Here is a 42,461-nt window from a genome sequence, read left to right as displayed (position 1 = left end):
CCCCCCCCCCCCCCCCCCCCCCCCCCCCCCCCCCCCCCCCCCCCCCCCCCCCCCCCCCCCCCCCCCCCCCCCCCCCCCCCCCCCCCCCCCCCCACCCCCCCCCCCCCCCCCCCCCACCCACACTAGGTTCTCTTCGTCGGCAGCGTCAGATGTGTATAAGAGACAGATGCATGGGCCACAAAGCAAGCGCCACTCTCTCCCTAACTCAGCTCTTCGATCACCAGATGGCGGTAGCGTTGCGCGGCGGAAAAGTGCAGGCGCCGCGCCACCGTCATCAGGCGCTCGGCGGCCTTGGCATCGTTGACCGCGACCAGCAGTCCGTAGTGTCCCTGGCGCGCCAGATCCCCAAAGGTGCGGGCGGTGGCGGCTTCGGTGCCCACGGAGGGCAGGCCGTCGGCCTCATCGGGCGTGGAGGCAAGAACTTCGCGCAGCATCACATCGGGCCTGAGCAGTTCCACGTCATCGTCGCTGAAGCCTTCTGCCATCAGGTCCTCGGCCGCCTGTCGCGCTTGCTGCTCCTGCGGGAACATGACCACGGCGTGGCCGGTGGGATAGAACGTGCCGGCCAGGGTCTGCATGCCAGGCCGCATCGAGAATTCCTTCATGGGTGGCTCCTTCTTCGGGACAACTGTCTCCTGTTACATCATAGGTGCGGGAGCGCCACGCCGCTGTAGGACTGAGCAACGACGCCCTGCTTCTCATGGCTGCATGTCTTCCAGGCGCAGCGATGCCGGCGGAGGGCCGGCCACCCGGGCCAGGGCGTCGAGGCCGTCGATCACATGGTTGGCGAAGAAGCTGTTTTGCGTGTCCGGCTCGAGCGCGGCCACGGCGAGGTTGCCCAGCGGCTGCCCGAGGGGCACGTAGTAGCTGCCCTCCGGAACGTCGATCAGGCTGCGGGTCAATGCCACTTCCACCCGCGCAATATCGCCCGCCGCACCGTCGGCGACCGAGCCCCGGACGTCCTCTCGCGGAGCGTTGTTGCGCGCCGTCTCGCGGTAGGTGTCCAGCAGCAGGGAGCCTGGCTCCATCACCCGCATGACCTGCACGCCCATCATGCGCAGCCGGTCGACCGCCGGCGTCGCGGTGGACGACAGCCAGTAGCCGCATGGGCGCTTGCGGGACTTGAGGGTGCGCAGCGTGAGGGATGAATTCCATGCGACGTCGATGCTCCGGTCGGCGCCGGTCTGCGGGTCCAGCATCAGGAGAGTGCGTCGGCCCGGCGTAGGGCCGGCCTCGATCACGGCATCCTCGCGGCACGCCAGCGCGCTCACGTCGCGCTCGACGAAGGAGCGCAACTGCTTGAGGTCGTCGGCGCGCGCCGCGGTGCTCTGGAGCACGCTGGCCACGGCGGTGACGTGCGTGTGGACGCGACGCTGGATGTGCAGGCGGCCGATCCCGACCCCGCGCGTCTCCAGCAGCAGACTCACCGCGTTCTTGAGTCCGTTGACGTTGCGCCCGGTGTCGGGCTGCACGCCGCCCATGGACACGCGCCTATCTTCCGGATCGGTGGAGGTGGTGTAGTACCACTCGTTGCTGAGGGACTGCCGGTTCAGCGCCGCCACCAGAGGCCGCCGTACCCACTCTTCCGAGGCCTTGGTGACGAATTCCGGCAGGTTGCCGGTGGTGGCGTATTGCAACAGTCCATCGTAGCGCTGGATGCCGCCAAATTTCTGCAGGAAGCGGCCCGCCACGGTGTATTCGTGCGCGTCGACCACCACCATGGGCCGGTAATCGCGTACCAGGCGGGCCAGGGCCTGGGCTTCAGGCGTGCGCAGCAGCAGGTGGTCGCGGTTCATGTCGATGCCGTTGGCCGTGGTGCGGGTGCCGGCGGCTGCGCCGTCGGGGTTGGCTCGGGGTACCACGATCACGTTGATGCGATTCAGCAGGGGTTCGAGCAGGCCTTGCGACGCCTCGCGCGCGATGATCAGCAGTGCTTCGCTGCCGGCGGGTTCGTCGCCATGCTGCTGGCCGATCAGCAGCACCGTAGGCCGGCCGTCGGCGGCGAGCGTGCCGGGCTCCGTATTGGCAGAGCGGGTGATCATCAGAGCCTCCAGCGGCTCGCCGCGCTGCGAGCGCCCGATGGGCAGCAGTCCGGCCCGCACGCCGCCGGTGCCGGATGCCATGGCGGACAGCTCGCTCAGCCATGCGTGCACCTCGGCGTTGGTGGTGAAGCTGGTGCGCTCGGCTTGCAGCCCAGGCGTGCTGTAGCGCACCGAGGGGTCGGGAAAGCGCGCGGCCACGGCGTCCGCGTAGGGCGGCGGCGCCAGGGCTTCCGGGGGCGTAACACTGGACGGCGCGGGCTGCAGGCCGGTTGGCGCGACAGGTATGACGACGGCCCCCGGAGGCGACATGTCGATCACCGGCGGCGCAGCAGGCCGCACCACCACGGCGGGTGTGGCATCGGTGCCCGTGACGCCCTGGCCCGACTGCCAGGGCGGCAGCGGGGTCGAACTGCAGGCCGTGAGCAGCGCCAGCGGCACGGACCAGGCGGCACCGCGCAGCCAGGCGGGGGTTGAAGAGGGCCGGCGCCGCGCGCGGAGGAGGGCGGGTGCTGGCGGGGCGGCGGGGTGGGTGCGGGTGGGCATGCGGTTCTCCTCGGGCATGGGCGTTGCCGCTCCATGCGCGGCAGAAGTAAGTACGTCGCGCAGGATGTTACCGCCCTGCACCGGGGCCTGTGCACCAGGGTTCCGAGGGGGCAGTGTTACACTGCCTGCCTCTTTTGGGGAGTAGCCTGCTTCCGGTCTTCGGAAGCGCTCACGTCAACATACTCGGCACCTGTGCCGTGGCGTGAGCAGCCGAAAGGTTGGCGAGACCAGCGGTATGCCCATGCACGGTTCGGCCGGAGTGCGTGGCATGCCGTGGCGTCTCCGACCGGCCCTTTTTTGCCCCGCTTCATGAATCTCGCTTCCACGGTACTGCTGGCGTTCGCCATGTCCACCGATGCCTTTGCCGCCGCCATCGGCAAGGGCGCCGCTCTCCATCGCCCGCGCTTTGGCGAGGCCCTGCGTACCGGATTGATCTTTGGCACGATCGAGGCCATCACGCCGGTCGTCGGCTGGGCAGCCGGTCTGGCGGCCTCTCGCTACGTCGAGGCGTGGGACCACTGGATCGCGTTCGTGCTGCTCTGCGGCCTTGGGCTGCGCATGGTCTGGGCCGCCGCGAAGCGCTCGGACGAGGCAACCGAGGAACTGCCGGAGCGCCACTCGTTCTGGCTGCTCGCGGTCACCGGATTTGCCACCAGCATTGACGCGATGGCAGTCGGCGTGGGCCTGGCCTTCATCGACGCCGACATCGTGACCGTGGCCGCCGCCATCGGCCTTGCCACGCTGGCAATGGTCACGCTGGGCGTCATGCTGGGCCGCGTGCTGGGCCAGATCGCCGGGCGCCGCGCAGAAATGGCGGGCGGCCTGGTGCTGATCGGCATCGGGGCCTTCATTCTGTTCGAGCATCTGAGCGGCGCCGCGGGCTGAATGGGTCTGCGAACTGCACCGTGGTCATCCGTCCTTGCTCGGATTTCCACAGTCCGCTGCTGATGGCATTGCGGGGCAATGCGATCGTGCAGCCATCCTGTGGATGGCTGCGGGAGGGGCGGAGAGTTGAATTGGCGGTGGTTCAGACTACTTGCCCGCCGCCCCGGCAGTGCTGGCAAATGCCCCGCTCTTGGCCAGATCGGCGACGCGCTCGTTGTCCTGCATGATCAAGCGGCGGAAGTGTGCAGGTCCCTTCTCATTGTCGGCCGGGGCTTGCGCTGCAAGGCTGGACAGCCGGCTCTGGACGCCGGGGCTTGATATTGCCGCAGTCAGCGCGCTCGCCAGCTTTGCAGTCAACTCCGGCGGTGTTCCCTTGGGGGCGACCACGCCGTTCCAGATGATCAGATCGAACCCAGGCAGGCCCGACTCTGCAAAGGTGGGGATCTCAGGGTGTTGTGGCAGCCGTGTACCACCCGTGACCGCGATCGCCCTGACCCGGCCGTCCTTGTGCAGCGGCAGCATGGTCACGGTCTGGTCGATCACTGCGTCGATGGTGCCCGCCATCAGGTCGCTGAGCGCCGGGCCGGAGCCCCGGTACTGGATCATCTCGCCCTGCACGTCGGCCAGTTTGAGGAACAGCGCCTCCGCCAGGTGCGCCGTCGTGCCGGGGCCGCCGGAGCCGAAGTTCACCTTGCCTGGAGACTTCTTCATGGTGTCGATGAGCGATGCAAGGCTCTTCACGCCCCCAGCGTTGCTGACCGACAAGACCATGGGCACCTTGGCGACGACTCCGATGGGCTCCACGTCGGTCAAGGGGCTGTAGGCAGACTTGGGATGCAGGTAAGGAAGAATGACCAGCGATTGGTTGATGAACAGAAGAGTGCTGCCATCGGCAGGGGCGCGCAGGAACTTCTGCATGCCAACGAGGCCGCCCGCGCCGGTGACGTTCTCCACCACGATGGAGCGGTTCAGTTGGCCCCCCAGCACGGTGGCCGTCAGCCGTGCCAGTGCATCGGAGCTTCCGCCCGGAGGCACATTGACGATCAAGGTGATGGGGCGGTCAGCCAGGCCCTGGCCATGGGCCATGGCGAATGGCAGGCAAAGCGCGGCGAGTAGTGCAAGTTTCTTGAACACGGGTTTGTCTCCTTGGGTTTTTCCGTTCGTCTGGCGTTCTGGCCAGGCGTCAGGACAATTGGCGGCAGACCGCCGCGGTGATGTCGGTACAGCTGGCTGTTCCGCCGATGTCCCGGGGCAGGACCCGGCCTTCGGCGAGCACGCTTTCCACGGCGGTTTCCACGCGCGAGGCGGCGGTGACGAGGGCGGAGTCCTGGTGCTTTTCCCCCAGCCAGCGCAGCATCAGCGCCCCCGAGAGGATGGTGGCGAACGGGCTGGCCACGTTCTGGCCGGCGATGTCCGGAGCGGATCCATGCGAGCCCTGGAACAGGCCGTGGTGGTCGCCCAGCTCGGCCGATGCCGACAGCCCCATGCCGCCGATGGTCGCCGCGCCGAGGTCGGAGATGATGTCGCCGAACATGTTTTCCGCGACGATCACGTCATAGAAGTCGGGCTTCTTGACCATGTGGACCGTGATGGCGTCCGCGTAGGCGTAGTCCAGTTCCACGTCAGGGTAGCCTGCGGCCACTTCGTCGCACACCTTCCGGAAGAAGGCGTAGCTGCGTAGGATGTTGGCCTTGTCGCAGACCGTGACGCGGCGCTTGCCATCCCGGGGAGCGCCGTTGCGCTTGCGGGCCAGGTCGAACGAGAAGCGTGCGACCCGCTCTACGCCTTTCCTGGTGATCACGATCGTGTCGGTTGCCACTTCATCACGCAGCACGATGCCGCCGCCGCGGCTGGCATAGAGGCCCTCCGTGTTCTCGCGCACGATCACGTAGTCGATCTGCCCGGGCTTCCAGCCGGCCAGGGGCGATCTGGCGCCCGGGTACAGCCGGATTGGCCGGACATTGGCGTACAGGTCCAGCTTGAACCGCAGCTGCAGGTGGAGGTCGTTGCCGACTTCGGTGCCGTCCGGGTAGGTGATGCCGGGCAGGCCGGCTGCGCCGTGCAGGATGGCGTCCGCGTCCTTGCAGGCCTTGAAGGTGTCGTCGGACAGTACTTTGCCCGTGCGCGCATAGTGTCCTGCGCCGCCGTCATGGCGCGAGAACCTGAGCAGGTCCTGCCCGCATGCCTGTGCCAGGACGGTGGTGGCCGATTGGCAGACTTCCGGTCCGATGCCATCGCCGTCAAGGGTTGCGATTTCGTATGTGGCCATGTGAGTTGGTGTCTCCAGTGCGTTTCAATGACAGTGACTAGTTACCAGTTCGTGGAGATGTACTTCGCCTCCATGAATTCCAGCAGCCCGTGGTGCGCGCCTTCCCGCCCGAGCCCGCTCTGCTTGACGCCCCCGAAAGGGGCCGCCGGATCGGATACCAGGCCCCGGTTCAGCGCCACCATGCCGGTTTCGAGAGACTCCGACACGCGCAGTCCGCGCGCCAGATCGCGGGTGAACACGTAGGCGACCAGACCATACTCGGTCGCATTGGCCTGTGCGATGGCCTCGCCTTCCTCGTCGAATACGACGATCGGGGCGACGGTGCCGAAGATCTCCTCACCAAGCAGGTCGGCCTCTGCATGAACGTCGGCGAGCACGGTCGGCATGTAGAAATAGCCGTCACGGTCCAGGCGCTTGCCGCCGGTCAGGACACGCGCGCCCTTGGCCACGGCATCGTCCACCAGCGAAGCCACCTTCTGCACCGCGGCGGCGTTGACCAGCGGGCCGCACTGCGTCTCTTCCTTGCAGCCGTCATCCACCGTCAGCGCGCCCATGCGCCTGGCCAGCTCCTGGGTGAACGCCTCGGCAATGCCGCGCTGCACATAGAAGCGGTTCGCCGCCGTGCAGGCCTCGCCGCCATTGCGCATCTTGGCCACCATGGCACCTTCGACGGCGGCGCCCAGGTCGGCGTCATCGAACACGATGAAGGGGGCATTGCCGCCCAGCTCCATGGAGCAGTTGACCACCGAGTCGGCGGCCTTGCGCAGCAGGATCCGGCCCACTTCGGTGGATCCCGTGAACGAGAGCTTGTGCACGCGCGGGTCGTCCAGCACCGCGTCGGCGATCTTGCCGGCAGTCGAGGTCGTGATGACGTTCACCACGCCGTCGGGCACGCCGGCCTCGGCAAGAAGGCGTGCGACCGCCAGGGCCGTGAGAGGGGTTTCCGTGGCCGGCTTCAGGATGCACGTGCAGCCCGCGGCAAGCGCCGGTCCGATCTTGCGCGTGGCCATGGCGGCGGGGAAGTTCCAGGGCGTGACCAGGAAGGCGACGCCGACCGGCTGGTACTGGACGATGATGCGGCTCGTGCCCGAAGGGGACACGCTGATGTCGCCATTGATGCGAACGGCTTCCTCCGCGAACCAGCGGAAGAACTCCGCCGCGTAGGCCACTTCGCCCCGGGCATCGGCCAGTGCCTTGCCGTTCTCCAGCGAAATGAGCTGTGCCAGGGGCTCTGCGTCGCGCACCATGAGCTCGTAGGCGCGCCGCAGTATCTCGCCGCGCTGGCGCGGTGGCGTGGCGGCCCATGCCGGGGCGGCCGCAGCGGCCGCGTCCACCGCCTCCAGCGCTTCGTCCACCGTGGCATTGGCCACGCTAGCCATGACAGTCTCAGTGGAGGGGTTGGTGACATCGATGCGCCGGCCCGACGCAGAGGGGCACCATTGGCCTGCAATGAAAAGCTCGGTGGGTACGTCGAATGGAAGAGTGGACATCGTCCACCGTGCTGCCCATGTTCAGCCTGATTGAATGAGGGAACTGGCGTCGTGGTCGCGCTAGCCCGGGAAGGCGTGTACGACATGCAAATGCAGGCACCGAATGTCCGCAAGGTGCTGCGCGTTCGAGGCGCGCAATGAAGACCTGCGCCGCCTGGGCAAGCGCCATCTGGGAAAATACGAGGTTTATCGCACTCACCCGCGCCGGCCCCGAGATGCCCAATCCTCCAGAAAAAGCCAGCAGCCACAGCCCCTGGCGCCTGTCCGTCGCGCCGATGTTGGATTGGACCGATCGCCATTGCCGCTACCTTCACCGGCTGCTGACGCGCCATGCGCTGCTCTACACCGAGATGGTGACGACCGGCGCGCTGCTGCATGGCGACGTGCCGCGGCACCTGCGCTTCAATGCCGAGGAGCATCCGGTGGCCCTGCAACTGGGCGGCAGCGAGCCGGCGGATCTGGCGCTTGCGGCGCGGCTGGGGGCCGAGTGGGGCTATGACGAGATCAACCTGAACTGCGGCTGCCCGTCCGAGCGGGTGCAGCGCGGGGCCTTTGGCGCGTGCCTGATGCAGGAGCCGCGACTGGTGGCCGACTGCGTGAAGGCCATGGCGGACGTGGTGGACCTGCCGGTCACCGTCAAGCACCGCATCGGTATCGACAAGCTGGAGAGCTATGACTTCGTGCGTGACTTTGTCGGCACCGTGTCCGAAGCGGGCTGCCGGGTCTTCATCGTCCATGCGCGCAATGCCTGGCTGCAGGGCCTGAGCCCGAAGGAGAACCGCGAGGTGCCGCCGCTGCGCTACGAGTTGGTGCACCGGCTCAAGCGCGACTTCCCGCAACTGGTGATCGCGATCAATGGTGGCTTCACGGGTTCCGCGCAGATTGCCGAACAACTGGCGGTGCTCGATGGCGTGATGGTGGGCCGCGAGGCCTACCACAACCCCTGGTCGATGGCCGGCTGGGATGCGGACTTCTACGGCGCGGCGCCGTGCGGGCCGACGCGCGATGAGGTGGAGGAGGCGATGGTTGCCTACATGGAGCGCGAGGCGGCGCGCGACGGCACGCCGTGGCCCGCCATTGCGCGCCACATGCTCGGCTTGCGCCACGGCCTGCCGGGCGCCCGGCACTGGCGCCGGGTCTGGAGCGACCATCGCCTGAAGTCGCAGCCGCCGCACGCGGTGATGGCGCTGGCGCGGCAACCGGCTTTCACTGCGGTGGATGGCTGACAGGGCAGGTGTTTTGAGTGAAAAGTGGCTGGAAGACAGGAAGTTCCAAGGCTTCTAGCTATTTTTTGTATAGCAATTCGCGTAGTTCATGGCTTCTTGCCGGCAGAAGCGGGCGCGCTTGCTGCGTTCGCGGCGGGTGCGACGAGCACGATGGCGCCGTCCTGTCCGCGGCGGATGCGCAGGCGGGTGCCGTCCAGCAGCCGGGCCAATGCGGCATCGGGGGCGATGCTGCCCTTGACGCCTCGCGTGGACAGATCCTCGACGTCTTCCATTTTGTAGATGAGCTGCACGCCGGACTGCGCGATGAAGGCGTCGAGTGCGGGCCTGAGCGCGCCGCCGCCCACGTCGAAGTCTCGGGGGGCGGCGTATGACAGGCTTGCCATGAGGAGGCAGGCGGCGCTGATGGTGATGCGCCGGCGTGCTGCAATGGGGCGGTTCGGGCTGTGCCTCCCGGTGGGATTCATGTAGGGGTGTTTCCTGCGCATTGGGTTCGCTTGTGATTTCTTAGACGAGCGCGGCCGGGCTTTCCGGTAGCGGGGCGCCTTGTTTCGGTGCATCCCTGCGATCTCGTGCTGTTTTCATGCCGCGTTACCGGAAATCGTCCGGCCATCCGTCTCCATGTCTGTCGCCAATCCCGGCGAGCCGTGATCCACCGGCCTGTTGCAAGGCCTTTCAGGAGCGCTTCTTTGGTTCTCAGTGACTTGGACAACTGGTTCGTCAGGGAAGTGCTGCCGCTGGAGGCCGCGCTCACGCGTTTTCTGCGCCGCAACTGGCGCGACGACGCCGAAATTCCCGACCTCCGCCAGGACATCTACATGCGCATCTACGAGGCCGCCGCCAAAGGCGTGCCCGATCTGGTGAAGCCCTTCGTCTTCACCACGGCACGCAACCTGCTGATCGACCGTGCGCGGCGGGCACAGATCGTTTCCATCGAGATCATTGCCGACCTCGACGCGCTCGATTTCTCCGCCGACGAACTCACGCCGGAGCGCCACGCCTCGGGCCGGGGCGAACTGCGGTTGCTGCAGAACGCGCTCGATGCCCTGCCGTCCAAGTGCCGCCGTGTGGTGGAGATGCGCAAGATCGAAGGCCTTTCGCAGCGCGAGGTCGCCACGCAACTGGGCATCACCGAAGACACGGTCGAGCGGCAGGTGTCGCGCGGCGTGCGGGCGCTGGCCGACGCCATGGTCTCCAGCGGCGTGCGCCTGGACACCAAGGCCTTCGGCCGGGCACAGAATGACAAGAGACTCTCGACATGATGCAAGCCGAACTCATTGAAGCCACTGCCGCCGATTGGCTGGCGCGCCAGGACAGCGGCGCCTGGACCGATGGCGACCAACAGGCGCTCGATGCCTGGATCGCGGAGTCGCTCGCGCACCGCGTGGCCTGGCTGCGGCTCTCCAGCGTCTGGCAACGCGCCGACCGGCTGAGCGCTCTGCGCGCGCCTGCGGCACAAGCTGCACAGGCGGCACAGGCGGCACAGGCGGCATCGCCGGCCGCCGAGCCTGCACCGCGCAAGACAGCGGCGACCTGGCTGCCGCGCTTTTCCATGCAGCGCATTGCCGCCGGGGTGCTGCTCGCGGCCGCCGGCTGCGGCTGGCTGGGTTGGCAGTATGCGCAGGGGCCGCAGAGCGAGCTGTATGCCACGGCCGTCGGAGCCCGCCAATCGGTCGCGCTGCCGGATGGTTCGGTGGTCACGCTCAATACCGCCACGCACTTGCGCGCCTCGGTGACCGGGAGCGGACGCAAGGTCTGGCTCGACGATGGCGAGGCCTTCTTCGACATCGCGCATGACGAGAAGCGCCCCTTCGTCGTGACCGCGGGCGAGCACCGTATCACCGTGTTGGGCACGCGCTTCCTGGTTCGGCGCCAGGGCGACCACGTCAGCGTGACGGTGGAGGAGGGGCGCGTGCAGATCGCGGCATTGCAGAACGACAAGTCCGGCAAGGCCAGCGAGCCCACCGTGCTCACGCGCAACCAGGCGGCGGTGGCCAGCGCGGGCAACCTGCTGGTGATCTCGAAAGTCCCGAAGCAGGTCGAGGACGAGCTGAGCTGGCGGCGCGGCAGGCTGGTCTTCGACCAGACAACGCTGGGCGAAGCGGCCGCCCAGTTCAACCGCTACAACACCCGGCAGTTGGTGATTGCCGATCCGGCCGTCGCGCGCATTCGCATCGGCGGCAGCTTCGAAGCCAACAACATGAGTGGATTCGTCGCCTTGCTCAAACAGGGCTTCGGTCTGGCGGTGCAGGAGAGCGGAAAAGAAATACTGATTTCGAAATAGGCGTGTTACCGGAACGTGACGGGGCGTTCGTCTCAGTGGGTATCCGAACAATAAACCACACTGGAAGACAACTATGCATAGAGCCGTGCCAAGCCCCCGTCCACTGTCCATGAGCAAGCGCAACTGGAGGACCCTTCGTCCCTGGCTCGTAGGCGGTACCTGGGCTCTCGTGGGAGGGCTGTCGGTGCAGGCCCAGGCGCAGGGCCAGGTCCCGGCGCCGCATGGCTTCGATGTCAGGGGCGGCGACCTGAAGACCGCACTCGAGGCCTACACCGCGCAGGGGGGCGTGCAACTGCTCTACAAGGTCGATGACGTCAACGGCGTGGCCACACGCGGCGTGAAAGGCGAGCTCTCGCCGCAGGACGCGCTGGCGCGTCTGCTCGAGGGAACGGCGCTGCTCACGCGCCGTGGCGACGACGGCGCGATCGTGATCTACGCCGCGGCGCCAGCGGCCAGTGCGGAGACGCCGCTCGAGACGCGGCCGCAGGCACTCGACAGCGTCACCGTCACGGCCACCCGCCGCCGCGAGCCGGTGCGGGAGATCCCGATGCAGGTCAACGTGATGAAGGCCGAGTCGCTGGAGCGCGCCGGCGCCAAGAATCTGGCCGACTACGTGGCCGAGCAGCCGGGCGTGACCATGACGAGCAGCGGCAGCGTGGGCGGCATCCTCACCATGCGCGGGCTCACCACCGGCCCGGTGCAGGGCATTGCCACCGTCGGCGTGTATGTGGACGACGTGGCCACGGGGCTGAGTTCGTCCGGCGCGCTTGCCGGCTTCACGCCGCTGGACATGGGCATGCTCGACCTGCACCACATCGAGGTGCTGCGCGGCCCGCAGGGCACGCTGTACGGAGCCGGCGCCATGAGCGGCGTGCTCAAGTACGTGACCAACCAGCCCGACACGATGGAGTTTTCCGGTTCGGTGAAGCTCGGCACCTCATGGACGCAGGGCGGCGGTCCCGGCTTCACGACGAGCGCGGTGCTCAACGTGCCACTCAAGGAAGACGTCGCGGCCGTGCGCATCGCCGCCTTCACCGACAGGGTCGGCGGCAGCTATGACGCCGTCGGCCCGGTAGCGGGCCGCAACGTCGACCGTGGGCACACCGACGGCGCCCGGCTCTCGCTGCTGGTGACGCCCACGAAGGAACTCACGGTGCGCCTCACCGGCACCATGCAGGACGTCAAGCGAAAGGGCCTGGGCTTCGAAGATATCGACAAGCGGACCCTGCGCCCTTGGGAACTCGACCGCACACGCCAACTGTCTTCCCGCGAGCCCTACAGCAACAGCACGCAGTTGTTCGGCGCTGACGTGGAGTACGACTTCGGCTGGGCGCGCCTGAACTCGATCACCTCCGCGCAGGACGTGAAGATCACCAACTCGGTCGACCTCACACCGCTTTACGGGCCGGTGGTGACCGCGATGGGACTGCCGGTGGCCTCGGTGCCGCTCGCCAGTGAAGTCGGGCAGCACCGCATCAGCCAGGAGTTCCGCCTGACCTCGCGCTCGGGCACCGCCATCGAGTGGCTGGCAGGCATCTACCTGAACCGCGAACGCGGCAGCAATGAGGGCAATATCAGTGCGAACCTGAACGGGGGCCTGGGCAACAAGAGCTTCCTGACGTCGACGCAGTCCTCGCGCTACCGCGAAGAAGCCCTCTATGGCGACGTCACCTGGAACGTGACGCCCGCGCTGTCGTTCACCGGCGGCATCCGGGTGGCGCATAACAGCCAGCGCTACGGCAGCAACCAGTCCGGCACGCTCGTCGGCCCGGTCGACGCCAGCGCCGCCGGCACCTCGTCGGAAAGCCCCACCACCTACCTTGCCGCGGCCAAGTACACGCTGTCGGAGACCAGCACCGCGTACTTTCGCGCGGCAAGCGGCTACCGTCCCGGCGGGCCCAACGTGCTGAAGGCCGACACCGATCGCAACATCGTGCAGCCGATGTACAAGTCCGACTCGCTCTGGAGCTACGAACTCGGCTACAAGGCCGACCTGCTCAACCGCACGCTGTCGCTGGAGACCGCGCTCTACGACATCGAGTGGCGCGACGTCCAGCAGCCCACGCGCAGCGGCGGCTTCGTCTTCGTCACCAACGCGGGCGGCGCCCGCGTCAGGGGCGCGGAACTCACGCTCAACTGGAAGCCCGCCAAGGACTGGCGCTTGAGCGCCAACGGCGCCTTCATCGACGCGACCCTGACCGAGGATGCCAAGGGCCTGGACGCCAAGGCGGGCACCCGGCTGCCCCAGACGCCGCGCTTTGCGACCACGCTGGGCGCGATGCGCAACTTCAGCATCGCTGATCACCCGGCCTATTTCGGCGTCAGCGCACGCTACACCGGCAAGCGCGACGCGGGCTACCCCGGCAGCTCGAGCATTCCGAGCATCCCGATGCCGGCGTTCACGCTGATCGACCTGCAGGCCGGCATCGACTTCCAGCGCTTCACCGTCTCGGCCTACGTGCGCAACCTGACCGACAAACGCGGCATCCTGTCGATCGACACGGGCCGGGCAGCGAACCCGAATCTGGTGCAGGCGGCGCTGGCGCCCTCGCGCACCATCGGCGTGAGCGTCAACGTTCCATTCTGAGATGTCGAGCCTTACGCCACTGGCGGCCGCGGTGCCGCCGGATACGACGAGCGCGGCCGCGCCCGCTGCGACACGCAAGGCGCCGACCAGCGCCTGGTATGCGCTGGTGGTGCTGGTCATCGCAACGGTGCTGGGGTCGATCGACAAGGTCATCCTCACGCTGCTGACCGAGCCGATGCGCATCACGCTGTCGCTCTCCGACACGCAATTGGGGCTGCTGCAGGGTGCGGGCATTGTGCTGTTCACCGGCATCGCCACGCTCCCGCTGGGCTGGCTCAGCGACCGCTACGACCGGCGCGTTGTGCTGGCCGCGTGCGTGGTGCTGTGGAGCGCCGCCACCGCCATGCGCGGCACCGCCATGGACTACGGCGTGCTGTTCATCGCCTCCATCGGCCTGGGTGTGGGTGAGGCGGGCCTGACGCCCATCACCAACAGCATGATCCCCGACCTGTTTCCGCGCGCGCAGCGGGTGCTGGCCAATGCGGTGTTCGCGCTGTCGGCCATCTTCGGCAGCGCGCTGGGCGCATTGCTGGGCGGCACCGTCATCCACCTGACGCAGGACCTGCGGCCGTTGCTGCCCGCGTCGATGCAGCACATGGAGGCGTGGCGGCTGACCTTCTTCGTGATGGCCTCCGCCGGCATCCCGGTGGCGCTGCTGGTGCTGTCGATCCGCCGCACCCGGCGCGGCGGCGCGCAACCGGACGCGGTGGCTCCGGCGACTTCGATGCCGCACGATGCCGCCCCCGCCGCCAGCGCCGCGCATCCAGCCGATGTGGACGATGCGGTCAGCACCGTCAGCTTCCGCGACCACCTGCGCCAGCACTGGCGAACCTTTGCCGGCCTGGTGATCGGCGCCGGTCTGGCAAGCATCGGCATGAGCTCGATCGGCACCTGGCTGCCGATCATGGCGGCGCGCGAATACGGCATCACGCCGACGCAGATGGGGCAGGGCATGGGCATTGCCTTTCTCAGCGGCACGGTGATCGGCGGCCTGCTGGGCGTGATGGCAATGCGCTACGTGCAGCCCCGCATGGGGCCGGCCGCCGCGCTGCGCATCATCATGCTGGGCAACCTCACGGCCGCGCTGCTGTCGTCGCTGCTGCTCTTCACGCGTTCGGCGACCGACGCATTCACATTGCTGGCGCTGCTGGTCGTGCCGCTCATCAGCGGAGCGGTGCTGCTGCCCAACGTGCTGCAGGACGCGGCGCCGCCGCACCTGCGCGCCCGCACCATTGCGATGCTCTCCGTGGGCGGCCTGCCTTTCGGCGTGCTGGGGCCGCTGGTGGTCGGCATGTTGTCGGATGCGCTCAAGTCGGTGCCCAACGGACTGGCGGTGGCCATCGTCGCCACCACGCTGATCGGCGGCGTCATGGGCGCCATGGTGCTGCGCGCCACCGAAGGCCCATTCGTGCGCCTGATGCGCGCGGCGCGGCCGACCTGATGGCCTTCCTCCGCTTCTCTCCCACCCCTTCGTTGTCCTTCCATGTCACAACAACCACCGCCTTTCGTGCCTGACACCTCCTCTTCGCCTGCCGCCGCCGAGGCGTCCGCGCTGGCCGCCATCGACGCACTGATCGCCCCGCTCAACCGCAGCGACGCGCCGGGCCTGGTCATGGGCATTGCGCGCAACGGCCGCCTGCTGTACCGGCGCGCCGTCGGCATGGCCAGCCTGGAGATGGGCGTGGCCAACACGCCCACCACGCGCATGCGCATCGCCTCCACCAGCAAGCACTTCACGGCGATGGCGGTGCTGCTGCTGGCCGAGGACGGCCTGCTCGACGTGGACGACGCGGTGCACAAGCACCTGCCCGAAATGCCGCAACTGAGCGCCGAAGGCCCCACGCTGCGCCACCTGCTGAACCACACCAGCGGCTGGCGCGCCCATGACGAGCTGTGGGCCATCGCGCATGGCCTCACGTTCACGCGCCCGGGCCCGGGGTTGCCCGCCATGGTGCGCCAGCGCGAGCTCAATTTCGAGCCCGGCACGCAGATGAAATACAGCAACGGCGGCTACCACCTGCTGGCGAAGATCATCGAGCGCGTGAGCGGGCAGAGCTTCAACGACTTCCTCAAGGCGCGCCTGTTCGGGCCGCTGGGCATGCCCGACACCGCTTCGGTTGCGACCGACCTCGACGTGGTCCCCGGCCTGGCCGGCCTCTACATGCCCGCGCCCGGCGGTGGATGGCAGCGCGGCCTGTACCCGTGCGAGCTCGACGGGGGTGGCTCGCTGGTCTCGACGGTGGACGACATGCTGCGCTGGCTCGCGCACATGCGCAGCAGCGAGAAGATCGTGGGCAGTGCCAAGAGCTGGGCCCTGCTGTCCGAGCCCACCACGCTGCGCTCGGGTTCGAAGGTGAGCTACGGCTTCGGACTGGCGCGCCATCCGTACCGCGGCGTGGAGATCATCCACCACGCGGGCGCCGTGCTCGGCGCACAGTCGCAGATGCTCAGCGTGCCGGCGCACGGGCTGGACATCATCGTCATGGTCAACGGCGCCCCGGTATCGCCATCGCCGCTGGCCCTCAAGGTGGTCGAGCTGCTGCTGGGCGACGCGCTCGCGCCGCCTGAAGTGCGCCCGCTGGCCAGCGCCTTCCCCACGCTGCTCGGCCATCACTACCACGCGCCGGCCAACGGCGGCCTGATCGGCTTTGCCGACGTCGCGGGCAAGCTGGCCATGTCGTGGCAGGCCGGCGCCGCGACACCGATGCACCAGGGCGAGGGCAGGCTGTGGCTGGGCCTGCAGGACCTGCCGGTCAACGACCTCGTGATCGACGCTGGCGACATCGACCCGCAGCGCACGCCCGACACGCTGGTGCTGTACGAAGGCGGGGAGCCGCGCCGCTACGAGCGCCTGCACGCGCCCGCGCCCGATGCCGCGGCATTGGCCGAAAAACTGTGCGGCGACTACACCAGCGCCGACCTCGACGCCACCGCGCAGCTGACGCTGGCCAACGGAGCGCTGCTGCTCACGGTGCACGGCCGCCACGGGCAGCATGCCTGCGTGCTCAAGCCGCTGTCGCCCGACGTGATGACGCTCACCTCCACCGATCCGGTGCTGAGCCAGATGGGCAAGTCGATCCTCAACGTGGAGCGCAAGGCCGGCCGGGTCACGGGACTGCGGCTGAGCACGCTGCGCACACGGAACATCCACCTCGTCCGCCAGGAGCCGCGCGCATGAAGTTCTTCACCACACTCTTCGCCACCGAGACCAACACCTTCGTCTCCGCCCCCACCGGGATGGGCAGCTTCGAGGAATACGGCATCTTCCGCGGCGACTCCAGCACGCGCGACGCGGCCGGCTACGGCATGTTCGCGGTGGAGCTGCGTCGGCAACTGGCCGCCGAAGGCCACGAGCTGGTCGAAGGCCTGCTGGCCTTTGCCCAGCCGCTGGGGCGCACCGTGCGCACGGTGTATGAGAGCCTGCGCGACGAGATCCTGGATGACCTGCGCAAGGCAGGCCCGGTGGACGGCGTGATTCTGGTGCTGCACGGCGCCATGGTGGCCGAGGGCTACGACGACTGCGAGGGCGACCTGATCGCGCGCGTGCGCGCCATGGTCGGCCCGAAGGTGGCCATCGGCGTGTCGCTCGACCTGCACTGCCATTTCACTCGGAAGATGCTGAACGGCGCGGACGTCATCATCAGCTACAAGGAATATCCGCATACCGACGCGGTGGAGCGCCTGCACGAGCTGGTGCGCATCGTGGTGGACACCGCGCAGGGCCGCGTGCGGCCCACCACCGCCGTGCACGACTGCCGCATGGTCGGCAAGTGGCACACCACGCGCGAGCCGATGGCCGGCTTCGTGCGCCGCATGGAAGCCTGCGAGAAGCTGCCCGGCGTGCTCTCGGTGTCGCTGGGCCACGGCTTTCCGTGGGCCGACGTGCCGGAGTCCGGCGCCAAGCTGTGGGTGGTGACCGACAACGACCCCGCGCTCGCCGCGCAGCTCGCCGATGAACTGGGCCGCGCGTTCTGGGACCTGCGCCACCAGACCGGCGTGCCCTCGCTCTCGATCGACGAGACGCTGGAGCAGGCCATGGCCACGCAGGGCGGCCCGGTGGTGATCGCCGACACCGCCGACAACCCGGGTGGCGGCGCCACCAGCGACAGCACCTTCGTGCTGCGCGCGATCGTCGAGCGCGGCATCGCCGACGTGGCCTTCGGCGGCGTCTGGGACCTGGGCGCGGTGCAGCTGTGCCGCGATGCGGGCGTGGGCGCGAGCTTCGAGCTGCGGCTGGGCGGCAAGTGCGGACCGGCCTCGGGCGATCCGATCGACCTGCAGGTGACCGTCATGGCCGTGCAGGACGCGCATTCGCAGGGCGGGCTCTCGGGCGTGCGCACGCCCATGGGGCCCTGCGTGTGGGTGCAGGCGGCCAAGGGCGTGGACATCGTGCTCATCAGCAAGCGCAACCAGGTCATCGGCACCGACCTGTTCACCGGCCTGGGCATCGACCTGGCGGCCAAGAAGCTGGTCGTGGTGAAGTCGGCGCAGCACTTCCATGCGGAGTTCGGCCCCATTGCCAGGTCGGTGCTGTACGTATCGACGCCGGGCGCGCTGAGCACCGACTTCGCCAATCTGCCGTACCGCGTGCGCGATCTCGACTACTGGCCGCGCGTGGAAGAACCGAAGCGCGCGGCGCGCCTGCCGCCCTCGGTGGACGGGCGCGGCATGCCCGCACCGGGCGAGCTGTACACCATCGACGGGCGCCGGATGCACCTGCAGCGCAGCGGCCCCGCGCCGGCCAGCGCAACGCAGCCTACGCTGGTGATCGAGGCCGGCGGCGGCTGCGCCTCGCCGATCTATGCGCGCCTGCAGCAGGCCCTGTCGGCCAAGTACCCCGTGATCAGCTACGACCGCGCCGGCATGGGCTGGAGCGAGGCCGACGACGCGCCCTTCGACGGCAGGCGCAACGCGCAGCGGCTGCATGCGCTGCTGGCCGCGGCCGGTGTGAGCGGCCCGATCGTGCTGATCGGCCATTCGCTCGGCGGTCTGCTCAACCGCATCTACACCGGCCTGTACCCGGAGCAGGTGGCCGGGGTGGTGATGCTCGACGCCAGCCACCCGGAGCAGTTCGAGGTGTTCGAGGGCCTGCCGCCGGAAACGCTGGCGCCCGAGCGCGCCAAGCGCGCCGAGTTCCAGGCGGGCGGCCCGCCGCCGCCGGAGTTCGCGCCGGTTCAGGCGCTGTTTGCCGACATGCCCCATGTGCTGCGGCAAATGTCCGCGACCTACACGCCGCAAACCGTCGACACGATCCTGAAGGAGCACGTGGGCCTTCCGCTCGTGGCCCGGCAGGCCGGCGCCTCGCCCGACCTGGGCGTGCGTCCGCTCGCGGTGCTGTCGGCAACCGTCATGCAGCAGATGCCGCCCGGCGCCGAGGCGGGCGCCGAAGTGCAGAGGCGCTGGCCCGAGTACCAGCGGTCGCATGCGGCGCTGTCCACGCGCAGCCGCCTGACCCCGGTGGAGGGTGCCGAGCACATGACCCTGGTGCTGTTGCCGCCCTTCGTCAAGCGCGTGGCCGAAGAGGTCGACCTGGTGATGGCCCAACTCGACGGCGCCTGATGCATCTTTTCATTTCCCCGGAGAAACCCATGATGAAAACGCTTTTCGCAAGACTGCTGGCGCCGGCCGCTGCGGCAATCCTGGCGGTATGCCTGCTGGGGGCACTGCCCGCGGCCCACGCCCGGAACGACGCGGCGCCGGCCACCGTGGGCACGGCTGCAGCGGCACCCGCGGACGCGCCGGCACCGGCGCAGCATGCGAGCGCCAATGCCGACAGCCCCTACGGCATCGGCGCGCTCTGGGCGCAGAGCGATGCGGTGACCAAGGCGGTGCTCGCCATCCTGGTGATCATGTCGATGTCCAGCTGGTACGTCATCGTCATCAAGCTGCTCGAGCAGAGCCGCATGGGCCGGCAGGCCAGGCAGGTGGACGATGCGTTCTGGAGCGCCAGCAGTGTCCAGGCCGGCACGGCGAAGCTGGCCGAAGGCAGCCCCTTCCGCTTCATCGCCGATGCCGGCGTGCACGCCACGGAGAAGCACGTCGGCCTGCGCGGCAAGGTGGACTTTGCCGACTTCGTGGACCTTTGCATCCACCGGGCCACCGAGCGCGTGCAGCGGCGCCTGAGCAACGGCATGTCGCTGCTGGCCACGGTGGGCTCCACCTCGCCGTTCGTCGGGCTGTTCGGCACGGTATGGGGCATCTACCATGCGCTCACCGCCATCGGCGTGGCCGGCCAGGCATCCATCGACAAGGTGGCAGGCCCGGTGGGCGAGGCGCTGATCATGACCGCCATCGGCCTGGCCGTGGCGGTGCCGGCGGTGCTGGGCTACAACTGGCTTCTGCGCCGCAACGTCGCCGTGATGGACGACGTGCGCGAGTTCAGCGGCGAGCTGCACTCGGTGATCCTGGCCGGCAGCGCCACGGCCTGAGTCCCTTGCCACCGCACACTGCCCAAGGCGCACCATGGCAATGAACATTCCATCGGCCGGGGGTGAAGAGGACCAGGCCATCGCCGCCATCAACACCACGCCCCTGGTGGATGTGATGCTGGTGCTGCTGATCATCTTCCTCATCACCATTCCGGTCGTCAATTACTCGGTCCCGGTGCAAGTGCCCAAGCAGCGCAACGAGGTGCGGGAAAGCAAGCCGGAGACGCTGGTGCTGTCGGTCGATGCGGCGGGCCGCATCTACTGGTACGACACTCCCGTGCGCGATGTGAGCAGCCTCGTGGACCGGCTCAGGAAGGTGGCCGCCCAGACGCCGCAGCCCGAGGTGCACATCCGCGGCGACTGGCAGTCCGACTACGAGCCGGTGGGCCGGATCATCTATGCCTGCCAGGCCGCGGGCATCGTCAAGGTGGGCTTCATCACCGAGCCGCCCGCGCGGTTGTGAAACACCCCCAGGCTTCGCGCCGCGCCATGGCCAACTGAAAGAAACAGCGATGCGAAAACAAAAGCAGGGGCGCCGCGCCAGCGCGCCGCCCGACGAGCCGATGATGGACATCAACACCACGCCGCTGATCGACGTGATGCTGGTGCTGCTGATCATGCTGATCATCACCATTCCGATCCAGCTGCACGCGGTCAACCTGAACATGCCCCACGGCAACCCGCCGCCGAGCGACATCAAGCCCGAGGTGCTGCGCATCGACGTCGATGAGCGCAGCACCATGCTGTGGAACGGCGAACCGGTGGCCGATCTGCCGGAAGTCGAACGGCGCTTCGAGCAGCTTGCCAGGCAGGCGGTGCAGCCCGAGGTGCATCTGCGGCCCGACAAGCGCGCCAGGTACGACATCGTGGCCGGTGTCATGGCCTCGGCGCAGCGCGCGGGCCTGAACAAGCTGGGCATCGTGGGTTCGGAGCAGTTCGTACCATGAGCCGCTCCAAGGATTTCGACCCCAAGTCCCGCTTCGGCCCGGTCGGCATCGGGCTGATGGTGCTGTTCCACGTCCTGATCGGGTATGCGCTGGTGTCGGGCCTGGCACGCCAGACGATCGAGCTGACCAGGAAGCCGATGGATGCCACCATCATCACCGAGGTCAAGCTGCCGCCGCCGCCCCCTCCACCGCCGCCGCCGCCGAAGAAAATCGTCCGGCAGGAGGCGCCCCGGACACCGCCGCCGCCACGCCCGGCCTACGTGCCGCCGCCCGCGGTGGCACCGCCCGAGAGCACGGCGCCTGCGATCACGGCGGTGCAGAGCACCGAGCCGGTGGCGCCGCCGCCCGCGGCGCCACCGGCGCCCGCGGCCCCGCCCACGCCGCCCGCGCCGCAGCGGGCGGCTTCCACCGACATTGCGGTGGCCTGCCCGAAGCAGGTGCGTCCCGAAATGCCGCGCAAGGCGCTGGACGAAGGCATCAGCGGCGTGGTCGTGGTCGAGGTGCGCATCAAGGGCAACCACGTGACGGACGTGCGCTTCGTCTCGGGGCCGCGCGTCTACCAGGCGGCGGTGCGCGCGGCGGTGATGCGCTACGAATGCCAGACCACGGGCGATGCCGAAATCCTGGCCACGCAGGAGTTCATCTTCAAGTTCAATTAGGGCGATCCATGCGAGTCTTCAGCGCCACCCTGGCGGTCGAAACCAACACCTTTGCCCCGATGCCGACGGGCCTGTCTTCGTTCAGGGAGTTCGGCTACTACCCGGCCGGGCAGCACCCCGACCGGATGACCCTCTATGCCGGTCCGTTGTGGGCCGCGCGCCTGCGGGGGGCCGAGCGCGGCTGGCAATTGTTCGAGGGCGTGGTGGCCGGCGCGCAGCCCGGCGGCGCCACCACGCGCCATGCCTACGAGACGCTGCGCGAAGAACTGCTGGCCGACCTGCGCGCCGCGCTGCCGGTGGACATGGTGCTGCTCGGCCTGCACGGTGCGATGGTGGCCGACGGCTATGACGACTGCGAAGGCGACCTGCTGGCGCGCGTGCGCGGCATCACCGGCGCGGACGTGGTGATCGGCGTGGAACTCGACCCCCACTGCCACCTGACGCCGGACATGGTGGCCCTTGCCGACCTGATGGTCGCCTGCAAGGAGTACCCGCACACCGACGTGCTGGAGCGCGGCCTGGAACTGGTCGACCTGTGCGCCGCGATGGTCGAGGGCCGCGTCAGGCCGGCGGCCGCCGTGGTGGACTGCGAGATGATCGTCACCGTCCATACCTCGCGCGAACCGGGGCGCGGTTTTGTCGACCGCATCCAGTCGCTCGAAGGCCGCGACGGCGTGCTGTCGATCTCGATCGCGCACGGCTTCCCGTGGGGCGACGTGGCCGACATGGGCACCAAGGTGCTGGTCTATACCGATGGCGACGCCGCGCAGGCCCAGGCGCTCGCGCGCCAACTGGCCGATGAGCTGATCGGCCTGCGCGAGGGCCTCACGGTGCGCTACCCCGGCATCGACGCCGCCCTCGACGAGGCGCTGGCCTTCGACGGCGGCCCGGTGGTGCTGGCCGACGCGGCCGACAACCCCGGCGGCGGCTCGGCGAGCGACTCCACCTTCATCCTGCGCCGCATGCTCGAGCGCGGCATCGGCAATGCGGCGCTCGGCCCGATGTGGGACCCGGTCGCGGTGCGCATCGCCTTCGACGCCGGCGTGGGCGCGAGGCTGCCCATGCGCATCGGCGGAAAGATCAGCCCGCTCTCGGGCGATCCGCTCGACCTCGAATGCACGGTGAAGGCGCTCCGGCACGACCTGGTGATGACCGGCCTGGCGAACACGCCCGTGCCCATGGGCGACTGCGCGCTGGTCGAGGCCGGCGGCATCGGGATCGTGCTGGTCACGCTGCGCAACCAGGCCATGGGAACCGACCTTTTCACGCAACTGGGCTGCGATCTGGCGGCGCGCAAGATCGTCGTGGTGAAGTCGTCACAGCACTTCTACGACTCGTTCTCCCAGGTGGCCCGGCAGGTGATCTATGCCGGCGCGCCCGGCTCCGTGACGCTGGACCTCCGCACCCTGCGCTACCGCAAGGTGCGCGGCCCGAAGTGGCCGCTCGACGCCGGCGCGTTGACGATTTCTTGAAGGAAAGTGCCTGAAGCCCAGGTAGATTCTGGGCTATTAGCTATAAATAGTGTAGCAAAAGGCCGAGTCGCAACCTGCATCCCGGAACTCCCTGGAGCGGATCCGCCAGCCGTCGAACACCGGCCATATGCCAAATTGATACAGTAATACCGTAATTCAACGGAGACGCATCATGGCGGTATCGGTGCGGATGGACCCCTTGCTGGAAAAGGAGCTGGAGCTGGCCGCCCGCCGGCAGGGCGTGACCAAGTCGCAGTTCATCGTGGAGGCGGTGGAGCGCGCCCTGGGCCGCAAGAATCCGGCGGCGCTCTACCACCAGGTCATGGAAAAGGCTGCGCACCAAGCGGTGGGCGAGGGCGCGCCTGACGAAGACCTGCCGCCCCACCGATCGGCCCTGCGCCAGAGCCTGCGCGAGAGCTACGCGCAGCAGCAGGACGAGTACGCGGCGCATCTGGCGCAGCGCGCGGCCCGGCCCGGGAAGCCCGATTGAAGGTCTGCCTGCTCGACGCCGGCCCGCTGGTGGCGCTGTTCCATGCGGGCGACCGCTTCCATGGACATTTCCGGCAGCTCATCCTGGAGCCGGAGGTGCCGGTGCAACTGCACACCACCTGGCCCTGCGTGACGGAAGCCGGCCATCTGCTCGGGCCGCGCCACCGCCTGGCGCTGTTGCAGTGGATCGCCGCGGGCGCCGTCCTGGTCTATCCCTTCGACGCCGCCGACCTGCCCGAGATGTGCGGATGGATGGCGCAGTACGCCCGGCAGCCGCGCGCGGAAATGGACCTGGCCGATGCCTCGCTGTACTGGCTGGCCTGCGAGTCGGGCGTGACGCAGATCTTCACCGTGGATGTGCGCGGCTTCTCCCGCTACCGGCTGCCCGAGGGGCGCGGCTTCGACATCCTGTGAGCCGCCCTTGGCCATTTTCAGCAAGAAAAATGCTCGAATCCCAGGTTGCATCTGGGTATTGTGCTATTGAATGAATAGCAAGGCCGCACCGCCACCACGGAGATCCTTCCCCATGCGAGACATCCTCGAACAACTGGCGCGCAAGCGCGAGCAGGCGCGCCAGGGCGGCGGCGAGCGGCGCATCGCCGCGCAGCACGCCAAGGGCAAGCTCACCGCGCGCGAGCGCATCGAACTGCTGCTGGACGAGGGCAGCTTCGAGGAGTGGGGCATGTTCGTCGAGCACCGCTGCACCGACTTCGGCATGCAGGAGCAGAAGATCCCGGGCGACGGCGTGGTCACCGGCCACGGCACGATCAACGGGCGCCTGGTGTTCGTCTACAGCCAGGACTTCACCGTCTTCGGCGGCGCCTTGAGCGAGACCCACGCCGGCAAGATCTGCAAGGTGATGGAGCAGGCCATGCAGGTCGGCGCGCCCATCATCGGCCTGAACGACTCGGGCGGCGCGCGCATTCAGGAAGGCGTGGCCTCGCTCGGCGGCTATGCCGACGTGTTCCAGCGCAACGTGATGGCCTCGGGGGTGGTGCCGCAGATCAGCATGGTCATGGGCCCCTGCGCGGGCGGCGCGGTGTACTCGCCGGCCATCACCGACTTCATCTTCATGGTGAAGGACAGCAGCTACATGTTCGTCACCGGCCCCGAGGTGGTGAAGACCGTCACGCACGAAAGCGTGAGCGCCGAGGAGCTCGGCGGCGCCATCACCCACACCACGCGCAGCGGCGTGGCCGACCGGGCGTTCGAGGACGACGTCCAGGCGCTGCTGATGCTGCGCCGCTTCCACGACTACCTGCCGCAGAACAACCGCGAGAAGCCGCCGCTGCGCCCCGGCGGCGACCCTGCCGAGCGCGCCGAACCGTCGCTCGACACCCTGGTGCCGGAGCTCCCCCATCAGCCCTACGACATGCAGGAGCTGATCACCAAGGTGGTGGACGAGGGCGACTTCTTCGAGCTGCAGCCCGACTACGCCGGCAACATCGTCATCGGCTTCGCGCGCATGGCCGGGCAGAGCGTGGGCATCGTCGCCAACCAGCCGCTGGTGCTGGCCGGCTGCCTGGACATCAAGAGCAGCATCAAGGCCGCGCGCTTCGTGCGCTTCTGCGATGCGTTCAACATCCCGCTCGTGACCTTCGTCGACGTGCCCGGCTTCATGCCCGGCACCAGCCAGGAGCACGGCGGCATCATCAAGCACGGCGCCAAGCTGCTGTACGCCTACGCCGAATGCACGGTGCCCAAGGTCACCGTCATCACGCGCAAGGCCTACGGCGGCGCCTACGACGTGATGAGCAGCAAGCACCTGCGCGGCGACGTCAACCTGGCCTGGCCCAGCGCCGAGATCGCGGTCATGGGCGCCAAGGGCGCGGTGGAGATCATCTTCCGCGAGGACAAGCACGACCCCGCGAAACTGGCCGCCCGCGAGGCCGATTACACGCAACGCTTCGCCAACCCGTTCGTGGCGAGCGCACGCGGCTTCATCGACGACGTGATCCTGCCGCACGAAACACGCAGGCGCATCTGCCGTTCGCTGGTGATGCTGCGCGAGAAGAAGCTGGAGAACCCGTGGCGCAAGCACGGAAACATTCCGCTGTGACAAGGGACGTCACCGGCTCGGCGCTGGCCGTGGAGGCTCTGGCGTGGGAGCCTGCGCCGGCTTGCCGCGCACCGCATCGATGCGGCCGGAGCATCTCGGCTTTGCGGGGTCCCACGTTGCGCGGTAGTGCGGGTTCGCGGCCCACGTGAATCGAGGCCAAAGGTCATGTTTGAAAAAATTCTCATCGCCAACCGCGGCGAAATCGCCTGCCGCATCATCCAGACGGCCAGGAAGATGGGCATTGCCACCGTCGCCGTCTATTCCGATGCCGACCGCCAGGCCCGCCACGTCGCGCTGGCCGACGAGGCGGTGCATGTCGGCGCGGCGCCCAGCCGCGAGAGCTATCTGCAGGTCGAGCGCATCGTCGCGGCCTGCCGGCAGACCGGCGCACAGGCGGTGCATCCGGGCTATGGCTTCCTGTCGGAGAGCGAAGCCTTCGCGCGCAGGCTCGACGAAGAGGGCATCGTCTTCATCGGGCCCAGGCACCCGTCGATCGCGGCCATGGGCGACAAGATCGCCGCGAAGAAGCTCGCGCGCCAGGCCGGCGTCCACACCATAGCGGGCTGGGCCGACGCCATCGCATCGGCCGAGCAGGCGGTGCAGATCGCCCGCGACATCGGCTACCCGGTGATGATCAAGGCCAGCGCCGGCGGCGGCGGCAAGGGCCTGCGGGTGGCGTTCAACGACGAGGAGGCTTTCGACGGCTTCACCCGTTGCCGCAGCGAGGCGCGCAACAGCTTCGGCGACGAGCGCGTGTTCATCGAGAAGTTCGTCGAGGAGCCGCGCCACATCGAGATCCAGGTGCTGGGCGACGCGCACGGCAACGTGATCCACCTGAACGAGCGCGAGTGTTCCATCCAGCGCCGCCACCAGAAGCTGATCGAGGAGGCGCCCTCGCCCTCCATCGGCGAGGCCACGCGCCGGGCCATGGGCGAGCAGGCGGTGGCGCTGGCCAAGGCGGTGCGCTACCAGAGCGTGGGCACGGTGGAGTTCGTGCTCGGCAAGGACCAGCGCTTCTACTTCCTGGAGATGAACACGCGGCTGCAGGTGGAGCACCCGGTGACCGAGTGCATCACCGGCCTGGACCTGGTGGAGCTGATGATCCGCGTGGCCGCCGGCGAGCCGCTGCCGCTGACGCAGGACCAGGTCCGGCGCGAGGGCTGGGCCATCGAATGCCGCATCAATGCCGAAGACCCGTTGCGCAACTTCATGCCCAGCGCCGGCCGGCTGGCGCGCTTCCAGCCGCCGGAGCAGACCCTGTGCGCGGCCGATGCCGGGCGCGGGTACGGCACACGGGTGGACACCGGCGTGCACGAGGGCGGCGAGATCCCGGCGTGCTACGACTCGATGATCGCCAAGCTCGTCGTGCACGGCACCGACAGGGCCGACGCCATCGCCAGGATGCGCGAGGCGCTCGATGGCTTCGTGGTCCGTGGCATCAGCAGCATCATCGGGTTCCAGGCCGCGCTGCTGGCGCACCCGAAGTTCGCCGCCGGCGACTTCCACACCGGCTTCATCGCCGAACACTACCCCCACGGTTTCCGCGCCGAGGATCTGGCGCCCGAGGACCCCGGCTTCCTCGTGGCGCTGGCCGCCTGGATGCACCACCGCATCGGCACGCCACGGGCGGGGCAGGGCCTGAAGGCCGGCAAGCAGTGGGTGGTGCTCACGCTGGGCGCCGCGGGCCAGCGCAGCTACACGCCCGTGTCGGTGACCGATTTTCAAGGAATGAGTGGCTCAAGCCTAGTCAGTATCTTGGCTTCCAGCTACAAAATAGATAGCGACTCCGGCTCGGGCCAGTTGCGGGTGCGGGGCCTCTGCAACGACAGGCCCTTCGTCGCGCAGATCGAGCGCGGCACGCCGAACAATCCGCTGGTCCTGCGCATCCAGCACCAGGGCGCCCGGATCGACGCCATGGTGCTGTCGCCGCTGGCCGCGCGGCTGCACCAGTGGATGCCGTGCAAGGCGCCCCCGGACCTGGGCAAGTTCCTGCTCTCGCCCATGCCCGGCCTGCTGGTGGACCTGGCGGTGCAGCCCGGCCAGCAGGTCCGCGCCGGCGAGAAGCTGGCGGTGGTCGAGGCGATGAAGATGGAGAACGTGCTGTGCGCCGCGCAGGACGGCGTGGTGGGCAAGGTGGTCGCCAGCAAGGGAGAATCGCTGGCCGTGGACCAGGTGATTCTCGAATTCGCCTGAGCCGTCAACAAAGGAGCCCCATGCGCGTCGAACCACGACCCCATCCCATCGCAGTGCGAGGGCGCGCCCATCGAGCGGGCGCGCGCGCTGCCCGAAGCCGCCGGCACGCTGGAGCAGCGCGATGACCGAGGAGCGCAACACCGTCGAGGCCCTGAACCGCGCCGGCCAGGGCATGCTGCCTGGGCACCTGGGCATCCAGGTGCTGTCGGTGCAGCGGGGCGAGATCCGCACCGGGATGAGCGTCGAGCCGCACCTGATGGCGCCCAACGGCTTCCTGCATGCCGGCAGCCTGGTGACGCTGGCCGACACCACCTGCGGCTACGGCTGCCGCGTGCACCTGCCCGACGGCGCGCAGGGGTTCACCACCATCGAACTCAAGTCCAACCACCTGTCCACCGCCCGCGAAGGTAGCGTGCAATGCGTGGCGCGCCCGGTGCACCTGGGCGGCAGCACCCAGGTGTGGGATGCCACCATCACGCACCGCGAAACGGGCAAGACCCTGGTGCTGTTCCGCTGCACGCAGATGCTGCTCTACCCGCGCGCCTGACACGCCGGAATCGAATCCATGAGCATCCTTGCCCCCGACTCCAGCCTCTTGCCCGGGCCGCTGCGCTTGCATCCCCGCAAGCCCGGCCTGAAGCAGCGCGAAACGTGGGCGAGCGCAGCTTGAGCGGCAAGCCAAGACCCTTCCGGGTGCTGGGCGTGCAGCAGATCGCCATCGGGGGGGCGGACAAACTGCGCCTGCGCAAGCTCTGGGTCGACATGCTGGGCCTGGAACTCACCGGCAGCTTCCGCAGCGCCAGCGAGAACGTGGACGAGGACATCTGCGGCATCGGCAGCGGCCCGCTGCGGGTCGAGGTCGATCTGATGCAGCCGCTCGATCCGGACAGGAAGCCGGCCGTCCACGCCACGCCGCTGAACCACGTCGGCCTGTGGATCGACGATCTGCCCCAGGCCGTCGAATGGCTCGCCGCGCAGGGCGTGCGCCTTGCGCCCGGCGGCATCCGCAAGGGCGCGGCGGGCTTCGACATCTGCTTCCTGCATCCGAAGGCGAGCGACGAGTTCCCGATGGCCGGCGAGGGCGTGCTGATCGAGCTGGTGCAGGCGCCGCCCGAGGTCGTGCGCGCGTTCGCGGCACTGACGCGCGGGTAGGGGCGGGCAGGGTATCCGCCCGCGGGTCCGCGGGTAATACCAGGCCGAGATGGCCCCGGTTGTCAGGTCCATGTCGGGCGTTGCGGCAGAGAATCTCCGGTTCCCGTTCATTACAAAAAGGAGATTCACGGCCATGCGCTCACTCGACCCTCTCCGGCCCGCTGTATGGCTGATGCGCCGGTTGCGGCTGGCCGGCAAGCTGACCCTGCTGACCCTGATCTGCTGTTGCGCGCTGGCGGCGAGCGCGCTGGCGGGCATGGCGGCCGCTGGCGACGCGGCACGCTGGGCAGTGCCGCTGCTGGGCGCTGGCGTGGTCGGGTATTGGGCCATCGCCCTGTACCGGGGTTTCTCGGCCGATCTGGCTGTGGTGGCGCGCGCCATGCAGGATACGGCCGCCGGCAACCTGAGGGCGCAGCCCCACGTAACGGGCCGCGACGAAGCGGCGGCCCTGGCGGCCACGCTGTCTGGCATGGTGCTCACACTGTCGTCCATGGTGGCCGACATCCGCAGCAATACGGCGCTGGTCGCCCATGCCGGCAGCAGGCTGGCGGCCGACAACCGCGCGCTGGCCGAACGCACCGAGCAGCAGGCGGCCAGCCTGGAGCAGACGGCCGCGAGCGTCGCGCAGCTCTCCGGCGCGGTGCAGCAGAACGCGCAGGCGGCCCGGCATTCCGACACCCATGCCACCACCGTCCGCGAAGCGGCCGACACCGGCGCGCAGGCCATGGCCCAGGCGGTGGCGTCGATCGAGGCGATACGCAAGGATGCCCATCGCATGGGCGAGATCGTGGGTGTGATCGACATGCTGGCCTTCCAGACCAACATCCTGGCGCTGAATGCCGCCGTGGAGGCGGCGCGCGCCGGCGAGCAGGGGCGCGGCTTCGCCGTGGTGGCGGCCGAAGTGCGCAGCCTCGCGCAGCGGTCTGCCGCGTCGGCGCGCGAGATCCGGCAACTGATCGGCGCGTCCACCGCGCAGGTCGAAGGCAGCACCGGCCTGGTCCGTGCTGCCGGTGAGCGCATGGCAGGCATCGCGCCCGGAATTCGCGCCGTGGCGGACAGCATGACGCAGATATCGGCCTCCAGCGCGGAGCAGAGCGAAGGCCTGGCCGAGATCAACACCGCCGTGCGCCAGCTCGAGCAGCTCACGCAGCAGAACGCCCAGATGGTCGAGCAGGCCGCTGCGGAGGCGCGGCGGCTGGAACTGCGCGCCTCCACGCTGGCGCAGGCGGTGCAGGCCTTCCAGCTGCAGCAGGGCACGGCGGAAGAGGCGGTGGCGCTGGTGGAGCGCGCGCTGCAACTGCGGCGCACCAGCCCTTCGCTGGCGGCCTTCCTGCGCACACTGAGCGATCCGGCCCAGCCCTTCCATGACCGCGACATGTACGTGTTCGCGCTCGACGCGCAGGGCAGCTACCGCGCGTTCGGCGGCAACCCGGCCAAGGTCGGCACGCGGGTGCAGGACATTGCGGGCATCGACGGCCAGGCATTGCTGGACGCCATCATGCAGCAGGCGAGGCAGGGGCCGGGCTGGGTCGAGTACGACATCACCCACCCCGTCACGGGCGCGGTGCAGACGAAGATGTCCTTCGTCACGCAGACCGACCAGAACCTGTTCGTCGGCTGCGGCGTCTACAAGCGGCTGGCCTAGGGCCGGCGCCAGAACGCGAGCGTGGCCGCCAGCAGCCACATGCCGGCTGCGCAGCCGCGGTTCATGGCCGTGAGGCCGCGCTGCGGGAGGAGTCGGACGGCCTGCGTGCCGGCACTCGCATAGGCCAGCATCACGCCGGCAAGCGAGGCGACGCCATGGATGCGCAAGGCATCGAGGTCATGGCTTGTCGGCAGGCGCGCGTTGCGTGGCGGCACGGGCGCGTGCCAGGGCGGCTTCGACGATGGAGCGTTTGCGTGTGTCGGCGGCAGGTGCTTCCTGGACTTCGCGCTGCGCCGCATCGCGGCGCCGGCGGTGCTGCTGGTAGCGCTGCCGCGCGACATCGGCTTGTGTCTGTGACCAGGCTTGCCAGCCACTGCGGCCCGGTGTCGCGACCTCGAGCGCGATGCAGTCGACAGGGCAGACCGGAATGCACAGCTCGCAGCCCGTGCAGTGGGCCTCGATCACCGTGTGCATGCGCTTGTTGCTGCCCAGGATGGCGTCGGTCGGGCAGGCGTCCAGGCACAGCGTGCAGCCTATGCACCAGGCCTCGTCGATCACTGCCAGTTGGCGCGGACCTTCCTGGCCGAAGGCCGGGTCCAGCGGCAGGGTCGGGCGGCCGGTGATGCGCGCGAGCCGGGCGATGCCCTCGGCGCCGCCGGGCGGGCACTGGTTGATCTCCGCCGCGCCGGCTGCAATCGCCTGTGCGTATCCCGTGCAGTCAGGGTAGCCGCAGCGGGTGCACTGCGTCTGCGGAAGTGCCGCGTCGATGCGCGCGGCCAGGGTGTCGGGACCGGCCGTGAGGCTCACGCCGCCTTGGCCGTGGCGCTGTCCGGCCTGTCCGCGGTGGGGGCTGCCGGATCCTGTGCCTCGTTGTCATGCACGCGTATGAAGTCGCGCACCTGCGGGTACACGATGTCGCGCCAGCGGCGCCCGCTGAAAATGCCATAGTGGCCGGCGCCCTTGGCTTCCAGGTGCTGGCGCCGCTCGGCCGGAATGCCGGTGCACAGGTCGTGCGCCGCGGCGGTCTGGCCCGAGCCCGAGATGTCGTCGAGCTCGCCCTCGACCGTCAGCAGCGCGGAGCCTGTGATGTCCTGCGGGCGCACGCGTTCGATCCGGCCGTCCGGCCCGCGCACGTCCCAGGTGCCGTGGACCAGCTTGAAATCCTGGAACACGGTGCGGATGGTTTCGAGGTAATAGTCCGCATCCATGTCGAGCACGGCGTTGTACTCGTCATAGAACTTGCGGTGCGCCTCGGCGCTGACGTCGTCACCCTTGAGCAGGTCCTTGAAATAGTCATAGTGGCTCGAGGCATGCCGGTCCGGGTTCATCGCGACGAAGCCGGTGTGCTGCAGGAAGCCGGGGTATACGCGGCGCTCGGCGCCGGGGAAGTTGCTTGGCACGCGGTAGATGACGTTGTTCTCGAACCACTCGTAGCTCTTGTTCATCGCCAGATTGTTCACCGCGGTCGGCGACTTGCGGGCGTCGATCGGGCCGCCCATCATCGTCATGGTGAGCGGCGTCGTTTCCCCGCGGGACGCCATCAGCGACACGGCGGCCAGCACGGGCACGGTGGGCTGGCAGACGCTGATGACGTGGCAGTTGCCATGGCGGGTCTGCAGGTGGCGTATGAATTCCTGAACGTAGTTGACGTAGTCGTCGAGGTGGAATTCACCTTCGGACAGTGGCACCAGCCGGGCATTCTTCCAGTCGGTGATGTAGACCTTGTGGTCGCGCAACAGGGCGCGCACGGTATCGCGCAGCAGGGTGGCGTAGTGTCCTGACAGCGGAGCCACCACCAGCACCACGGGCTGGGCCTTCATGCGCGCGAGCACCTCCTGGTCGTCCGTGAAGCGCTTGAAGCGCCGCAGTTCGCAGAAGGGCTTGTCGAGATCGACGCTTTCGTGGATGACCACCTCGCTGTCATCCACTTTGACCGTCCGGATGCCGAACACGGGCTTCTCGTAGTCCTTGCCCAGCCGGTGCAGAAGTTCGTAGCCAGCAGAGATGCGCTGGGCGAACGGCATCTGGCCCATGATCGTCAGCGGATTGCTGTAGACCTTGGAGGCGGCAAGTGCAAAGTCCGCAAACGGCTCCATCATGGAGCGCTGGGCCTCGTAGAAATGGTAGAGCATGCTGTGTTGTCGTGGGATTGTTGCAGTGCAATATAGCACCGGGTGCAGACTGTATTGAACTGCAAGTTGCAGGATCGCGTCTGGGATGCAGCCCGGAAACGCAGATTCTTGTAGACCTAATGGCTATTGATTGGATAGCAAAAAGCCTTTCAGTTATAAGCATCTGGATGCTTTTTACATGTGCAGGAAAACGCCCATTAAAAAAGCCGCCCAAAGGCGGCTCCAATGTACATGCGGTGTTGCCGCCATGCCAATCATCAGGACGGCGTGGTGCGGCTCCTGCGGGCATGGGATCCCAGCCTCTCATACCACCTTGGCGATGGCGGCGCAGACGTAGTCGATGTTCTTGCTGTTGAGCGCGGCGACGCACATGCGGCCGGTGTCCGTGCCATAGACGCCGAATTCGCTGCGCAGGCGCACCATCTGGTCCTTGCTGAGGCCCGAGTAGCTGAACATGCCGATCTGCTGGACGATGAAGGACATGTCCTGCTGGACACCCGCGGCCTTGAGGCCGTCGACCAGCTTCTGGCGCATGGCCTTGATGCGCACGCGCATCTCGCCGAGTTCCTTCTCCCACAGGGCGCGCAGTTCGGTGTTGCCCAGCACCGCGGCCACCACGGCGCCGCCGTGGGTGGGTGGGTTGCTGTAGTTGGTGCGGATGGCGATCTTGAGCTGCGACAGCACACGGCTGGCCTCTTCCTTGTTCTCGCACAGGACCGACAGGGCGCCGACGCGCTCGCCGTACAGGCTGAAGCTCTTGGAGAACGAGGTCGAGACGAAGAAGGTCAGGCCGGCTTCGACGAACTTGGCGACGGCCGCGCCATCTTCCTTGAGCCCGTAGCCAAAGCCCTGGTAGGCCATGTCGAGGAAGGCCACGAGCCCTTTGGCCTTGACGGCCGCGACCACCTGGTCCCACTGGGCCGCGGTGATGTCGTAGCCGGTGGGGTTGTGGCAGCAGGCGTGCAGCACGACGATGGTGCCGGCCGGTGCCGCATTGAGTGCGGCCAGCATGCCGTCGAAATTGATGCCGCGCTTGGCCGCGTCGTAGTAGGGGTAGCTCTCGACTTCGAAGCCGGCGTTGGTGAATAGCGCGCGGTGGTTTTCCCAGCTCGGGTCGCTGATCAGCACCTTGGCGTCGGGGTTGAGCTTCTTGAGAAAGTCGGCTCCGACCTTCAGGCCGCCGGTGCCGCCAAGGGCCTGGATCGTGGCGACGCGGCCGGAGGTCACCGGCTCGCTGTCGGCGCCGAACACCAGGTGCTTCACGGCCGTGTCGTAGGCGGCGATGCCGTCGATCGGCAGGTAGCCGCGCGCCGTGGGGGTGGCCATCATGCGCTTCTCGGCCTCCTGCACGCACTGCAGCAGGGGCAGCTTGCCGTTGTCGTCAAAGTAGACGCCCACGCCCAGGTTAACCTTCTGTGGGTTGGTGTCCGTGGCGAATTGCTCGTTGAGGCCCAGGATCGGGTCGCGCGGCGCCATCTCGACGGCGGTGAAGAGAGACATGGGAGAAAAGTCCTTGAGAGAGGGAGGGGCGGGCCGCCTTGAATCACAGGAGTGCGGGCCAATCTGCAATTTTACCTACGCCCGGCGTTCCAGCCCTGCCTGTACAGTTTGTGTCCACCATGCCCCACATCGCCGAAGCCCTTTCCGACACCTCTTCTGCCCCCGAAGGCACCTTCGTGCGCTTCCCGGGGTCGCCCTTCGAGCTGTTTCAGCCCTATCCGCCCGCAGGCGACCAGCCGGCGGCGATAGAGCAGCTGGTCGCGGGAGTGCAGGATGGCGAGGTGTTCCAGACGCTGCTGGGCGTGACCGGTTCGGGCAAGACTTACACCATGGCCAACGTGATCGCCCGCCTGGGACGCCCGGCCATCGTGTTCGCGCCGAACAAGACGCTGGCGGCGCAGCTCTACAGCGAATTCCGAGAGTTCTTCCCCAAGAACGCGGTCGAGTACTTCGTCAGCTACTACGACTACTACCAGCCCGAGGCCTATGTGCCCCAGCGCGACCTTTTCATCGAAAAGGACTCTGCCATCAACGAGCACATCGAGCAGATGCGGCTGTCGGCCACCAAGAGCGTGCTGGAGCGGCGCGACGTGGTGATCGTGGCGACGGTGAGCGCCATCTACGGCATCGGCGCTCCAGAGGACTACACGCAGATGCGCTTCATCCTGAAGGTGGGCGGCAAGCAGAGCCAGCGCGACGCCATTTCGCAACTGATCCGCATGCAGTACACGCGCAACGAGCAGGATTTTGCGCGCGGCACCTTCCGCGTGCGCGGCGACACCATCGACGTCTTTCCGGCCGAGCACTCGGAGCTGGCGGTGCGCATCGAGCTGTTCGACGACGAAGTCGAATCGCTGCAATTGTTCGACCCGCTCACCGGCCGCATCCGGCAGAAGATCCCGCGCTTCGTCATCTACCCCTCCAGCCACTACGTCACGCCGCGTGACAAGGTGCTCACCGCAGTGGAGGCGATCAAGGAAGAACTCGCCGGGCGGCTGAAATTCTTCGTCGCCGAAGGCAAGCTGGTCGAGGCCCAGCGGCTGGAGCAGCGCACCCGCTTCGACCTGGAGATGCTCAGCGAGGTGGGCCACTGCAAGGGCATCGAGAACTACTCGCGCCACCTGGCCGGTTCGGCCGAGGGCGAGCCGCCGGCCACGCTGACCGACTACCTGCCCAAGGATGCGATCATGTTCCTCGACGAAAGCCACGTCATGATCGGCCAGCTCGGCGGCATGTACAACGGCGACCGCGCGCGCAAGACGACGCTGGTGGAGTATGGTTTTCGCCTGCCGTCCGCCCTGGACAACCGGCCGCTGCGGCTGGAGGAGTTCGAGGCGCGGATGCGCCAGGTGGTGTTCGTATCCGCTACCCCGGCCCAGTACGAGCAGGACCACGCCGGGCAGGTGGTCGAGCAGGTGGTGCGACCGACCGGCCTGGTCGACCCGGAGGTCGAAGTTCGCCCCGCCACGCACCAGGTCGACGACGTGCTGCAGGAAATCCGCATCCGCGTCGACAGGAGCGAGCGGGTACTCATCACCACCCTGACCAAGCGCATGGCCGAGCAGCTTACCGACTACCTGGGCGACAACGGCGTCAAGGTGCGCTACCTGCACAGCGATGTGGACACGGTCGAGCGCGTGGAAATCCTGCGCGACCTGCGGCTGGGCACCTTCGACGTGCTGGTCGGCATCAACCTGCTGCGCGAGGGCCTGGACATTCCCGAGGTGAGTCTGGTGGCCATCCTGGATGCCGACAAGGAAGGCTTTCTTCGCTCCGAACGCAGCCTGATACAGACAATTGGCCGCGCGGCGCGGAACCTCAACGGCCGCGCCATCCTCTATGCAGACAGGGTCACCGACTCCATGAAGCGGGCGATCGGCGAGACCGAGCGCCGCCGGGCCAGGCAACTGGCCTGGAACGAGGCACAGGGCATCACCCCGCGCAGCATCGTCAAGCAGGTGCGCGACCTGATCGACGGGGTCTACAGCGAAAAGTCGGGACGCGACGAGGCGCTGCAGGAGCAGGCGGCGTTGCAGAGGGCGCGGGTGGAGGACATGTCGGAGAAGGACATGGGCCGCGAGATCAAGCGCCTGGAAAAGCAGATGCTGGAACACGCGCGCAATCTGGAGTTCGAAAAGGCGGCGCGCCTGCGCGACCAGTTGGCGCGTTTGAAGGAGCAGGCCTTCGGAGCGTCCGGCGGGGACCAGGTTGCGGGGTTGTCGTAGCCGGTCGCAGGCAGGAATGGAAGTCTTTCCCGACATGCGCCCTGGGTCTTGTGCTATACTTGACGGAAATACTCAACAACAATGCCCTGTGATGAAGGGCTCCCGCCTCCCTTGCGGAGCGTGGGAGTAAGGGTGGAGACGGTACCCCGGTCGAGGCCTGCAATAGCGGGCTTCCCGGGTGTTTTGAAAAAGCAACAGCCAATAAGGAGCTGACATGCGTCTCACAACCAAAGGTCGTTTCGCCGTGACCGCCATGATCGACCTGGCCCTGCGCCAGAACAATGGTCCGGTCACCCTCGCTGCCATCAGCCAGCGCCAGCAAATCTCGCTGTCCTACCTGGAACAGCTGTTTGGCAAGCTGCGCCGCCATGAACTGGTCGAATCCACCCGTGGTCCGGGCGGCGGCTACACGCTCGGCCGCAAGGCGGCCGACATCACGGTGGCCGACATCATCGTGTCGGTCGACGAGCCGATCGACGCCACCCACTGCGGCGGCAAGGAAAACTGCCTGGGCGAAGCCGGCCGTTGCATGACGCACGAGCTGTGGGCGTCGCTCAACCAGCGCATGGTGGAGTTCCTGGATTCCGTCACCCTGCAAAAGCTGGTGGATGAGCAGATTGCCAAGGGCGTGCAGATCGAGGACAAGCCCGTGGTCCGGCGCGCCATTTCGAGTGCGCCCGTGGTCAAGCCGATTCGCGTGAATGCGCCGAATTCGGTGTTTGCCCTCGGCAACGTCTTCGCCAAATCCTGAGGAACGGACCTGTGTAGGCCCCTGAGGGGGCTGCCCGGCCGAACCTGCTTTCCCCGCCAGCCAGATAGCCAGCCTTGACAGAGTTAGCCATGGACATGACTCCGCATTTCCCGATCTACCTTGACTATGGCGCGACCACGCCGGTCGATCCGCGCGTCGTCGACGCGATGATTCCCTGGTTGCGCGAGCATTTCGGCAATCCGGCTTCCCGCAGCCACGCCTGGGGCTGGGAGGCCGAAGAGGTGGTCGAGAAGTCCCGTGGCTATGTGGCAGACCTCATCGGTGCGGATCCGCGCGAGATCGTGTGGACCAGCGGCGCCACCGAGTCGATCAATCTGGCCCTGAAGGGCGCGGCCCAGTTCTACAAGTCCAAGGGCAAGCATCTCATCACGCTCAAGACCGAGCACAAAGCCGTGCTCGACACCATGCGCGAGCTGGAGCGCCAGGGTTTCGATGTGACCTACCTGGACGTCCAAGAAGACGGCCTGGTCGATCTCGAGCAGCTCAGGGCGGCCATCCGCCCCGACACCATCCTGATCAGCGTGCTGTTCGTGAACAACGAAATCGGCGTGATCCAGGACATCCCCGCCATTGGCGCCCTGTGCCGGGAGAAGGGCATCTTGTTCCATGTGGATGCCGCGCAAGCCACCGGCCGTGTGGACATAGACATGAAGGTGCTGCCGATCGACCTGATGAGCATGACGGCGCACAAGACCTACGGTCCCAAGGGCGTGGGTGCGCTGTACGTGCGCCGCAAGCCCCGCGTGCGGCTGGAGGCGCAGATTCATGGCGGCGGCCATGAGCGCGGCATGCGCTCGGGCACGCTGCCCACCCACCAGATCGTAGGCATGGGCGAAGCCTTCCGCATCATCAAGCTGGAAATGGCCGAGGTGAACGCCAAGGCCCGCGCGCTGCAGCAGCGCCTGCTCGACGGTCTCAAGGACATCGAGCAGGTGTTCATCAACGGCAGCCTGGAGCACCGCGTGCCGCAGAACCTGAACATGAGCTTCAACTTCGTCGAGGGCGAATCGCTGATCATGGGCATCAAGGGCCTGGCGGTGTCATCCGGCTCGGCCTGCACGTCCGCCAGCCTGGAGCCCAGCTATGTGCTTCGCGCGCTCGGCCGCAGCGACGAACTGGCCCACAGCAGCCTGCGCATGACCATCGGCCGCTTCACGACCGAGGAGGAGATCGACTATGCGATCTCCACCATCAAGCACAACGTAGCCAAGCTGCGCGAGTTGAGCCCGCTCTGGGAGATGTACCAGGACGGCGTGGACATCAGCACTATCCAGTGGGCGGCACACTGAAGCCTGCCGCGGTTTCCAGAACACAGAATCGAAGAGGTACCCATCATGGCTTATTCCCAGAAGGTCATAGACCACTACGAAAATCCCCGCAATGTCGGTTCGTTCGACAAGGGTGACGACACCGTCGGCACCGGCATGGTCGGCGCACCGGCTTGCGGCGACGTGATGAAGCTGCAGATCAAGGTCAACCCGGAGACCGGGGTGATCGAGGACGCGCGCTTCAAGACCTACGGCTGCGGCTCTGCCATTGCGTCTTCCTCGCTCGTCACCGAGTGGGTCAAGGGCAAGACGCTGGACGAAGCGGCGGCGCTCAAGAACAGCGTGATCGCCGAGGAGCTGGCCCTGCCGCCGGTGAAGATCCATTGCTCGATCCTGGCCGAGGATGCGATCAAGGCCGCAGTCGAAGACTACAAGAAGAAGAGCGTGGCGCTCGCCGCCGCCCACTGAAATGGCCATCACGCTGACCGAAGCCGCTGCACGGCATGTCAACCGCTACCTGAGCAAGCGCGGGCGCGGCCTGGGCGTGCGACTGGGCGTGAAGACCACGGGCTGCTCGGGCCTCGCGTACAAGCTGGAGTATGTGGACGATCCGGTGGACGGCGACGTGGTCTTCGAAGAGCACGGCGTCAAGGTCATGGTGGACCCCAAGAGCCTGGCATACATCGACGGCACGCAACTGGACTTCGTGCGCGAAGGGCTGAACGAGGGCTTTCGCTTCAACAACCCGAACGAACGGGATCGCTGCGGCTGCGGCGAGAGTTTCAGGATTTAGGGCAACCCTGAACAAGTCCCTCCCGAGGGCAATACCAGCGGCCCGGCAAACCCGGTTCCGCGGTGTTTGCTGAGCAGACGCCGCCGCTTAGCTGCAGGCGGCATTTTTTTTGCCATGAACCTCCACGACACCGATTTCGACCTGTTCGCCGTACCCGCGACCTTTGCGCAGGACCGTGCCGTGCTGGATGCACGCTGGAAGGAGTTGCAGCGCCAAGCCCATCCCGACCGCTTTGCTGCCCAGGGCGGTGCCGCTCAGCGCATGGCGCTGCAGTGGTCGGTGCGCATCAATGAGGCTTACCGGCGACTGCGCGACCCGCTCCAGCGGGCGGCCTACCTGTGCGAGCTGCGCGGTGCGCCGATCGAGGCCGAAAGCAATACGGCGATGCCGGCGGAATTCCTCATGCGGCAGATGGAGTGGCGCGAGGCGCTGGAAGACGCGGTGGACGCAGCCGACATCGAACGCCTGCGGCAGGAGGTCGACACCGCGCGTGCCGCCGCCTTGCAGCGCTGCGCCGCCCTGCTGGACGAGGCCGGCGATGCCGCGACCGCCGCGCGCGAGGTCAGAGCCCTCATGTTCATTGCGCGTTTCGCCAAGGACGTGGATGCGCGGCAGGAGCAACTGGGACAATAGTCGGTTGCGGTCTCCACAACATACTTGCACATGGCGCTTCTCCAGATTTCCGAGCCTCACCAGTCTCCTGATCCGCATCAGCGGCGCATTGCCGTCGGCATTGACCTGGGCACTACCCATTCGCTGGTGGCTGCAGTGCGCAACGGCGTGGCGGAATGCCTGCCCGACGAGCACGGCCAGGTGCTGCTGCCCTCGGTCGTGCGCTACCTGTCGCAGCATGGCCGGGCCGTCGGGGAGGCCGCCCGCGGCGCCCAGACCCAGGACCCCGAGAACAGCATCGCGTCCGTCAAGCGCTTCATGGGCCGCGGTCTGGCGGACATAGAGCATGCGGAGCGCCTGCCCTACCGCTTCGTCGCATCGGAAGGTGAGGGCGGCATGCTCGGCATCGCCACGGTGGCAGGCGTGAAGTCGCCGGTGGAGGTCAGCGCAGAGATCCTCGCCACGCTGCGCCAGCGTGCCGAGGATTCGTTCGACTCCGACATCCACGGCGCGGTGATCACCGTGCCGGCCTATTTCGACGATGCCCAGCGCCAGGCGACCAAGGATGCGGCCCGGCTCGCCGGGATCGAACTGCTGCGGCTCATCAACGAGCCCACGGCGGCGGCCATTGCCTACGGGCTGGACAACGGCAGCGAAGGGGTCTATGCGGTCTACGACCTCGGCGGCGGCACCTTCGACATCTCGATCCTGCGCCTGACGCGTGGCGTGTTCGAGGTGATCGCCACGGGCGGCGACTCGGCCCTGGGGGGCGACGACTACGACGCGGCGCTGGCCGAATGGCTGCTCGCGCGGGCCGGCCGGGTCGCCGTGTCGCCCTCCGAGAAGGCAGCGCTGCGCCAGGCCGCCCGCGCCTGCAAGGAAGCCTTGACCGAGGCAGACTCCACCAGCTTCAACCTGGAGCTTGCCACTGGAATCGTGCAGCTCGAGGTCAGCAGGGCAGACTTCGAGGCCGCCACTGCCGCGCTGACGGCCCGCACCCTGGCGGCCGTACGGCGCACGCTGCGCGACGCCGGACTGGCGCGCGACGACATCCGGGGCGTGGTGCTGGTGGGCGGCTCCACGCGCATGCCGCAGATCCGCAGCGCCGTGCACGCGTTCTTCGGCCAGGCGCCGCTGACCAACCTCGATCCCGACCAGGTCGTGGCCCTGGGCGCGGCGATCCAGGCGAACCAACTGGTCGGCAATGGTGGTGACGACGGGTTGCTGCTGCTGGACGTGATCCCGCTCTCGCTCGGTATCGAAACCATGGGCGGGCTGGTGGAGCGCATCGTCTCGCGCAATGAGACCATTCCCACGGCCAAGGCTCAGGACTTCACCACCTACCAGGATGGCCAGACGGCGCTGGCGCTGCACGTGGTGCAGGGCGAGCGCGACCTGGCGGCCGACTGCCGCAGCCTGGCGCGCTTCGAGCTGCGCGGCATCCCGCCCATGGCGGCGGGCGCCGCGCGCATCCGGGTCACCTTCACGGTCGATGCCGACGGCTTGCTGAGCGTCTCGGCGCGCGAGCAGGGCAGCGGCGTCGAGGCGCGCATCGACGTCAAGCCGTCCTACGGCCTGTCGGACGAGGACATCGCGCGCATGCTGCGCGACAGTTTCAGCACCGCCAGCCAGGACATGGCGGCGCGCGCGCTGGTCGAGGCGCGGGTGGATGCCGACCGCATGCTGCTGGCCACGCGCAGTGCGCTGGCCGCGGACGGCGATCTGCTGACGCAGCCGGAGCGTGCCGCGATAGACCGGCTGATGACGGCCCTGGCGGGCAGCCGCGATTCCGGCGACGCCGCCACCATCGAGGCCGCCACGCAGGCCCTGGCCAAGGGCACCGAGGCCTTCGCCGCCGAGCGCATGAATCGGGGTATCCAGCGCGCGCTGGCCGGCCGCAGCGTGCAATCGATATAGCACCGCATCCAAGAAGACCCACCACGATCACGCCATGCCGGTCATCAAGATCCTTCCCCATCCCGAATACTGCCCGCAGGGCGCCGAAATCACCGCGCCTGCGGGCACCTCCGTCTGCGAAGCGCTGCTGGAACACAAGATCAACATCGAACACGCCTGCGACATGAGCTGCGCCTGCACCACATGCCACGTGGTGGTGCGCAAGGGCTTCGGCTCGCTGGGCGAAATGGACGAGGCCGAAGAAGACCTGCTGGACCGCGCCTGGGGCCTGGAGCCGCAGTCGCGGCTGTCCTGCCAGGCCATCCTGGCGCAGGAGGACGTGACCATCGAGATTCCCAAATACTCGATCAACCACGCCAAGGAAAACCACTGAGGGAGGGCGCATGACACGCCAGATCGTTCTCGATACCGAAACCACCGGCCTCTCGGCCGAGGGCGGCGACCGCATCATCGAAATCGGCTGCGTCGAGCTGGTGGCGCGCAAGCTGACCGGCAACAACCGCCACTACTACCTGAACCCCGAGCGCGACAGCCACGAGGACGCGCTCAAGGTGCACGGCATCAGCAACGAGTTCCTGCGTGACAAGCCCAAGTTCGTGGCCGTCGCCGACGAGTTGATGGACTACCTGGCCGGCGCCGAGATCATCATCCACAACGCGGCGTTCGACGTCGGCTTCCTGAACAAGGAGCTGGAGCTTGCCGGGCGCGCGCCCTTGCGCAGCTTCGTCGGCAGCGTCACCGACACGCTGGTGATGGCCCTGTCTCTTATACACATCTGACGCTGCCGACGAAGAGAACCTAGTGGAGATCTCGGTGGTGGGCGGATGAGTAAAGAGGGGGGGGGGGGGGGGGGGGGGGGGGGGGGGGGGGGGGGG

38 protein-coding genes, 3 pseudogenes and 1 riboswitch are annotated in these 42,461 nt (G+C 67.9%); of the genes and pseudogenes, 30 read left to right on the top strand and 11 right to left on the bottom strand.

Going from position 1 to position 42,461, the window contains the following annotated elements; genetic code table 11:
- The 3 genes from JHD63_RS08555 to JHD63_RS08545 all read right to left on the bottom strand — a co-directional run.
- A partial coding sequence (locus tag JHD63_RS08555; protein WP_198970326.1) for a hypothetical protein occupies positions 1 to 186 on the bottom strand: 186 nt, incomplete at its 3' end.
- Between the two features lie 14 nt (positions 187 to 200).
- Positions 201 to 605 carry a hypothetical protein gene (locus tag JHD63_RS08550; protein ID WP_198970325.1) on the bottom strand — a complete coding sequence of 135 codons (405 nt, stop codon included), beginning with the start codon at positions 603 to 605 and terminating at the stop codon, positions 201 to 203.
- Positions 606 to 698: 93 nt separating this feature from the next.
- On the bottom strand, positions 699 to 2,585 hold the full coding sequence (locus JHD63_RS08545; RefSeq protein ID WP_198970324.1) for a M14 family zinc carboxypeptidase: 1,887 nt from the start codon (positions 2,583 to 2,585) through the stop codon (positions 699 to 701).
- A gap of 128 nt (positions 2,586 to 2,713) precedes the next feature.
- Positions 2,714 to 2,881: riboswitch (yybP-ykoY riboswitch) on the top strand.
- 13 nt (positions 2,882 to 2,894) lie between these two features.
- On the opposite strand from JHD63_RS08545, the gene mntP reads away from it, so the two are divergent.
- Positions 2,895 to 3,470, top strand: a complete 576-nt coding sequence (gene mntP / locus JHD63_RS08540) for a manganese efflux pump MntP (RefSeq protein ID WP_198970323.1) — start codon at positions 2,895 to 2,897, stop codon at positions 3,468 to 3,470.
- Between the two features lie 147 nt (positions 3,471 to 3,617).
- Here mntP and JHD63_RS08535 read toward each other — a convergent pair whose 3' ends face one another.
- From JHD63_RS08535 to JHD63_RS08525, 3 genes are read right to left on the bottom strand one after another with little or no spacing between them, the layout of a single operon-like run.
- A complete protein-coding gene (locus JHD63_RS08535) occupies positions 3,618 to 4,604 on the bottom strand; it encodes a Bug family tripartite tricarboxylate transporter substrate binding protein (RefSeq protein ID WP_370590429.1) in 987 nt (328 codons plus the stop codon).
- A 49-nt stretch (positions 4,605 to 4,653) separates the two neighbouring features.
- A complete protein-coding gene (locus JHD63_RS08530) occupies positions 4,654 to 5,739 on the bottom strand; it encodes an isocitrate/isopropylmalate dehydrogenase family protein (RefSeq protein WP_198970322.1) in 1,086 nt (361 codons plus the stop codon).
- A gap of 41 nt (positions 5,740 to 5,780) precedes the next feature.
- The gene (locus JHD63_RS08525) at positions 5,781 to 7,229 is read right to left on the bottom strand and encodes an NAD-dependent succinate-semialdehyde dehydrogenase (RefSeq protein ID WP_198970321.1); all 1,449 of its coding nucleotides are present in this window, start codon (positions 7,227 to 7,229) and stop codon (positions 5,781 to 5,783) included.
- A 215-nt stretch (positions 7,230 to 7,444) separates the two neighbouring features.
- On the opposite strand from JHD63_RS08525, the gene dusA reads away from it, so the two are divergent.
- Complete coding sequence (gene dusA, locus JHD63_RS08520; protein ID WP_198970320.1) at positions 7,445 to 8,455, top strand: tRNA dihydrouridine(20/20a) synthase DusA; 1,011 nt, start codon at positions 7,445 to 7,447, stop codon at positions 8,453 to 8,455.
- Between the two features lie 86 nt (positions 8,456 to 8,541).
- Here dusA and JHD63_RS08515 read toward each other — a convergent pair whose 3' ends face one another.
- A complete protein-coding gene (locus JHD63_RS08515; protein ID WP_198970319.1) occupies positions 8,542 to 8,919 on the bottom strand; it encodes an STN domain-containing protein in 378 nt (125 codons plus the stop codon).
- A gap of 222 nt (positions 8,920 to 9,141) precedes the next feature.
- On the opposite strand from JHD63_RS08515, the gene JHD63_RS08510 reads away from it, so the two are divergent.
- The 19 genes and pseudogenes from JHD63_RS08510 (at position 9,142) to JHD63_RS08425 (ending at position 30,367) form a co-directional block, all read left to right on the top strand.
- Positions 9,142 to 9,714 (top strand): RNA polymerase sigma factor, encoded by a 573-nt coding sequence (locus tag JHD63_RS08510; RefSeq protein ID WP_198970318.1) that lies wholly within the window; start codon positions 9,142 to 9,144, stop codon positions 9,712 to 9,714.
- On the top strand, positions 9,714 to 10,736 hold the full coding sequence (locus JHD63_RS08505) for a FecR family protein (RefSeq protein WP_198970317.1): 1,023 nt from the start codon (positions 9,714 to 9,716) through the stop codon (positions 10,734 to 10,736). The genes JHD63_RS08510 and JHD63_RS08505 overlap by 1 nt, the downstream gene beginning before the upstream one ends.
- Before the next feature lie 109 nt (positions 10,737 to 10,845).
- A complete protein-coding gene (locus tag JHD63_RS08500; protein ID WP_198970316.1) occupies positions 10,846 to 13,323 on the top strand; it encodes a TonB-dependent receptor domain-containing protein in 2,478 nt (825 codons plus the stop codon).
- A gap of 1 nt (position 13,324) precedes the next feature.
- Positions 13,325 to 14,764 (top strand): MFS transporter, encoded by a 1,440-nt coding sequence (locus tag JHD63_RS08495; RefSeq protein ID WP_198970315.1) that lies wholly within the window; start codon positions 13,325 to 13,327, stop codon positions 14,762 to 14,764.
- Between the two features lie 66 nt (positions 14,765 to 14,830).
- Complete coding sequence (locus JHD63_RS08490) at positions 14,831 to 16,501, top strand: serine hydrolase domain-containing protein (RefSeq protein ID WP_198970314.1); 1,671 nt, start codon at positions 14,831 to 14,833, stop codon at positions 16,499 to 16,501.
- Positions 16,498 to 17,934 (top strand): annotated as a pseudogene (locus tag JHD63_RS23945) (M81 family metallopeptidase); the annotation flags it as partial. The gene JHD63_RS08490 and the pseudogene JHD63_RS23945, both read left to right, overlap by 4 nt.
- 57 nt (positions 17,935 to 17,991) lie before the next feature.
- On the top strand, positions 17,992 to 18,882 hold the full coding sequence (locus tag JHD63_RS23940) for an alpha/beta hydrolase (protein WP_370590430.1): 891 nt from the start codon (positions 17,992 to 17,994) through the stop codon (positions 18,880 to 18,882).
- Positions 18,883 to 18,911: 29 nt separating this feature from the next.
- Positions 18,912 to 19,751 (top strand): MotA/TolQ/ExbB proton channel family protein, encoded by an 840-nt coding sequence (locus tag JHD63_RS08480; protein WP_198970312.1) that lies wholly within the window; start codon positions 18,912 to 18,914, stop codon positions 19,749 to 19,751.
- 34 nt (positions 19,752 to 19,785) lie between these two features.
- Positions 19,786 to 20,214, top strand: a complete 429-nt coding sequence (locus JHD63_RS08475; RefSeq protein WP_198970311.1) for an ExbD/TolR family protein — start codon at positions 19,786 to 19,788, stop codon at positions 20,212 to 20,214.
- 49 nt (positions 20,215 to 20,263) lie between these two features.
- Positions 20,264 to 20,698 carry an ExbD/TolR family protein gene (locus JHD63_RS08470; protein ID WP_198970310.1) on the top strand — a complete coding sequence of 145 codons (435 nt, stop codon included), beginning with the start codon at positions 20,264 to 20,266 and terminating at the stop codon, positions 20,696 to 20,698.
- Positions 20,695 to 21,357, top strand: a complete 663-nt coding sequence (locus JHD63_RS08465; RefSeq protein WP_198970309.1) for an energy transducer TonB — start codon at positions 20,695 to 20,697, stop codon at positions 21,355 to 21,357. Before JHD63_RS08470 ends, JHD63_RS08465 begins: the two co-directional genes overlap by 4 nt.
- Positions 21,358 to 21,365: 8 nt before the next feature.
- On the top strand, positions 21,366 to 22,829 hold the full coding sequence (locus JHD63_RS08460; protein WP_198970308.1) for a M81 family metallopeptidase: 1,464 nt from the start codon (positions 21,366 to 21,368) through the stop codon (positions 22,827 to 22,829).
- A 172-nt stretch (positions 22,830 to 23,001) separates the two neighbouring features.
- Positions 23,002 to 23,319, top strand: a complete 318-nt coding sequence (locus JHD63_RS08455) for a ribbon-helix-helix domain-containing protein (protein WP_198970307.1) — start codon at positions 23,002 to 23,004, stop codon at positions 23,317 to 23,319.
- Positions 23,316 to 23,732 (top strand): type II toxin-antitoxin system VapC family toxin, encoded by a 417-nt coding sequence (locus JHD63_RS08450; RefSeq protein WP_198970306.1) that lies wholly within the window; start codon positions 23,316 to 23,318, stop codon positions 23,730 to 23,732. The genes JHD63_RS08455 and JHD63_RS08450 overlap by 4 nt, the downstream gene beginning before the upstream one ends.
- A gap of 112 nt (positions 23,733 to 23,844) precedes the next feature.
- Complete coding sequence (locus tag JHD63_RS08445) at positions 23,845 to 25,377, top strand: acyl-CoA carboxylase subunit beta (protein ID WP_198970305.1); 1,533 nt, start codon at positions 23,845 to 23,847, stop codon at positions 25,375 to 25,377.
- Positions 25,378 to 25,542: 165 nt separating this feature from the next.
- On the top strand, positions 25,543 to 27,570 hold the full coding sequence (locus JHD63_RS08440; protein WP_198970304.1) for an acetyl-CoA carboxylase biotin carboxylase subunit: 2,028 nt from the start codon (positions 25,543 to 25,545) through the stop codon (positions 27,568 to 27,570).
- 121 nt (positions 27,571 to 27,691) lie between these two features.
- Positions 27,692 to 28,117 (top strand): PaaI family thioesterase, encoded by a 426-nt coding sequence (locus JHD63_RS08435; RefSeq protein ID WP_198970303.1) that lies wholly within the window; start codon positions 27,692 to 27,694, stop codon positions 28,115 to 28,117.
- Between the two features lie 119 nt (positions 28,118 to 28,236).
- On the top strand, positions 28,237 to 28,722 hold the full coding sequence (locus JHD63_RS08430) for a VOC family protein (RefSeq protein ID WP_198970327.1): 486 nt from the start codon (positions 28,237 to 28,239) through the stop codon (positions 28,720 to 28,722).
- Positions 28,723 to 28,855: 133 nt separating this feature from the next.
- On the top strand, positions 28,856 to 30,367 hold the full coding sequence (locus JHD63_RS08425) for a methyl-accepting chemotaxis protein (protein ID WP_198970302.1): 1,512 nt from the start codon (positions 28,856 to 28,858) through the stop codon (positions 30,365 to 30,367).
- Here the strand turns inward: JHD63_RS08425 and JHD63_RS23935 are convergent.
- The 4 genes and pseudogenes from JHD63_RS23935 to JHD63_RS08405 form a co-directional block, all read right to left on the bottom strand.
- Complete coding sequence (locus tag JHD63_RS23935) at positions 30,364 to 30,582, bottom strand: hypothetical protein (protein ID WP_233167813.1); 219 nt, start codon at positions 30,580 to 30,582, stop codon at positions 30,364 to 30,366. The genes JHD63_RS08425 and JHD63_RS23935 overlap by 4 nt on opposite strands.
- Complete coding sequence (locus JHD63_RS08415) at positions 30,545 to 31,174, bottom strand: RnfABCDGE type electron transport complex subunit B (RefSeq protein WP_198970301.1); 630 nt, start codon at positions 31,172 to 31,174, stop codon at positions 30,545 to 30,547. The genes JHD63_RS23935 and JHD63_RS08415 overlap by 38 nt, the downstream gene beginning before the upstream one ends.
- Positions 31,174 to 32,499, bottom strand: a pseudogene (locus JHD63_RS08410) (polyhydroxyalkanoate depolymerase); the annotation flags it as partial. The gene JHD63_RS08415 and the pseudogene JHD63_RS08410, both read right to left, overlap by 1 nt.
- 303 nt (positions 32,500 to 32,802) lie before the next feature.
- Positions 32,803 to 33,999 carry an amino acid aminotransferase gene (locus JHD63_RS08405; protein WP_198970299.1) on the bottom strand — a complete coding sequence of 399 codons (1,197 nt, stop codon included), beginning with the start codon at positions 33,997 to 33,999 and terminating at the stop codon, positions 32,803 to 32,805.
- Between the two features lie 119 nt (positions 34,000 to 34,118).
- Here JHD63_RS08405 and uvrB point away from each other — a divergent pair, with 119 nt between their 5' ends.
- The 9 genes and pseudogenes from uvrB to JHD63_RS08360 form a co-directional block, all read left to right on the top strand.
- Positions 34,119 to 36,224, top strand: coding sequence for an excinuclease ABC subunit UvrB (gene uvrB, locus JHD63_RS08400; protein WP_198970298.1), 2,106 nt, complete (start codon positions 34,119 to 34,121; stop codon positions 36,222 to 36,224).
- Positions 36,225 to 36,438: 214 nt separating this feature from the next.
- Positions 36,439 to 36,975 carry a Fe-S cluster assembly transcriptional regulator IscR gene (gene iscR, locus JHD63_RS08395; protein ID WP_198970297.1) on the top strand — a complete coding sequence of 179 codons (537 nt, stop codon included), beginning with the start codon at positions 36,439 to 36,441 and terminating at the stop codon, positions 36,973 to 36,975.
- A gap of 89 nt (positions 36,976 to 37,064) precedes the next feature.
- On the top strand, positions 37,065 to 38,285 hold the full coding sequence (locus tag JHD63_RS08390; protein ID WP_198970296.1) for an IscS subfamily cysteine desulfurase: 1,221 nt from the start codon (positions 37,065 to 37,067) through the stop codon (positions 38,283 to 38,285).
- A 45-nt stretch (positions 38,286 to 38,330) separates the two neighbouring features.
- Positions 38,331 to 38,732, top strand: coding sequence for a Fe-S cluster assembly scaffold IscU (gene iscU, locus JHD63_RS08385; protein WP_198970295.1), 402 nt, complete (start codon positions 38,331 to 38,333; stop codon positions 38,730 to 38,732).
- Between the two features lies 1 nt (position 38,733).
- Positions 38,734 to 39,057, top strand: coding sequence for an iron-sulfur cluster assembly protein IscA (gene iscA / locus JHD63_RS08380; RefSeq protein WP_198970294.1), 324 nt, complete (start codon positions 38,734 to 38,736; stop codon positions 39,055 to 39,057).
- Between the two features lie 114 nt (positions 39,058 to 39,171).
- On the top strand, positions 39,172 to 39,690 hold the full coding sequence (gene hscB, locus JHD63_RS08375; RefSeq protein WP_198970293.1) for a Fe-S protein assembly co-chaperone HscB: 519 nt from the start codon (positions 39,172 to 39,174) through the stop codon (positions 39,688 to 39,690).
- A 30-nt stretch (positions 39,691 to 39,720) separates the two neighbouring features.
- A complete protein-coding gene (hscA, locus tag JHD63_RS08370; RefSeq protein WP_198970292.1) occupies positions 39,721 to 41,586 on the top strand; it encodes a Fe-S protein assembly chaperone HscA in 1,866 nt (621 codons plus the stop codon).
- A gap of 34 nt (positions 41,587 to 41,620) precedes the next feature.
- Positions 41,621 to 41,959, top strand: a complete 339-nt coding sequence (gene fdx / locus JHD63_RS08365; RefSeq protein WP_198970291.1) for an ISC system 2Fe-2S type ferredoxin — start codon at positions 41,621 to 41,623, stop codon at positions 41,957 to 41,959.
- Between the two features lie 10 nt (positions 41,960 to 41,969).
- Positions 41,970 to 42,344: pseudogene (locus JHD63_RS08360) on the top strand (exonuclease domain-containing protein); the annotation flags it as partial.
- Positions 42,345 to 42,461 lie beyond the last annotated feature (117 nt).

The organism is Xylophilus sp. ASV27 (assembly GCF_016428875.1).
Lineage (GTDB): Bacteria > Pseudomonadota > Gammaproteobacteria > Burkholderiales > Burkholderiaceae_C > Xylophilus.
Note: the sequence above shows the minus strand (reverse complement) of the source record. Positions and strands in the feature narration are given on the sequence as shown.

Bases quoted from the DNA above. Each gene is read 5' to 3' on its own strand.
- JHD63_RS08550 (WP_198970325.1), bottom strand. From the start codon at position 605: ATGAAGGAATTCTCGATGCGGCCTGGCATGCAGACCCTGGCCGGCACG.
- JHD63_RS08545 (WP_198970324.1), bottom strand. From the start codon at position 2,585: ATGCCCACCCGCACCCACCCCGCCGCCCCGCCAGCACCCGCCCTCCTC.
- mntP (WP_198970323.1), top strand. From the start codon at position 2,895: ATGAATCTCGCTTCCACGGTACTGCTGGCGTTCGCCATGTCCACCGAT.
- JHD63_RS08530 (WP_198970322.1), bottom strand. From the start codon at position 5,739: ATGGCCACATACGAAATCGCAACCCTTGACGGCGATGGCATCGGACCG.
- JHD63_RS08525 (WP_198970321.1), bottom strand. From the start codon at position 7,229: ATGTCCACTCTTCCATTCGACGTACCCACCGAGCTTTTCATTGCAGGC.
- dusA (WP_198970320.1), top strand. From the start codon at position 7,445: ATGCCCAATCCTCCAGAAAAAGCCAGCAGCCACAGCCCCTGGCGCCTG.
- JHD63_RS08515 (WP_198970319.1), bottom strand. From the start codon at position 8,919: ATGAATCCCACCGGGAGGCACAGCCCGAACCGCCCCATTGCAGCACGC.
- JHD63_RS08505 (WP_198970317.1), top strand. From the start codon at position 9,714: ATGCAAGCCGAACTCATTGAAGCCACTGCCGCCGATTGGCTGGCGCGC.
- JHD63_RS08500 (WP_198970316.1), top strand. From the start codon at position 10,846: ATGAGCAAGCGCAACTGGAGGACCCTTCGTCCCTGGCTCGTAGGCGGT.
- JHD63_RS08495 (WP_198970315.1), top strand. From the start codon at position 13,325: ATGTCGAGCCTTACGCCACTGGCGGCCGCGGTGCCGCCGGATACGACG.
- JHD63_RS23940 (WP_370590430.1), top strand. From the start codon at position 17,992: ATGCCCGCACCGGGCGAGCTGTACACCATCGACGGGCGCCGGATGCAC.
- JHD63_RS08480 (WP_198970312.1), top strand. From the start codon at position 18,912: ATGATGAAAACGCTTTTCGCAAGACTGCTGGCGCCGGCCGCTGCGGCA.
- JHD63_RS08475 (WP_198970311.1), top strand. From the start codon at position 19,786: ATGGCAATGAACATTCCATCGGCCGGGGGTGAAGAGGACCAGGCCATC.
- JHD63_RS08470 (WP_198970310.1), top strand. From the start codon at position 20,264: ATGCGAAAACAAAAGCAGGGGCGCCGCGCCAGCGCGCCGCCCGACGAG.
- JHD63_RS08465 (WP_198970309.1), top strand. From the start codon at position 20,695: ATGAGCCGCTCCAAGGATTTCGACCCCAAGTCCCGCTTCGGCCCGGTC.
- JHD63_RS08460 (WP_198970308.1), top strand. From the start codon at position 21,366: ATGCGAGTCTTCAGCGCCACCCTGGCGGTCGAAACCAACACCTTTGCC.
- JHD63_RS08455 (WP_198970307.1), top strand. From the start codon at position 23,002: ATGGCGGTATCGGTGCGGATGGACCCCTTGCTGGAAAAGGAGCTGGAG.
- JHD63_RS08445 (WP_198970305.1), top strand. From the start codon at position 23,845: ATGCGAGACATCCTCGAACAACTGGCGCGCAAGCGCGAGCAGGCGCGC.
- JHD63_RS08440 (WP_198970304.1), top strand. From the start codon at position 25,543: ATGTTTGAAAAAATTCTCATCGCCAACCGCGGCGAAATCGCCTGCCGC.
- JHD63_RS08435 (WP_198970303.1), top strand. From the start codon at position 27,692: ATGACCGAGGAGCGCAACACCGTCGAGGCCCTGAACCGCGCCGGCCAG.
- JHD63_RS08425 (WP_198970302.1), top strand. From the start codon at position 28,856: ATGCGCTCACTCGACCCTCTCCGGCCCGCTGTATGGCTGATGCGCCGG.
- JHD63_RS08405 (WP_198970299.1), bottom strand. From the start codon at position 33,999: ATGTCTCTCTTCACCGCCGTCGAGATGGCGCCGCGCGACCCGATCCTG.
- uvrB (WP_198970298.1), top strand. From the start codon at position 34,119: ATGCCCCACATCGCCGAAGCCCTTTCCGACACCTCTTCTGCCCCCGAA.
- iscR (WP_198970297.1), top strand. From the start codon at position 36,439: ATGCGTCTCACAACCAAAGGTCGTTTCGCCGTGACCGCCATGATCGAC.
- JHD63_RS08390 (WP_198970296.1), top strand. From the start codon at position 37,065: ATGGACATGACTCCGCATTTCCCGATCTACCTTGACTATGGCGCGACC.
- iscU (WP_198970295.1), top strand. From the start codon at position 38,331: ATGGCTTATTCCCAGAAGGTCATAGACCACTACGAAAATCCCCGCAAT.
- iscA (WP_198970294.1), top strand. From the start codon at position 38,734: ATGGCCATCACGCTGACCGAAGCCGCTGCACGGCATGTCAACCGCTAC.
- hscB (WP_198970293.1), top strand. From the start codon at position 39,172: ATGAACCTCCACGACACCGATTTCGACCTGTTCGCCGTACCCGCGACC.
- hscA (WP_198970292.1), top strand. From the start codon at position 39,721: ATGGCGCTTCTCCAGATTTCCGAGCCTCACCAGTCTCCTGATCCGCAT.
- fdx (WP_198970291.1), top strand. From the start codon at position 41,621: ATGCCGGTCATCAAGATCCTTCCCCATCCCGAATACTGCCCGCAGGGC.